This is a genomic window from Desulfosoma profundi, from assembly GCF_055387865.1.
The window spans coordinates 3,332,558-3,390,228 of sequence record NZ_AP042420.1 but is presented as its reverse complement, the minus strand read 5'-3'; the positions used below and the strand labels follow the sequence as shown (position 1 = coordinate 3,390,228).

General features: G+C 57.6%; 46 protein-coding genes and 1 pseudogene (2 of these 47 running past the window's edge). 19 read left to right on the top strand and 28 right to left on the bottom strand.

Annotation, left to right across the window (positions count from 1 at the left end; translation table 11 throughout):
- Positions 1-1,817, bottom strand: the 5' portion of a protein-coding gene (locus ACZ5K9_RS14675; RefSeq protein WP_464272072.1) for an insulinase family protein. 1,084 nt of this gene lie to the left of the window's left edge; the window shows 1,817 of its 2,901 coding nt (coding positions 1-1,817); it begins with the start codon at positions 1,815-1,817; its stop codon lies off the left edge, out of view.
- Positions 1,818-2,297: 480 nt separating this feature from the next.
- On the opposite strand from ACZ5K9_RS14675, the gene ACZ5K9_RS14670 reads away from it, so the two are divergent.
- From ACZ5K9_RS14670 to ACZ5K9_RS14660, 3 genes are all read left to right on the top strand, one after another.
- On the top strand, positions 2,298-3,392 hold the full coding sequence (locus tag ACZ5K9_RS14670) for a lytic murein transglycosylase (RefSeq protein WP_464272071.1): 1,095 nt from the start codon (positions 2,298-2,300) through the stop codon (positions 3,390-3,392).
- 1,122 nt (positions 3,393-4,514) lie between these two features.
- On the top strand, positions 4,515-4,703 hold the full coding sequence (locus ACZ5K9_RS14665) for a hypothetical protein (RefSeq protein WP_464272070.1): 189 nt from the start codon (positions 4,515-4,517) through the stop codon (positions 4,701-4,703).
- Positions 4,704-5,238: 535 nt separating this feature from the next.
- Complete coding sequence (locus tag ACZ5K9_RS14660) at positions 5,239-5,829, top strand: protoglobin domain-containing protein (protein ID WP_464272069.1); 591 nt, start codon at positions 5,239-5,241, stop codon at positions 5,827-5,829.
- 319 nt (positions 5,830-6,148) lie between these two features.
- On the opposite strand, the pseudogene ACZ5K9_RS14655 reads toward ACZ5K9_RS14660, so the two are convergent.
- The 13 genes and pseudogenes from ACZ5K9_RS14655 to ilvB all read right to left on the bottom strand — a co-directional run bounded on the left by ACZ5K9_RS14655 (position 6,149) and on the right by ilvB (position 19,633).
- A pseudogene (locus tag ACZ5K9_RS14655) lies at positions 6,149-7,511 on the bottom strand (IS3 family transposase).
- A gap of 1,571 nt (positions 7,512-9,082) precedes the next feature.
- Positions 9,083-9,595 (bottom strand): pantetheine-phosphate adenylyltransferase, encoded by a 513-nt coding sequence (coaD, locus tag ACZ5K9_RS14650; protein WP_464272068.1) that lies wholly within the window; start codon positions 9,593-9,595, stop codon positions 9,083-9,085.
- A gap of 89 nt (positions 9,596-9,684) precedes the next feature.
- On the bottom strand, positions 9,685-10,011 hold the full coding sequence (locus ACZ5K9_RS14645; RefSeq protein ID WP_464272067.1) for an NfeD family protein: 327 nt from the start codon (positions 10,009-10,011) through the stop codon (positions 9,685-9,687).
- A 36-nt stretch (positions 10,012-10,047) separates the two neighbouring features.
- Positions 10,048-10,602: a hypothetical protein gene (locus ACZ5K9_RS14640; protein ID WP_464272066.1), complete on the bottom strand. Its 555-nt coding sequence runs from the start codon at positions 10,600-10,602 to the stop codon at positions 10,048-10,050.
- Positions 10,603-10,778: 176 nt separating this feature from the next.
- Positions 10,779-11,429 carry a 16S rRNA (guanine(966)-N(2))-methyltransferase RsmD gene (gene rsmD / locus ACZ5K9_RS14635; protein ID WP_464272065.1) on the bottom strand — a complete coding sequence of 217 codons (651 nt, stop codon included), beginning with the start codon at positions 11,427-11,429 and terminating at the stop codon, positions 10,779-10,781.
- Between the two features lie 193 nt (positions 11,430-11,622).
- A complete protein-coding gene (locus ACZ5K9_RS14630) occupies positions 11,623-12,651 on the bottom strand; it encodes an aspartate-semialdehyde dehydrogenase (RefSeq protein ID WP_464272064.1) in 1,029 nt (342 codons plus the stop codon).
- 7 nt (positions 12,652-12,658) lie between these two features.
- The gene (locus ACZ5K9_RS14625) at positions 12,659-13,198 is read right to left on the bottom strand and encodes a 3-isopropylmalate dehydratase small subunit (RefSeq protein ID WP_464272063.1); all 540 of its coding nucleotides are present in this window, start codon (positions 13,196-13,198) and stop codon (positions 12,659-12,661) included.
- 266 nt (positions 13,199-13,464) lie between these two features.
- Complete coding sequence (gene leuC / locus ACZ5K9_RS14620) at positions 13,465-14,727, bottom strand: 3-isopropylmalate dehydratase large subunit (RefSeq protein ID WP_464272062.1); 1,263 nt, start codon at positions 14,725-14,727, stop codon at positions 13,465-13,467.
- Between the two features lie 24 nt (positions 14,728-14,751).
- Positions 14,752-15,588: a CDP-diacylglycerol--serine O-phosphatidyltransferase gene (gene pssA / locus ACZ5K9_RS14615; protein WP_464272061.1), complete on the bottom strand. Its 837-nt coding sequence runs from the start codon at positions 15,586-15,588 to the stop codon at positions 14,752-14,754.
- Positions 15,573-16,250, bottom strand: a complete 678-nt coding sequence (locus ACZ5K9_RS14610; RefSeq protein WP_464272060.1) for a phosphatidylserine decarboxylase family protein — start codon at positions 16,248-16,250, stop codon at positions 15,573-15,575. Before ACZ5K9_RS14610 ends, pssA begins: the two co-directional genes overlap by 16 nt.
- Before the next feature lie 135 nt (positions 16,251-16,385).
- Positions 16,386-17,387, bottom strand: coding sequence for a ketol-acid reductoisomerase (gene ilvC / locus ACZ5K9_RS14605; protein WP_464272059.1), 1,002 nt, complete (start codon positions 17,385-17,387; stop codon positions 16,386-16,388).
- 24 nt (positions 17,388-17,411) lie between these two features.
- Complete coding sequence (ilvN, locus tag ACZ5K9_RS14600) at positions 17,412-17,918, bottom strand: acetolactate synthase small subunit (RefSeq protein ID WP_464272058.1); 507 nt, start codon at positions 17,916-17,918, stop codon at positions 17,412-17,414.
- Positions 17,915-19,633, bottom strand: a complete 1,719-nt coding sequence (ilvB, locus tag ACZ5K9_RS14595; protein WP_464272057.1) for a biosynthetic-type acetolactate synthase large subunit — start codon at positions 19,631-19,633, stop codon at positions 17,915-17,917. Before ilvB ends, ilvN begins: the two co-directional genes overlap by 4 nt.
- A gap of 273 nt (positions 19,634-19,906) precedes the next feature.
- On the opposite strand from ilvB, the gene ACZ5K9_RS14590 reads away from it, so the two are divergent.
- Positions 19,907-20,383 (top strand): FKBP-type peptidyl-prolyl cis-trans isomerase, encoded by a 477-nt coding sequence (locus ACZ5K9_RS14590; protein WP_464272056.1) that lies wholly within the window; start codon positions 19,907-19,909, stop codon positions 20,381-20,383.
- Positions 20,384-20,395: 12 nt separating this feature from the next.
- Complete coding sequence (locus ACZ5K9_RS14585) at positions 20,396-21,058, top strand: HD domain-containing protein (RefSeq protein ID WP_464272055.1); 663 nt, start codon at positions 20,396-20,398, stop codon at positions 21,056-21,058.
- 306 nt (positions 21,059-21,364) lie between these two features.
- Here the strand turns inward: ACZ5K9_RS14585 and ACZ5K9_RS14580 are convergent, their stop codons facing one another.
- From ACZ5K9_RS14580 to ACZ5K9_RS14550, 7 genes are read right to left on the bottom strand one after another with little or no spacing between them, the layout of a single operon-like run.
- On the bottom strand, positions 21,365-21,730 hold the full coding sequence (locus ACZ5K9_RS14580) for a hypothetical protein (RefSeq protein ID WP_464272054.1): 366 nt from the start codon (positions 21,728-21,730) through the stop codon (positions 21,365-21,367).
- 37 nt (positions 21,731-21,767) lie between these two features.
- Positions 21,768-22,694 carry an ADP-ribosylglycohydrolase family protein gene (locus ACZ5K9_RS14575; RefSeq protein WP_464272053.1) on the bottom strand — a complete coding sequence of 309 codons (927 nt, stop codon included), beginning with the start codon at positions 22,692-22,694 and terminating at the stop codon, positions 21,768-21,770.
- Between the two features lie 30 nt (positions 22,695-22,724).
- Positions 22,725-24,425 carry an ABC transporter ATP-binding protein gene (locus ACZ5K9_RS14570; RefSeq protein WP_464272052.1) on the bottom strand — a complete coding sequence of 567 codons (1,701 nt, stop codon included), beginning with the start codon at positions 24,423-24,425 and terminating at the stop codon, positions 22,725-22,727.
- A 43-nt stretch (positions 24,426-24,468) separates the two neighbouring features.
- The gene (cbiQ, locus tag ACZ5K9_RS14565) at positions 24,469-25,410 is read right to left on the bottom strand and encodes a cobalt ECF transporter T component CbiQ (RefSeq protein WP_464273982.1); all 942 of its coding nucleotides are present in this window, start codon (positions 25,408-25,410) and stop codon (positions 24,469-24,471) included.
- Positions 25,411-25,418: 8 nt separating this feature from the next.
- A complete protein-coding gene (gene cbiM / locus ACZ5K9_RS14560; protein WP_464272051.1) occupies positions 25,419-26,036 on the bottom strand; it encodes a cobalt transporter CbiM in 618 nt (205 codons plus the stop codon).
- 24 nt (positions 26,037-26,060) lie between these two features.
- Entirely contained in the window at positions 26,061-26,417 is a 357-nt protein-coding gene (locus ACZ5K9_RS14555) for a hypothetical protein (protein WP_464272050.1), read from the bottom strand.
- A 10-nt stretch (positions 26,418-26,427) separates the two neighbouring features.
- Positions 26,428-26,781, bottom strand: coding sequence for a carboxypeptidase regulatory-like domain-containing protein (locus ACZ5K9_RS14550; protein WP_464272049.1), 354 nt, complete (start codon positions 26,779-26,781; stop codon positions 26,428-26,430).
- A gap of 716 nt (positions 26,782-27,497) precedes the next feature.
- Between ACZ5K9_RS14550 and ACZ5K9_RS14545 the strand changes: the two genes are divergently transcribed.
- Both ACZ5K9_RS14545 and ACZ5K9_RS14540 read left to right on the top strand, forming a co-directional pair.
- Positions 27,498-29,033, top strand: coding sequence for a hybrid sensor histidine kinase/response regulator (locus ACZ5K9_RS14545; RefSeq protein ID WP_464272048.1), 1,536 nt, complete (start codon positions 27,498-27,500; stop codon positions 29,031-29,033).
- A 387-nt stretch (positions 29,034-29,420) separates the two neighbouring features.
- A protein-coding gene (locus ACZ5K9_RS14540; protein ID WP_464271224.1) for an IS3 family transposase occupies positions 29,421-30,820 on the top strand; the annotation gives its coding sequence in 2 pieces (ribosomal slippage) (positions 29,421-29,772 and positions 29,772-30,820; 1,401 coding nt in all).
- A 4-nt stretch (positions 30,821-30,824) separates the two neighbouring features.
- On the opposite strand, the gene ACZ5K9_RS14535 is transcribed toward ACZ5K9_RS14540, so the two are convergent.
- Positions 30,825-32,159 (bottom strand): SEC-C metal-binding domain-containing protein, encoded by a 1,335-nt coding sequence (locus ACZ5K9_RS14535; protein WP_464272047.1) that lies wholly within the window; start codon positions 32,157-32,159, stop codon positions 30,825-30,827.
- An 87-nt stretch (positions 32,160-32,246) separates the two neighbouring features.
- Positions 32,247-32,780: a shikimate kinase gene (locus ACZ5K9_RS14530; RefSeq protein WP_464272046.1), complete on the bottom strand. Its 534-nt coding sequence runs from the start codon at positions 32,778-32,780 to the stop codon at positions 32,247-32,249.
- A 173-nt stretch (positions 32,781-32,953) separates the two neighbouring features.
- Here ACZ5K9_RS14530 and aroQ point away from each other — a divergent pair, with 173 nt between their 5' ends.
- From aroQ to ACZ5K9_RS14515, 3 genes are all read left to right on the top strand, one after another.
- Positions 32,954-33,424, top strand: coding sequence for a type II 3-dehydroquinate dehydratase (gene aroQ, locus ACZ5K9_RS14525; RefSeq protein WP_464272045.1), 471 nt, complete (start codon positions 32,954-32,956; stop codon positions 33,422-33,424).
- Between the two features lie 334 nt (positions 33,425-33,758).
- Positions 33,759-34,430, top strand: coding sequence for a lysophospholipid acyltransferase family protein (locus ACZ5K9_RS14520; protein WP_464272044.1), 672 nt, complete (start codon positions 33,759-33,761; stop codon positions 34,428-34,430).
- A 28-nt stretch (positions 34,431-34,458) separates the two neighbouring features.
- On the top strand, positions 34,459-35,454 hold the full coding sequence (locus tag ACZ5K9_RS14515; protein WP_464272043.1) for a beta-ketoacyl-ACP synthase III: 996 nt from the start codon (positions 34,459-34,461) through the stop codon (positions 35,452-35,454).
- 69 nt (positions 35,455-35,523) lie between these two features.
- Here the strand turns inward: ACZ5K9_RS14515 and ACZ5K9_RS14510 are convergent, their stop codons facing one another.
- Together ACZ5K9_RS14510 and ACZ5K9_RS14505 are read right to left on the bottom strand one after the other, a co-directional pair.
- The gene (locus tag ACZ5K9_RS14510) at positions 35,524-37,554 is read right to left on the bottom strand and encodes a hypothetical protein (RefSeq protein WP_464272042.1); all 2,031 of its coding nucleotides are present in this window, start codon (positions 37,552-37,554) and stop codon (positions 35,524-35,526) included.
- Entirely contained in the window at positions 37,551-38,405 is an 855-nt protein-coding gene (locus tag ACZ5K9_RS14505) for a PEP/pyruvate-binding domain-containing protein (RefSeq protein WP_464272041.1), read from the bottom strand. Before ACZ5K9_RS14505 ends, ACZ5K9_RS14510 begins: the two co-directional genes overlap by 4 nt.
- A 109-nt stretch (positions 38,406-38,514) precedes the next feature.
- On the opposite strand from ACZ5K9_RS14505, the gene ACZ5K9_RS14500 reads away from it, so the two are divergent.
- The 9 genes from ACZ5K9_RS14500 to glpX all read left to right on the top strand — a co-directional run bounded on the left by ACZ5K9_RS14500 (position 38,515) and on the right by glpX (position 51,557).
- The gene (locus tag ACZ5K9_RS14500; protein ID WP_464272040.1) at positions 38,515-39,462 is read left to right on the top strand and encodes a 4Fe-4S binding protein; all 948 of its coding nucleotides are present in this window, start codon (positions 38,515-38,517) and stop codon (positions 39,460-39,462) included.
- Positions 39,459-41,561, top strand: coding sequence for a hydrogenase iron-sulfur subunit (locus ACZ5K9_RS14495; RefSeq protein ID WP_464272039.1), 2,103 nt, complete (start codon positions 39,459-39,461; stop codon positions 41,559-41,561). The genes ACZ5K9_RS14500 and ACZ5K9_RS14495 overlap by 4 nt, the downstream gene beginning before the upstream one ends.
- Complete coding sequence (locus ACZ5K9_RS14490; protein WP_464272038.1) at positions 41,558-43,306, top strand: 4Fe-4S binding protein; 1,749 nt, start codon at positions 41,558-41,560, stop codon at positions 43,304-43,306. The genes ACZ5K9_RS14495 and ACZ5K9_RS14490 overlap by 4 nt, the downstream gene beginning before the upstream one ends.
- Positions 43,303-44,580: a hypothetical protein gene (locus tag ACZ5K9_RS14485; protein ID WP_464272037.1), complete on the top strand. Its 1,278-nt coding sequence runs from the start codon at positions 43,303-43,305 to the stop codon at positions 44,578-44,580. The genes ACZ5K9_RS14490 and ACZ5K9_RS14485 overlap by 4 nt, the downstream gene beginning before the upstream one ends.
- A gap of 7 nt (positions 44,581-44,587) precedes the next feature.
- Complete coding sequence (locus ACZ5K9_RS14480) at positions 44,588-46,021, top strand: amidohydrolase family protein (RefSeq protein ID WP_464272036.1); 1,434 nt, start codon at positions 44,588-44,590, stop codon at positions 46,019-46,021.
- 307 nt (positions 46,022-46,328) lie between these two features.
- Entirely contained in the window at positions 46,329-46,778 is a 450-nt protein-coding gene (locus ACZ5K9_RS14475; RefSeq protein ID WP_464272035.1) for an ATP-binding protein, read from the top strand.
- 127 nt (positions 46,779-46,905) lie between these two features.
- Entirely contained in the window at positions 46,906-47,391 is a 486-nt protein-coding gene (locus tag ACZ5K9_RS14470) for a 4Fe-4S dicluster domain-containing protein (protein ID WP_464272034.1), read from the top strand.
- Positions 47,384-50,527 carry an FAD-dependent oxidoreductase gene (locus ACZ5K9_RS14465; protein ID WP_464272033.1) on the top strand — a complete coding sequence of 1,048 codons (3,144 nt, stop codon included), beginning with the start codon at positions 47,384-47,386 and terminating at the stop codon, positions 50,525-50,527. The genes ACZ5K9_RS14470 and ACZ5K9_RS14465 overlap by 8 nt, the downstream gene beginning before the upstream one ends.
- Positions 50,528-50,567: 40 nt before the next feature.
- Positions 50,568-51,557, top strand: a complete 990-nt coding sequence (gene glpX, locus ACZ5K9_RS14460) for a class II fructose-bisphosphatase (RefSeq protein ID WP_464273981.1) — start codon at positions 50,568-50,570, stop codon at positions 51,555-51,557.
- Positions 51,558-51,665: 108 nt separating this feature from the next.
- Here the strand turns inward: glpX and ACZ5K9_RS14455 are convergent, their stop codons facing one another.
- The 3 genes from ACZ5K9_RS14455 to ACZ5K9_RS14445 form a co-directional block, all read right to left on the bottom strand.
- Positions 51,666-53,165 carry a two-component system sensor histidine kinase NtrB gene (locus ACZ5K9_RS14455; RefSeq protein WP_464272032.1) on the bottom strand — a complete coding sequence of 500 codons (1,500 nt, stop codon included), beginning with the start codon at positions 53,163-53,165 and terminating at the stop codon, positions 51,666-51,668.
- A 319-nt stretch (positions 53,166-53,484) separates the two neighbouring features.
- Positions 53,485-54,354 (bottom strand): DMT family transporter, encoded by an 870-nt coding sequence (locus ACZ5K9_RS14450; RefSeq protein ID WP_464272031.1) that lies wholly within the window; start codon positions 54,352-54,354, stop codon positions 53,485-53,487.
- A 1,828-nt stretch (positions 54,355-56,182) separates the two neighbouring features.
- Positions 56,183-57,671 carry the 3' end of an HDOD domain-containing protein gene (locus ACZ5K9_RS14445; protein ID WP_464272030.1) on the bottom strand. Its footprint extends 1,973 nt past the window's final position, so 1,489 of the gene's 3,462 nt are visible here — the last part of the coding sequence; its start codon lies beyond the right edge, outside the window; the stop codon is at positions 56,183-56,185.

Genomic DNA, 57,671 nt, shown 5'->3' with positions numbered 1-57,671 from the left:
TGAGCCTGAACCACAAGGCCTCCTGTCTTCCGGCTGATGCGCTCGTTGAGGCTGACGTAGTCTTCCTTGTCCGTGCCCATTTCCAGAAGGGCTCGGCCGAGCAGCGGCACATAACCCAGAAGCTCCTCCGGAACGGCCCTCGTGTCAAAAGCCAGATCCAGATAGAAGATCCCGTTGGTGAAGAGGTCATGGGTGAGTACCGGGACGTGTCCTAGGAGGTGCTCTTCGGCGGGGATTTTTTTGTTCTCCCTCTCCAAATCCTCCAGCCGAAGTCGAGGAATGGTGGCGAGGGCTTCCGGAGGATCCGGAGTTTCCTGGAGTCTTCGAAGTGTCTTGGTTTCTTCAACGAGACGCTGCAGTTCCTGCGGCGACATGGACGCCTTCACGGCAGCCAGTTTTCGAGATTCTTCGGCCCTCTGGCGTTCTTCCAGTGTCGCGTCCGGTTCCAAGAAAAGCGTGGCTCGATGCGGATTGCTTACCCAGTAACGGGCTAAAAGGTCTTCCAGATATCGTGTGCCGCTCAGAGCTTTTTCTTTCACCGTGGCCAAGGGTTTTTCGAAGGCCAGGAGTGCCAGAGGATCGCCATCGTAGAGCCAGGTGGTGAGAGACCGCAGCATGAGCGCAAGCCCTCTTGGGTAGGAGCCCGTGTTGTTTTCCCGCAGTCGAAATTCCAGCGTGTTCAAGGCCGCTTCCACGGTTTCCCTGGGGATGCCCTTTTCAGCCAGTTCCTCGAGAACCTGGAAAACGAGCCCTTCCACCTTTTCCAGGTTTTGCGGCGCCACCCCTTTCAGGCCGGTGGAAAACATGATCTGCCGCAGTTCACTTTCCAGACCGACGCCCGTGAGATCCTCTCCCAGCCCCGATTCAATCAGCGCTCGGCGCAACGGAGATCCCGGCATACCAAGAAGAATGTATTCGAGGACGTGTAACGCCAGATTGGTTTCCGGAGGTTCCGTGGTCGTCAGTAGCCAATTGACGGTCACCATGGCTTTGGGCGGTTGACTTCTCCCCACGGCGTAGGTCTTGTGCACACGACGAGGCGTCGACAAAGGGGGTTGCAGGGGAATAGAACTGTCCACCGGGCGTGCCTGAAAATCTTTGAGGAGGTCCTGAAGAATGAGAAAACGCCGCTGTGGATCGTCATCCCCGTAGAAGTAAAACCACGCGTTGGACGGGTGATAATAGGTCTCGTGAAAGGTTTTGAAACGGTCGTAGGTCAGAGTGGGTATGACCTGGGGATCCCCGCCGGAATCCAACCCATAGGGCGTATCAGGGAAGAGGCTCTGTTGGCTGTATTCCACCACCAGTCGATCCGGCGACGAGTACGCGCCGCGCATTTCATTATAGACGACCCCTTTGTAACGCAGCGGCTCCTGGGGATCCTCGATTTCGTAGTGCCACCCTTCCTGTTTGAAAATCCACGGTGAGATTGTGGGATAAAAGACAGCATCCAGGTAAACGTCGATAAGGTTATAGAAATCCTGATGATTTTGGCTGGCCACAGGATAACAGGTTTTGTCTGGGTAGGTGAAGGCGTTGAGAAAGGTATGCAGGGATCCTTTGAGGAGTTCCACGAAAGGCTCCTTGACAGGGTATTTGCGTGAGCCGCACAGGACGGAATGCTCGAGAATATGCGGAAGCCCCGACGCGTCCTTTGGGGGCGTCCGGAAGGTCACGCCGAACACCTTGTTCTCGTCATCGTTTTCCATGAAAAGGATGCGGGCGCCTGTGGGAACATGGGTGTAAATCCTTGCCGTCGTTTGGGTTTCCACAAGGAACGCCTCTCGCACCAACTGAAAGTCACGTTCGTTTGCCATTCAAAACCTCCTTTGCCCTCTCGCCGAGTCCAGCTCGGCGGCGGCTGTTCGTCCATTGTCACCGGCATGCATTGGTCTTAAGGGTTTGTTTCGAGCACAATTCCTGGTAGAAAGAAAGCCTAATCACGGTGGGCGCTAAAGAAAAGTCCTTTCTCCTCAAGGTACGCCGCCACAGGGAGAAGGAATCGAAGGAACAGGGGCCTCCGTGGGGTGATCCATGGGCATTTTTGAGAGCGAGTGCCTTCGCGGGCCACGGGATGTGCGTCGAGGAGGATGCTGCTCGGGGAAGAGTTTTGGTGCGCGGCCATTCAAGACACGCCAATGCCTTGCTCCATGTGTGCCCCGCGTTGTGTGATCCTTGGGATTGGAACGTGTTTTCAGGGGACAACCTGCAGGGACTCCGCTTTTGCCCGCGGCTCCATGTCCAAACATTTGTCTCCTGAGGACGCTCGCTCTTTTTCATGCGCCGGGAGGTCTTAAGTGTTCGGCCAACTCTTCGTTGCAAGGAACTCTGTTCGGCTCTTGCTACTGTTTGCCTGCATTGCGGCCTTTTTGCTCTGCGGCCCGCGCAGCGTCCGCGCCCAGCCCCAATTTGAAGGGGTCCTGAGGCTGTTGGAGGCCGAAGGGTGCTCAAAGAGTTCGCTGTCTGTGCTGTTTTCTTCCGTGCACAGCCCCGCATACGGAAACGTGGCGCTATCCATGAAGATTCGAGAAACGGCACTGAATTACGACGCCTTTTTGGAGCCTACGGTTTTGGCCAAGGCCAGGCATTTCTGGCGGACCCACGAGGTGGCCCTGCAACGGATCGGGACCACTTATGAGGTGGACCCCTCGATTATTGTCGCCATTTTGCTCGTGGAAAGCGCCCTGGGAGAGAAAACGGGAAGACACCCCGTGGCGGCGACGCTGGCCACTTTTGCCCTGATGTTGGATCCCGAGGAGAGAGGGCGCATTTGGAACATGCTTTCGGAACAAGACCGCGCTCGATGGACTCGAGACCGGTTCGAGGCCAAACTTCAACAACGGGCATACTGGGCTCTCGGCGAACTTCGAGCCCTGGTGGCCCTCATTGAAAAAGGGATTCCGGAAGCGGCGCAATGGCACGGATCATACATGGCGGCCGTCGGCTGGCCCCAGTTTCTCCCTTCCAGCCTTCTCCGTTACGGCGCGGATGGAGATGGGGACGGCAAGGTCAACCTGGACTGTCCTGAGGACGCCTTTGCCAGCATCGCTCATTATCTCAGGAGCCACGGCTGGAGGAAGGATATCTCTCCGGAACACCAAGAACAGGTTATCCTCAAATACAATAACAGCCGCCCTTACGCCCGAACCATTCTGGAGGCGGCCCGGCGCCTTCGAAAGGCCGAAGCGGTTGTGGGAGAGAGCCGCTGTCCGCACCCGGGCCACAGTCTTTTTCCCGGACAGCTTTCGTCCTTTGACCTTGCCCGGCACGGAGCACACCCGCCTTCCTCGGGCGCCCCAAGGTCGTGGACAGAGGATGGTTTTCACACCGCCCCTCAAGAGAAAGCCCCACCAGGTGAATTGGTGTTGAACTTTGATCTCAATCCTTCCTGAGAGTTAATCCACCAGGCGATAAGCCGATTTCAAAGAGGGATATCGGGTTCATTTTAGGTCTCTTGACCTAGTGCACCAATCGCCCCAGACGGTACTGGGGAGACAGACCCCACACACCTTGCCGTCGGGCCGCAAAGGCGACGAAGTCTCACAACTCCTGGTGCGGCATGCGCAGCGGCCACATCTCCTCCCGCGTGTATCGGCGTCTCGGATCATAGTCCGCCGGCCGCCAGAAGGCTTTCGTCGAGCTCCGCTTTCGATCAACGGTAAGCATAAACCACCGGGGTCAATGTAAGCTCTTTGGTGTCTGCTCCTAAAAGGGCAAATAAATCTCTTCTCCTTTGACGAGGGTTTTTCCATAACCAGCTCAAAGGAAAACCGCCCAATTAAAGTGGAGGGATATGTCGTTAAAGTCGTGCGTGTTTTCCAAGAAATTCAAAAAGGGTTCTCGAAGATTTTCGAGATGGGCCGTGTCATGACCACAAGACAATAAAGCGACGGCTGGGATCGCACGGATTCAGGGGAGCTGCACCGAGTCATATGCACCTCTCCTTGCTGCCACGGCCATCACATTCCAAGCAGCCATGAGCGAGAGGCGGTGAGGACTTTCGATCCAGTCCTGAAATCCAGCAAAAGGTTTTAAGGCCTGTTTCCCGGAGCAATAAAACCTGCTGGCGACGATGCTCGTGGAGATCTACGGGCAGATGAAGAGAGGAACTGAAGCGGTTGAGGCGACTCAGAGACCATCCGCACCCTGCATGAAAGAGCCTTGCGAAAAGGCACCGCGGTCTTGACACGAACTCGAGGTGCCTTACAATTTTTGTCAAGTTTAATGAAGTTGGCGCCTAATCCATGAAACCGAAATGTTACAGCCGGCCGGATCATCATCAACGCATTGTCGAGGCAATGGATCTCACCTTCAAAGTGTAAGAGATCGCTGTGAATCTTTCCCCGATGCACGTTGAATCGTTATTTAGCGTGATCGTCACCTGTCCAAATAATCGAACGATCGGCGCCCCAGTCCACAGTTTTGGGGGTTGTTGAGGGGACATCAGCAGGGTTACGGATGTGATCGAACGCCCTCGGCTGCCGACGCGCGCTCGATGGCCAGAGGATCAGTGCATGGTTACCCTGAGGCTGATGCCCATAGGGGAAGAAGCAGGAGAGTCACTCGAAGACATCTTCCATGAAATTGAGGTGGCGGTAAACGAGTTGCCAGAAGGCCCCCTGCCCGCTGTGCTACGCGCCACCCAAGTCATTGTCCGTCATATGGACCAAGGAGGGTATGCCACAGAATACGAGGTGTTTTGAGACTGCCAATTCTCCCTGAGAAATGCTCATATTGAGGACTCAGAGGCCCAGTATTGTGCCCATGACTTTGGATTGGATGTCTGCCAATTCTTCCTGAGAAATGCTCATATTGAGGATTCAGGCAGACCGATCGCTGTGCCTTCGGGCATGTTCCTTTAGTCGAAGCACACACCTATTTTGAGCGTTTCGATTTTGTGCCCAGGAAAACCCCGCGTAAGCTGAGGAGGTGATGCCACGCCCTTATCCCACAGGCTTTACGGCGGAGCACTTCGCGACGACACCAAGCGAATGGTCAACCGCCTGCGTGAACTCGCCGTTCCTATCCAGAAGTCCACATCGATCACGACTCCGAAGCCGAGCGAGTCTCTATCAGTCGCGCAAAACCCGCCACCCCTGCGCATTTGCCGTAATGGCAAGGTCAAAATCATTGTGTCTGACCAAACTAACTGATTAAAAGTTTGACCAGGTGCTTAAACGAGCAGCCGTCTGAGTTCCCGACAAAAAAATACAACCTGATCTTCCAGGAGCGTCTGATATGAACACGACAAATATCTCCGGTTACACGTATGGCACAGATCAAGTTTCTCGTTCTCCATTGAACGCGCAGGACCTGGAGAACCTGAAACAGGCCGTTCTCTTCGCCCCTGAGGATGAGCAATATTTGCGTCTGGCAGGTGAAGTTCTCGCAGATCAGATCGAGAACGTTCTTGACGTATGGTACGGCTTCGTTGGCTCTCATCCCCACCTGCTCTATTACTTCACCGATGGCAAGGGGAACGTGAACAGCGACTATCTTGCCGCCGTGCGCAAACGCTTTGGTCAATGGATTCTCGATACCTGCAACCGACCTTATGACCAGGCGTGGCTGGATTATGCTCATGAAATCGGCCTGCGCCATCACCGAACCAAAAAGAACAAGGTCGATGGGGTTACGTCTGTACCGAACGTGAGCCATCGCTACTTGGTTGCGTTCATCTACCCTATCACGGCAACGATCAAGCCGTTCCTGGCAAAGAAGGGCCACAGCCCCGACGAGGTTGAGAAGATGCACCAAGCTTGGTTCAAGTCGGTGGTCATGCAAGTGGCATTATGGAGCGCGCCTTACGTCAGAGATGAAGACTTTTAAGCATCGGTCGGAATGGACTCTCAACCGGCTGGATTCCTAGAAAATCCAGCCGGTTTCCTATTACCGGTCATGACGAGTGCGTATTTGCCGTGATCAGCCCAATGATTCGTGATTCACTGCGACGGTGTCATTCGGCGGAGTGGTGTAGAGTGGAAGTGCGGCATCACCACCGAGGAGACCTGGTCAGGCATCTGCTCTATTTCGTGTATTAGACCACGTAGAGCTTCTGTACACTGTGCACCTTGGTGGCTTCGCACATTACAGTCACGTTGATGGGTGCGGAATGTGTCAATGAAAATGAGACACCTCCGGCAAAAGATTAGACTCTCACGGTATCACTCGATGGCTTGTTGATCCAGGCGGCAGTCGGCAATGCCGCAGGCCTGGGTATCTTGCCTTTGAAACGGCCAGGATTGGCCTCGAACGCTGCTTTGAGGACCTGCTGACGATGGTCCACTATTTGGGGCGCCAATCCGTCATGGAACTGCTCAGGTGTGACCAGTCCGATACCCGAGTGACGATGTTCTCGGTTGTACCAGGTGAAAAAATCCCGGCAAAAAGATCGGGCATCCTCGATGGAGCCGAATCGTCCTGGAAATTGCGGGCAGTACTTGAGGGTCTTGAACTGGGCTTCCGAATAGGGATTGTCATTGCTGAGGTGAGGCCGGCTGTGGGTTTTGGCGACCCCTGGATCCGATAGCAGCTGAGCAACACACTTTGAGGTCATGGACGAACCCCGATCCGCATGAACTGTGAGTCGGCCGCGAACAATCCGCTGCTTCCCGCAGGTCTCCTCAATGAGCCTCTTTGCCAGGGTCGCACTCTCCCGGTGGGCAACCATCCATCCCACCACGTAGCGGCTGAAGATGTCCAGGATCACGTATAGGTAGTAATAGGTCCACTTCACGGGCCCCAACAATTTTGTGATGTCCCACGACCAAACCTCGTTGCCCTCGGGTGGCGAGCAGCTCGGGCTTCTCGTAAACGGGGCGCTGCACCTGCCGGCGACGCTCCTTGACGGCCCCATGTTCGTCTTTGAGAATTCGATACATAGTGCGCACCGAGCAGTGGTCGGCTCCCTCATCGAGCAGGCACGCAAAGACCTGGCGAGGAGCATCATCTTGAAATCTCTCACAATGGAGCAGCTCTTTCACCGTTTGCCTTTCCTGATCCGAGAGAGCCAACGGCGGAGCCGGGCGATCGGCCTCTGCCGTTGCGGGTTTCAGTCTACGATAGAAGGTTGCTCGGGCAATGCCCAAGGCATCACAAGCCTGGACGGTTCCCACCTCGGTTCGCAATCGGGTCGCCGCTTTATGAGGTGCTCCCGTCGGTCTCGTGATTGGGCTGGGGAATTCCCATTAGATCTGAGATTTTTTTTGAACCTCGATGATCGTCTGCGCCTTCTTGATTTGATCTCTGAGGCGTTGATTTTCCCGCTCCAATTGGGCTACCCGTTTTGCGAGATCACTGTCCGGGTTCGGTTTTCGACCCCGTTTTCGGGGAGACAATGCTTTCAGCCGCCCCTCGTCTCGTTGCCTGCGCCAGGTGGTCAAATTCGATGAATACAGACCTTCCCGGCGAAGAAGAGCGCCGATCTGCCCAGGCAGTGTGCAGGCCTCGGCTTGCTCAAGGATGCGCACCTTATAGGCAGCAGTGAATTTGCGGCGGCGTTTCTTTTCCATGACCTCCGGATCCGGTGCGTTGAGATTTGCCTCGATGGGGGCAACTCCAGTCGCCCTAAGGGCTCCTTGCGTCACCCCCATGCCTGCCCCTGTTTTCTGAAGGGATCTCATCCGAGCCTTTCTCCTACCCGCCCGACACTCATTTAACAAGAGGTAGGTGTCTCAATCACATTGGCACAGAGGGATGCCAGCGTTAAAATCATCAACCTTAAGTATGGGACACGAGCCTACGGGGTCTGTGCCGGTCAGTGCAACACTTCGTGGACCGCTATGGCTTTTCAGCGCCTGTGCCCCTGACCGCATTTGTTCTGAACGGCTGGTGCACTGTGACCAAACCGGTGCGTGATAAGTGGTCGGCCGCCTCCGCAACTCCCACAGACTCTTGAGTGAAGTCCATGGCTTGAAATGGGGCTTCCCACCTGGTTTTTCCTCCGGCGAAACTCAAAACCCGGAGAATCGAAACCCCTTCTGTCAAGGTGGTGATGCGGACTAAAAGGGGGGCCGACTCTTCTCCCTCGACAATTCCAGCCCGAAGTGTCCCAGTCGCTGCTCCAACTCCCGACAGAACCTCTCGGCGTCTCCCTGGTACTGGAAAACGCACACAAAATCGTCCTCGTCCCGTCTGTCGCGTACAGACCGTGATCCAAGAACTCATCAATCAGACACCGCCGGGGATCGGTGTGGTCGTCAATAAAACCTGCATTTCGGTCCGCACTTCCCCGCCTTTCGGGTGTTTCGCGGCGTCTATCTCACGTTCTGCCCAGGCTCGGATGCTGGGCGATCGCGGCAAATGCTTCGAGCGAGCGTTGTTCACAGGTGAACGGGGAGGAGGTGTGTCCGAAAACGGTTGAAAGGGCACGGCCATGAGCTCTTCTCCACCGCAGGCAAGTCAATGATCCGGTAAACCCTCTGAATCATGGCATTTTCGTCCTATCGAAGCAGGGCGGCCATGCCTGAAATTCAACCCGCTCAACAACAGCCCACGGACTCAGGATTCATTCATCCCCAGAGTGATTTTCACTTTATACCAGCACAGGCCGAAATCGGTCAGCCACGTATGGCCAGAGGGAAAGCATCCCTGCAGGCACGTTTAGGATCACCGCGCCGCGCTCTCTTGAGGAACCCCGCAGCGCCTTTTTAATCTGCAGGCTTCCCCCGCCCCCTCCTCTCGGAGCGGGTGCAAGAGTGGACGCCCCGCTCCCCACATGACCCGTTGCGGGGGCAGCTTCCCACACATCCTCAGGGCCTGAAACGCTCACAACGCATACCGTCAGGTGATGAAACGCGGGATGGGATTGGGTTCCTGCACATCGCCGCTGCGCCGGATCGGCGGGTTGGTCAGCCAGCCTCCAACTCCAGCGCTCACATGGAGGTTCCGCCCCGTTCACAATACGGACGGCCGCCCATGCCCTTTCCCGAACGTCAAAGGAATATATGTTTTGCCGGAATATCGAGGCGGGTGTTTCCCCTCGACTCTCTTCATGCCCCTCGACGCAACGGAGAAAGGAGCTAGGGTTTCCGTATCGAAGGCATTGAAGCTTCCATCGTCCGGAGAGCCGCAATCCACAGGGTCAGGATGTCCTTTCTCGGGAGCCGCCGCGGAGTCTTTCGACAAGTTTTTTTTCCACCACCTCGGGCACCAGTCCTTTGACATCGCCCCCGGAAACCACCACCTCCTTGATGATTCGGGAGCTGATGTAAATCCACCGCATGCCGGTCATTAAATACAGGGTCTCAATGTTATTGTTCAGTTTTCGGTTCATCAGGGCCATTTGAAACTCGTACTCAAAGTCGCTCACAGCGCGCAGCCCCCTCAAAATGGCCCGTGCCCCGACCCGGTCCACGTAATTGACCAGAAGGCCGTCAAAAGTGTCCACGTCAATGCGTTGCCCAAGGGGATGGTCCGCCAAGGATCGGCGGATCATGTCCATACGCTCTTCCAGGGAAAACAGGGGATTTTTGGCGGGATTGCTGGCAACAGCGATGATGACGCGATCGAAGATTTTCAGCGCCCGCTCGAGAAGATCCAGATGTCCGTTGGTGATGGGATCGAAAGAACCCGGATAGACGGCCAACTTGTCCATGCCCCCTCCTTCACGTGTCTCACAACGCTCTGCGGCAGCCCTGCCGCCCTTCAGAGAAGGTAGATACATAGCGCCTTGGGGGGCGAAAGTCAAAGAGGAGAAAGCTTTTCCGGCTCATCTGTCAGCGACGTCACCGTCAAGACCAAAGAGCGAGCTTCGGTGATCCGCACAAAATCCCCCGGAGAAAAGCACATGGAACTTTCTGCCTTCCATCGTTCTCCATCGATCATGACGATTCCATTCGTTTTGTTCCACTGGACCACCTGCGCACGCTTTCCCACAAAAGACTCAACGCCCGAGAGGGGCGGGCGGCGGCGGACCCTCCAGTTCCACACCAAAGGAAAGATGACATGCTCGAGGATTTCACACACGAGCACCGCCGCGGCGGCTCCCCAAAGAATCTTCCCCACACCCATCGTGAACGCCTGATGCCGTTGGGATTCACTCCCAACTCAATCCAAATAATGATGTCCGACGAACAGAAGCGCAAAGACCACAGCCCCAACGAGAGGATTCGTGTGCAATGAGCGAACCAGACGGCCCATAGGATGCGGAACCATCCGAAACTTCACCATCATCCCTGTGAGCCCCACGAGGGCCACAAAAAGCAACGCCCATTCCGGGAGGCTCGTGGACCGGCACCATGAAAACCGGAAATGGATCACAGCGATGGCAATGGCCGCCGGGTTGAGAACGTAATGGAAAGACATGAGATCTCTGCACCACGCGTACAAGGCTTTGGCGCTTGTTGAAAAAACGGATGAAGTCTTTCTGCGGAGAAACCATCGGGTGAGTCCGGTCCCCGTGACGGGGAGATTCGCCGCAACAAAAAGCCAAGCAGCGATCTGTCCGGTCTTTTCGTTTCCATGGTCTTCGCGGTGAAGACCTGCACCATACTTCTGAGAAACTTTGTGTTCACGGTCCCACTGGTGGTCGGCACCGGCAAGGGTGACCCATGCCGCCAGCGCAAGCCCGATGACAGCCAATGCAAAGATTTTCCGATGCATTTTGAGCCTCCTCTTTCTGGACGGTTTGCAGCGGCACCTTGCCTGAGTAAAAGTTCACAAAGTGACTTGGAGACCCTAGACCTTTGTGCCCGCCGTGTCCATCAGAAAAGACACCCCAACTCGAGCTCCACAAAAACGGCAAATTGACTTCAGTGGGCTTTAGAGGAGGACGTCTGTCACGCAAGGGGGGGGTCGATCCTTCGACCATAGAATGTCACGCAAACGGTGCCGTAAGATCTTTGGTCGATCACGTGCCAGGGCGGCAAAACCTCAGGAATGTCATCCTTGACATGATGTTCTGCGATGATCAGGGCCTCGGGAGCCGCGATGGGATCCAGAAGGGCCAGGGTCTTTCCGACCCAGCCGTGACCGTAAGGAGGATCCATGAAAATGAGGTCGAAACGCCGGCCTTGAGTTTCCAGCCGTGCAACAGCCGAGGGTACGGTGAGGCACATCAGATGGGCTTCCGATGGCTTGACCTGGCATCGTTCCAGGTTGGATCGGATGAGGGCCACCGACGACCGATGATAATCCACAAAAACGGCACACGCCGCCCCCCGGCTGAGGGCTTCCAACCCCAATGCTCCCGTACCGGCAAAGAGATCCAACACCCGACTCCCAACGACCCGCCCGCCGAGGATGCTGAAAACAGCTTCACGGACCCGGTCTGCTGTTGGGCGCAGGGCGCGGGATTTCGGGACGGCCAAAGATCTTCCGCGAAACCTTCCGGCAATGATCCGCATGCAATGGAGGCACGCTTCGGGAATAGTAGAGCGCAACGCTTCAGGGTTTGCCGAGCTCCACCGACCTTCTTGGAACCCCGCCACCCCAGGGTCTGGCCTTTCGGAACCACGGCACCGCCAGCTCAACCGGCCCCGTGAACACCTCATGGGTGCGCTCAGTGAATCCCGCCGAGTCCGTAACGGTCAGAGACCGCGGGCTCACGCCCCCGTCGGGTGTCGTTATCGGCTCCTCAACCGCGGGCCGTGGCGTGCGACGACGCCACCGTGTTTGTCCAAGTCAGGGGACGCGCAGCAGGTCTTCCCGATCCAGAATCTCCGCGATTTGAACGGCATTGGTCGCCGCACCTTTTCGGATATTGTCGGCCACAACCCACAGGACCAGTCCGTTTTCCACGGAAATATCTTGGCGGATCCTCCCCACGAACGTCTCGTCCCGGCCCGCGGCGTCGAGAGGCATGGGATAGCGGTTCTGGAGAGGATCGTCCACCACGACAACGCCCTCCGCCTTTTCCAAGAGCGCCCGGGCTTCCCCGGCGCTTAAAGGACGCCGAGTTTCCACGGCCACCGATTCGCTGTGCCCGTAATAGACCGGCACCCGCACCGTCGTGGCACAGACCTGGATGGAAGGGTCCTCGAAGATCTTGCGGGTTTCATTGACCATTTTCATTTCTTCTTCGGTGTAGCCTGAATCCAGAAAGGCGCCGATATGGGGCAGGCAGTTGTAGGCGATCTGGTGAGGGTAGACGGCTCGAGGCAGAGGTCGGCCCTGGATCAGCGCATTGACTTGAGCTTCCAGTTCAAACACGGCCTTTTGACCGGTTCCCGAAACCGCTTGAAACGTGGTCACCACAATCCTTTTGATTTTGGCGGCATCGTGGATAGGTTTCAGGGCCACCACCATCTGGATCGTGGAACAGTTCGGATTCGCAATGATCCCTTTGTGTCCTCGAAGCGCATGGGGGTTGACTTCGGGAACCACCAGTGGGACATCGGGATCCATGCGAAAGGCGCTGGAATTGTCCACAACCACGCAACCCGCCTGGGCCGCAATGGGGGCGAACCGGCGGCTGACCCCGGCCCCTGCGGAAAACAAAGCCAGCTGGATTCCTTCAAATGAGCGCTCGGTCAACTCTTCCACCGAGACGACCTTGCCACCGAACGATACCTTTTTCCCTACGGACCTGGCCGACGCCAAAGCTTTCAGGGTCGAGACCGGGAAATTCCGTTCCTCCAGCACCTTGATCATCATGGTTCCCACGGCGCCGGTCGCGCCCACCACCGCCACACGGTAATCTCGCTCAGTCATGCTCTTTTCAGCTCCTCGATTCCAGCAGATGACGTTTTTTCACGTAGGCCATGAGGCCCCCGGAGCGCAACAATTCGATCATGAAGGGCGGAACGGGCTCTGCCCGGTAGGTTTTTCCTTGGGTTTCATTGCGGATTTCCCCTGTTTCCAGACAGACCGCAAAAGTGTCCCCCTGTTGGGCCTCCCGAACCGCGTCCGGGCATTCCAAGATGGGCAGGCCCATGTTGAAAGCATTGCGGTAGAAAATTCGTGCGAAATTCACGGCGATGACGCAAGAGACGCCTGCGGCTTTTATAGCAATAGGCGCATGCTCCCGCGAAGACCCGCAGCCGAAGTTCTTCCCTGCAAGAAGGATGTCTCCGGGCCGGACCTTACCCGGAAAGTCGGGGTCGGCATCTTCCATGCAATGCCGGGCCAATTCCTGAGGATCGGAGGTGTTGAGATAGCGGGCAGGGATAATGGCGTCCGTATCCACGTCATCGCCAAAGATCCAGACACGCCCGGTCAGCTTTGTTGCGGTGCTGCTGCATGCATTTGTGCAAACCATAGTCTGTCCCGCTTCCAGTGAGGTTTCAGATATTCCGCCGCACGAACGGTCTCGGCCGCCGGAGATGGAGCGATGCACCGGCGTTTTGGAACAGCTGTACCGAAAATGGTCTCCGCCATAGGACCCCGCCGGTACGCCCGGGGCCACACGGCCGGCTCCTTATGGGCAGGAGATGATGAACGGCCGTAGCACCCTTCTGTGTGCCCCTGGTTTCACTCCAAGGAAACCATCGCCTGCCGTCTTCAGCGACCAGCCCGAGGCGCTCTTCAGCGCACTTCTTCCGGATGAGCGATGCGGCCCAGAACGGCCGACGCAGCGGCTACGGCCGGAGAGCTCAAATAGACTTCGCTGTCCGGATGGCCCATCCGCCCCACAAAGTTTCTGTTCGTTGTCGCGACGGCCCTTTCTCCCGCAGCCAAAATCCCCATGTGTCCACCGAGGCATGGCCCGCATGTGGGCGTGCTCACCGCCGCCTCCGCCTCCAAGAAAATCTGGATCAGCCCCTCATCCAAAGCTTCCCGATATATGCGTTGAGTGGCGGGGATGATGAGACAGCGCACGGACGAATGGACTTTTCGGCCCTTGAGCACTGCGGCGGCTTCGCGGAGGTCTTCGAGGCGTCCGTTGGTGCAACTGCCGATGACCACCTGATCGATAAGGATCGTCGGGAGTTCGGTCACCGGTTTGACGTTTTCCGGAAGGTGGGGCAGGGCCACCATCGGCTCCATACTGGACACATCCCAGTCGTAGACCCTTTCGTAGCGGGCGTCTGGGTCAGCGCTGAAAAACCGGTAAGGTCTTTGGGCCCGGCCCTCGACGTATTCCCTGGTGATTTCATCCGGGGCAATGAGTCCCACTTTTGCGCCCGCTTCGATGGCCATGTTGGACATGGTCATCCGGTGGCTCATGGACAGGCGATCGATGACCGGACCGGTGAATTCCATGGCCATATATCGAGCGCCGTCGACCCCGATTTGTCCGATGGTATAGAGAATGAGGTCCTTGCCTCCCACCCAGGGCCTGACCTTCCCGTGATAGACGAATTTTAGACTAGAGGGCACTCGGAACCACGTGGTGCCCGTAATCATCGCCGCGGCAAGGTCCGTACTCCCCACTCCGGTGGCAAAAGCCCCCAAGGCCCCGTAAGTGCAGGTGTGGCTGTCGGCTCCGATAATCACATCCCCCGGAAGCACCAGTCCCAATTCCGGGAGCAACGCATGTTCCACCCCCATGCGGCCCACTTCGAAATAATGGGCGATCCCGAATTCCCGGGCGAAATCGCGAAGCATCTTGACCTGCATGGCCGAGGCGATGTCTTTGTTGGGCGTAAAATGGTCGGGGATCAAGGCGATTCTTTGCGGATCAAACACCTTGCGCGCACCGGACTCGCGAAAGGCTTTGATGGCAATCGGTGCAGTGATATCATTGCCGAAACAGAAATCCACACGCACTTCCAACAGCTCACCGGCCCGGACTTCCGAGCGGTCTGTATGGGCGGCAAGAATCTTTTCCGCAAGAGTCATGGGCATGGGGGCGTTCCTTCCACTGAGAGTTCAGCACGCTGAGGATCCGTTTTCCCGGGGGACTTCCGGCGATTTCGTTCCAATCTCCGGCGTCTTGGTCCGTCGGAGTTTGTGGTATACATAGCGCGTCGGTCCGGACAAAACATAAAGGGTAAAGACAATAAAAAGCATGACACTGGGTTGAGACGCCACAACAGTCACCAAGAGCACCAGGACAAAAAGCACGGGCAAAGGTCGGCCCTTGACGACTTCCAGTTCCTTGAAACTGTCGAAGGGGATGCTGCTCACCATCAAAAATCCCAGAAGATAGGTCTCCAGCAGAAACGCAACGTTGGCCGGGCTGAAATCCGGGCCTTTGATCTTCAAAAGAAACAGCACGGTGGTGGCGACCATACACGCCGCCCCCGGGATGGGCAGCCCTGTAAAATACTTCTTACTTCCCGTGCCCGCCTGCACGTTGAACCGGGCAAGGCGCAAAGCGCCGCAAGCCACAAAGAGAAAGGCGGCGAGCCAACCGAGACGTCCGAAGGGTTTGAGCGCCCAGAGGTAGATCAAAAGCCCCGGGCCGACCCCAAAGGCAACCAGATCGGCCAAGGAATCGTATTCCACCCCAAACCGGCTCGTCGCGCCTGTCAACCGGGCGATTTTCCCGTCCAGGATATCGAAGACGCACGACACCAAAATCGCGATGGCCGCGTTGTCGTAATTGCCGTTGATGCTGCTGACGATGCCATAAAAGCCGGCGAACAGATTGGCCGTGGTAAATAGATTGGGAATGACGTAAGTGACCGGACCCGCTTGACCGTCTTCTGTCCATTTCCTCTTTTTTCGACGCCTCGCATAGAAACGGTTTACCGGATTCGACATAGTATCGTCTCCCCGGCAAAGACTTTTTGGCCCTTGCGGACCAACACTTCGCCTGTTGGAGGTAGGTAAACGTCCACGCGGGATCCAAAGCGGATCATGCCCAAGCGTTCCCCTTGCTGCAGGTGGTCACCAACCCGGGGCCAACATACGATACGGCGGGCGATAAGGCCCGCCACTTGCGTGACGACCACAGATCCCCCGGACTCCGTCTCGATGCGGATCCAGTTTTGCTCATTTTCCACGCCCGCCTTGGCCTTATCCGCCGCCATGAATTTCCCCTTCTGGTAGGCCATCTCGGCGACCCGACCCGATACGGGGGCGCGGTTCACGTGGACATCAAACACATTCATAAAAATGCTGATCTTCCAACAAGGTTGCTTCGTAAAGCGAGGCTCCGTGGTTTGTTCCACAAGGATGATCCGTCCGTCGGCTGGAGAGATCACGTCGCCTGAACCGGCGTTGGACCACCGCAGGGGGTCCCGAAAGAAATGCACCATGAGCACCGTGATCGTCGCAAGCACAATCGTCGGAACCACCCAGTGGAGCACCGCCGCCGTAAGTGTGAGAAACATCCCGGTGACAACATACGGAAGACCTTCCGGAATGAACGGCACATGGTTTCGAAGACGGCGAAAATCAGTGTGTGGAGATGAAGCTTGCATCACATTCCGGCCGAGAGCATCTCAAGGTTTCAATTTCGATCAGCGCGCGGGCATTCCCGGGTGCCCTGAGGCCGAACCCCACGTCACACCACGCGTTCCCAGTTCCTCAAAGCCTGTAACTTTCTGTCCAAAAGCCTAAGCCGGCTCTTTGGCATCGAGGAAAGGCATCATCGCCCGCAGCCTTTTGCCGACCTGTTCCACCAGATGGGCGCGCTCCCTCTGGCGGATGGCGCGAAACATCGGCGTCCCCGCCTGGTTTTCCAGGATCCATTCCCGGGCAAAGGCGCCGGTTTGGATCTCCTGCAAAATCTTTTTCATTTCCCGGCGAGTCTCTTCGGTAATGATGCGCTGGCCGCGGGTGTAGTCTCCGTATTCGGCCGTGTCGCTGATGGAATAGCGCATATACGACAGGCCTCCCTGGTAGATGAGATCGACGATGAGCTTCAGTTCGTGCATGCACTCAAAGAAAGCGATCTCCGGCTGGTACCCCGCTTCCACCAAGGTCTCGAAACCCGCCTTGATCAGCTCCGAAACCCCGCCGCAGAGCACGGTCTGTTCCCCAAATAGATCTGTCTCCGTCTCTTCCTGAAAGGTGGTTTCGATGACTCCGGCCCGTGTTGCGCCGATGCCTCGAGCGTAAGCCAAGGCTGTCTGGAGCGCCTGGCCGCTGGCGTCTTGATGCACGGCCACCAGGCCAGGCACACCGGCGCCTCGGACGTACTCGCTCCGCACGAGATGTCCCGGGCCCTTCGGGGCTACCATGACGACGTCCACATCCTTGGGCGGCACGATCTGTCCGAAGTGGATATTGAAACCATGGGAGAAAAGAAGCGTCTTGCCCCGGGTCATAAACGGGGCCACGTCGTTTCTGTAAAGACCGGCCTGAGTGTGGTCAGGGACGAGCATCTGTATGACATCGGCCTCTTCCGCCGCCTCGCGAGCACTCACGGGGTGGAAGCCGTCTTCCACGGCTTTCTCGTAGTTGGGCGAGCCCGGCCGTTGGCCGACGATGACCTGAATGCCGCTGTCCCGAAGGTTTTGTGCCTGAGCGTGCCCCTGGCTGCCGTAGCCGATGACGGCCACCGTTTTCCCCTGCAGAAATCTTGCATCGGCGTCCGCTTCGTAGAAAATCCGCATGGAATCCCCTCCTTGCGAAGAAAATCAGTTTTTCTTGGCCCGCGCAAGCGCCGCTTTGCCCGTCCGTGCCACTTCCACAATGCCGATCTGGCCCAAGAGCTCCAAGATGGCTTGAATTTTCCCGTCATCCCCGGTGACTTCGATGGTGTAAAAGTGGGGGCTGACATCCACCACCTTCGCCCGGAAGATGTCCACGATCCGAAGGACTTCGGCACGGGTATGCTGTTCGGCCCGCACCTTGATCAAGGCCATCTCCCGCTCGACAAACTCGGTGTCCCGGAAATCATAGACCTTGATCACGTTGATGAGCTTATTGAGCTGCTTGACGATTTGTTCCAAAATGTGTTGGTCCCCTTTGGTCACCAGGGTGATGCGCGAAAGGCCCGGCTCATTGGTTTCGGCCACAGTCAGGGATTCGATGTTGAACCCTCGGCCGCTGAAAAGCCCCGCCACACGGGACAACACTCCTGGCTGGTTTTCCACCAGCACGCCGATGGTATGCTTCAAGCCGTTATGTCGTGTCATGCTCATACGAGTAGCATCTCCGAAATTTCTTTGCCCGCCGGCACCATGGGATACACACCCTCTTCCGGATTCACCCAAAAGTCAATCAACACCGGCCTCCGAGTCGAAAAGGCCTCCCGCAAGACCGGTTCCACCTCTTCTGGTTTGGTCGCCCGAAGTCCTAGAGCGCCATAGGCTTCGGCCAATTTCACAAAATCGGGTGACGCATCCAAGCACGTGGCGCAGTAGTTCTTGCTGTAGAACAATTCCTGCCATTGGCGCACCATGCCAAGGAAGCGATTGTTCAAGATGGCCACCTTCACCGGCAGCTCGTGGCAGACGGCCGTCATCAGTTCCTGGATGTTCATCTGAATGCTTCCATCTCCCGCCACGTCGATCACCAATCGATCCGGAAAGGCCACTTGAGCGCCGATGGCCGCCGGCAGCCCGTAACCCATGGTCCCTAAGCCACCGGAGGTGAGCAAGGTTCGAGGTTTGGTGAAATGGAAATACTGAGCGGTCCACATCTGATTCTGGCCCACTTCCGTGGTGATGATGGCATTTTCCGAGGCCAGTTCAAAAATCTTTTCCACCACGAACTGAGGCTTAATGGTATCGCCTTCCTGCTTGTAGGCCAGAGGATACGTCTCGCGCCATTGGCGGATTTGGTCGAGCCACGGGAACCGAAGTTCCTCAAGATTTTGGATCGGTTCCTTCTCTGCCAGTTCGTTCAAACGCTGGAGAGCCTTCTTACAGTCCCCCACGATGGGAATGTGCACCAGGACGTTCTTGCTGATGCTCGTCGGGTCAACATCAATGTGGATGATTTTGGCTTTTGGGGCGAACCCGGCGATCTTCCCCGTCACGCGGTCGTCGAATCGCGCCCCGACGGCGAAAAGGACATCACAGTTTTGCACGGCCATATTGGCCCGGAATGTCCCGTGCATGCCCAGCATGCCCAACCACAGAGGGTGCAGAACCCTTTCCCCTTTGTCGTTCTTGACAACGGCCGGGAATCCCCCAAGGCCCATAAGTGTCGTGGTGACCGGGGCTTGAAGCGTTTCCGCCAAACGTTGCAATTCCTTGTGGGCACTGGAACTGATAACGCCTCCTCCGGCGTAAAACACGGGCCGTTTAGCGGTCTTCAGCAGCTCATAGGCCCGCAGTATCTGACCCTGATGAGGATCGACGGTCGGCCGGTAGCCCCGGAGATGCACCGTTTTCGGATACCGAAATTCGGTGGAAGCCTGAATCACGTCCTTGGGCAAATCCACCAACACGGGTCCAGGACGCCCCGTGCGGGCAAGGTAAAACGCTTCTCGGATAACCCTGGCCAAATCGTTGACGTCCTTCACCAGATAGTTGTGCTTGGTGCAAGGCCTTGTGATCCCCACAATGTCCACTTCCTGGAAGGCATCGTTGCCGATAAGCGGCGTGGGCACCTGACCCGTAAAGACAACCATGGGCACCGAATCCATGTAAGCCGTCGCAATGCCCGTGACCGTATTGGTGGCTCCAGGTCCCGACGTCACAAGGCAGACACCGACTTTGCCGGTAGCTCGGGCGTACCCGTCGGCCATGTGGGCTGCACCCTGTTCGTGGCGCACCAGAATGTGCCGAATGGGATGGTTCGACATCTCATGATAGATGTCCAACACCGCCCCCCCAGGAAAGCCGAAAATGATCTCGACACCTTCCTTTTTGAGACACTCAAAAAAAATCTGGGCTCCTGTGAGTTTCATGGGCTTCCTCAAAAGACCTCGAGGGCGCTTCCCTGGGACTCGGGTCCCTTTCGTGCCCTCGCAGAGGGTTTGATGGTGGATAACTCCTTTTGCTCCTTTAACTTTCCCTGCAGGTGAAGGGTCACTTTAGATAAATTGGTGGGCAGTGTCAACGTCCGCGCAATTGACAAACCTTTCCCGGTGTAGGATTTTGGAAAGCTACAGGCCGTGCCGCGCTGCGAAAGGTCCCGGATTCGTGGAGCAGAATTCTGCGGCCATCCCGAGGAGGCGCCCATGAAGGTTCAACCCCACTGTTCGGTCACGCTCTCATACACTTTAGAGCCGTCGGACACCGGCCCTTTTCCCTTCCCAAAGGGCCCCTTTCGCATGGAATGCTTGGTGGGTCATCGTGTGCTTCCGCCGTCCTTGGAACAGGCCATCCTGGGGTTGGAAGAAGGCGATAGCGTGGAGGTGCTGCTGTCCCCCGGCGAATTCATCGCGGATCCAAGTTCGGAAGGCCTGGTGCCGCTGCCGGTGGAAAATATCGCCGAACAGGGGCCGCACCCGCAAGGGTCCATCCGGCACATCATGGACGATGCCCGCCGCCTCCGGCCGTTCCGGGTTGTGAAACAGGACGGAGCCCTGGTTTGGGCGGATTTCAGCCACCCCCTCTCGGGACGGTCCTTCCGATTCCAAATTCGCGTGGAAAAGGTCCGTTGGGCCACATTGGAAGAAATCAAGAACGCCCTCCGTCACGGGGCGCTCCACTAAGGCATTGAAAGCATGTTCATGAATTCAAAAGACGAGACGACCGCTCCTGTGAAACCTGCTGACACGGTGCCTGCGCAGAAAGAAGCACTCAGTGCCGTCGCCCACTTCTTTTTCGAAATGGGAATGCTCAAACGAACCGAACGATCCGGATTTCAGTTCCTCGGCTCCGGAAAAGAATCCGTGGCCGACCACTCCTTTCGTGTGGCGGTCATCGGGTTTGCCTTGGCCCGTCTCACCGCGCATCCCGACCCGCATCGTGTCGTGTGTCTGTGCCTTTTTCATGATGTGGCGGAAGCCCGGACGGGTGACATGAACTATGTCAACAAACAGTATGTCACCGTCCATGAGTCCAAGGCCGTCCAGGATCTCACCCGTCCCCTTCCCTTCGGAGACGAGCTTCGGTCCTTCATCGAAGAATACCGGGAAGGCACATCGGAGGCCGCCCGATTGGCCCATGACGCGGATCAGCTGGACCTGCTGTTGGAGCTCAAACAGCAGAAGGATCTCGGTAACGCCTACGCGGCGGAATGGATTCGATACGCCATGGAACGGCTGCAAACCCCTGTGGGCCGGGAAGCCGCCAAAGTCATTGTGGAAACAGACTCCGCAGCCTGGTGGTTCGACGGCCATGAAGATTGGTGGACGGCGAAAAATCGGCACCGTGAGGAATCGTAACCCTCATCGGATGCCTTATACCTCGCCTTTTCAATGAGGCCTCGAGAGAAACCGAACAGCGCCGAGCCCAACGCTCAAGGTGTGTGGCCCCATCATACCGGGCCCCGAGGCAGGCGCAGCCCGGCCGTCCTCACCCATGGGACTTCATGAGGACGTCAGGCCAGGTCGCGCGGCACGGAGATCCTCCGGCCTTGTCCGCCCGCGGAGATGCGCGTCCCGTCCGCCCGGCGTGCACAAACGGTCGGTGGTCATCCCCCGGGAGGGTGCCGTCCGTCGACGCTCGGTTCCCACGGAAATGGGCCTCTTCTATCCTTTCTTCTTAGGCTTCCGGTCAAGAAGCGAAATCACTTTGGAGCCGGATTCGTCGTCGCCGTCTTTTCGGGCTTCCGTCGGCTCGCGTTGTCCAGGCGCTTCCTCCGAAGACGGAGGGGCATCCTCCGGTGGAGCTTCCACCTTGATCATCCGCATGGGATGCCCACCCATGGTGAACTCTTCCCCGTTGATATACGCCTCGCGCAAGATCCACGTCACCGTGATGAGCGGCACCTGAAAGACGAGCATCTTCACCTGCCACCATTCCGGTTTGGGATCGGGGGATATTTTCTCAATCCGAGCGAAAAACGCCGGTTTTCCTTCAATGTAAACGAGGACCACATCCCCTTCGCGCGTCATGGATCGTTCCCGTCCTTTTCCGCTGTGCTATGGGCCGTCATCTCTTCTTCCCGGCTTGATCTATCCGCTCGGCCCACTTTCGAATCTTGTCTCTGCATCGGAGGCCGTCCAGCCACGCCCTGGGGATCGCTGAAATCCCCAAGTGGGCCCCAAGGACCATACCCGCCAGGAGCCCACGTCCGGCCGAGTCCCCACCCGCCATGACATTTTGAATGAGTCCTTCGCGCAGATCCTCATCGTACCGGGCGATCAGATGCACCACGGAAGGAAACGCTCCGTCCACGGCGCAACTCTGCCCGAAGTCGACTATGGCGGCATCCGTGTCCATGGATGCGCTTTCCAGGCCTTGTTGCACCCAGGACGCAATGGGATCACCGAAAGCCCCTTCGCGGAGCGCATCTTGCAACGCATCCACAGGAGGGCTCCCCCAGAGAACCTTCAAGGTCACACGGGCAAAATACGCCGCAGCCTCAAGGACAAAAGGATGATTGTGGGTCATGGCCGTCTGGGCCTGGGCCGCAGCCACGCACCCTTCGAGGTCATCCCGATACGCATAGACTATCGGAGCCATCCGGCCTGCTCCGGCAAGGTCGGTCGATGAAGACCCCGAGGTCTCGGGACCGTGTCCCTCGGCAAAGCGCTCCAGGGTTCCGGTGCTCGCCTTGTCCTTATACCCTTTGTAATCTCGGAAAAGATCAAGCCATTTTGACGCAAAATGAGAAAGGACAAAACGCCCTTCACTCTCAGCTACCGACTCCAGAAGGACAAGCATCTGATCTCCGTAATGGGTGAGATCTCCTGCCTCTTTCCCCGGATGATAAGAGCCTGGTCCCGGTGACAGGTAGTGGTCCACACGCCCGAAACGTTCTTTGATCGCTTCGGGATCGTAGATCCAATGGGCCCCCAGAGCCAATGCATCAGCAGCGAACGCCGCCCAAAGCATTCCTTGAGCTTTATCTTGCATGTGCACGTCCTCTCTGCGTTACCACTCCCCTTAGGATTCGTGCATGGAGAGGATTTGGCGGCAACAACGGTTATGGTAGGTCACATCTAATCCATAACGCGAGTGGAGGCTGTCGTCCACCAGGAATTGTGAGGTGGGGAGATCCTGAACTAAACAGCCGTGATGAAGCAACACGGTCCGGTCTGTGAGGGCCGAGACGAAGCAAAGGTCGTGGCTGATCAGGACGAGTGTTGTATTCAGCTCGTCCAAGAGCCTCATGAGCCGCTCTTCGTTTTCAGGGTCCAAGTTGGCCGTGGGTTCGTCCAGAATGAGCACTTGCGGTTCCATGGCGAGGACCGCGGCGAGCGAAAGCCTTTTCCGTTCGCCGGCGCTGAGATGATGAGGTACTCGGTCCTCCATACCGACAAGGCCCACCTGCTCTAAAGCCTTTCGAACCCGACGGCTCAGCTCCGGCTCCCGAAAACCTAGATGCTTCAGGCCGAAGGCCACCTCATCGAAGGCGCTCGAGGAGACCATCTGGTCCATGGAATCCTGAAACACAATCCCTACGGACCGCCATAAGTCTTTCCGCACGCGTCCTTGAACGGGCCGACCCCCAAAGCGGTAAATGCCGAACCCGCTCTTGACCCCTACGAGCACCGAGGCCAACGTGGATTTTCCGGCTCCGTTTTCCCCTAGCACGGCAATCCGTTCCCCCTGGCGGATACAAAGGGAAACTCCTCGAAGGCCCCATGTTCCATCGGGATAACGATAGGAATAATTCTCCAGTTCCAGGAGCGGTGCCCGCCTTGTGTCGATTGGCCGATCTTGTCCTTCGGACGCATGAGTTGGGCTCCAAGAGGCCTTTCTTCGGTTTTCGTCGACACGGAGCGGTTCACCGGCCGTGACGGAGACGCCTTCCTGCACCGCTGGAGGATTGTCACTGCGGCCTGGACGGGGATTCGGTTCACGCGTCCCTCGGCAGCATTGGAAGCGGAAGGTGAAATCCAGCCCGTGTTCCCTCAGAGATGGACGATGCGCTATGAGGTCGGCAAAATCCATGTCGTGATGCAAGAAACCGCTGTGTAACACCAGAGCTCTGCGGCAGAGTCCGTGGAGAAAAATCAGGTCGTGGCTGATGCAGATGAGCGTCCCCGAAAAACGGGATAAAGCCTCCAGGAGTTTTTCTGTGCTTGCGGCGTCCAGATTCGCCGTGGGTTCATCGAGGATCAGCACCGAAGGTCCACACGCAAGAATCGAGGCCAGCGCCGCCCGTTTTCGTTGTCCATAGCTCAAATGGTGCGGAGCCTTTACCGCATGCATGCTCAGCCCCATAAGATCCAACATTTCGGCGGCAAGGGTCAATGCCTGAGCCTCGGACACGCCATAGTTCAGGGGTCCGAAAGTGACATCGTCCACCAGGCGAGTGCAAAACAGGTGATCATCGGGATCTTGAAAAAGAATCCCCACCTCCCGCCGAAGCCGCCTCAGTTCCTCTTTGCCCACCGCCTGCCTTTTGAAATAAAGCCGCCCTCCCGTGGGGCTGATCAAACCACAGAGAATTTTGGCTAAGGTGGTTTTCCCAGAACCGTTCTGGCCGACAAGAGCGATCTTTTCCCCGTATGACAGTGTGAAGGAAACACCTTGGATGGCGTCCTTGCCCCCGGGATAGCTATAGAAAATCTCCTCAAGATGAAAAAGGCTCGGTTCCGTCGTGGATACCTGGGGAACCCTCACCGCTTGCCAATGCATGAGCACCCTCGCGAAGAGGAGCGGCACCACGCTGGAGGCCGCTTCAAAAAGCGAAAAGCCGCCCCAGCGGCCCGCTCCACCGGTCTATAGCAACCATGGTGGATGAAAAGAGGACCCAGACCGCAACGTAGGACCAATCCCGGGGAGAAAGAGAAAACTTGACCGTGGAAGGAAACACTCCTGTGTAACCTCGACACAGCATCGCTTCATAAACCCGCTGCGTCCGTTCCATGCTGCGCACAAAAAGCATCCCCACAAAGCAGCCCAGGTAACCCAGGGTATCCCAGCCGCTTCGACCCCGAAAGCCTCGGACCGTCATGCCTATCCACATCCGGTGCATCTCGTGCCTGAAAACGAACACATACCGATACATGAGGAGCAGCATCTGGCAAAGAACAAGGGGAACACCCAGTTTTTGGACGGCTGCCATGGTCACCGAAAAAGGAGCCGTTCTCAGCATGGGTTCCATGATCAGCGCAACGGTCACGGCTTTGGTGCATATGCGGGCCGCCAGCTCCAAACCTCGAGGATTTACAGCCACGGCAGAAAAACCCTCGATGACCACGCGACGATCACATTCATGGAACGGTACGGTCAACGGCAGGATAACGAGCAGCATCAGGAGGAAGCCGCTCATGGCCGCGAGGCGCTTCAATGCCGATCGTCTCGGGGTGCGGGCAATCGCGACGGAGCTCAAGGCGATGCCCAGGCTGAGGAGCAAAGCAGGCCAATGTCTAAGGGACACAACAACGAAGGAGAAGAAAAAGAGGCAGAGGATCTTGCAGCGCGCATCCCAGAGGTGAAACAGGCTGGGGTGCGTCCCCGAGGCGTCCAGTTCGGGAATAGAGATATCTTCTTCCGCATCCTGAGGCAGCAATCGGGAGGACTTTTTCTTCTGAACCCAACGAAGAGCGAAAAAGACAATCGCAAGGATGACGGCGAGGAAACCGATCCCCGCGCCGACCCATCCTCGTGGAATGACCATCACGGGATTCAAATGGACCTCCGACCCATGGGTCCTTTGACCAGTTCAGGTTTCACCCTTTGGAGAAAAGTCACGACAAAAGCCGAAATCACGGCCTCGAGGATCACCACCGGCACGTGGGCGGCCACGGCGATCTTGGCCACACCAAAGAAATCTTCGCCTCCTGTCGCCAAAAGACCTGAGAGAATCAAGGCTGCGGCCGTCACGGCCAGCGCCGAGGCTGCCGCCGCCGCAGCCGCCGAGCCGATAGCGGAGCGCCCCGATAAGCCGCGAAAAAGCCCGGCGGCGAGCCATGCGGGCAGGCCCATCATGAGCGCATTGGCCCCAAGGGCCGTCAATCCTCCGAACTGAAAAAGAAAGGACTGAAGCACCAGCCCCATGAAGATCGAGACAAACGCGCTCCATCCCGTGAGAATCCCCACCAACCCTGGAAGGAGAAGATGGACACTGGTCGGTCCCAAGGGGACGTGGATCAACGAAGCGACGAAAAAGGCGGATGTCATCACGGCGATTTTGGGCAGATCATCGCCATCGGTTTTTTTGATGCTGACCGCCACACATGACCCCGCCGCCACAAACGAAGCTACGGCCACCGCCGTAGGAAGGACGCCGTCGGAAAGGTGCATGATCGAAGGTTTCCCCTTTCTGAACTACGATCCCTGTCGTCGGCGATCACGACGTGCATGCACGTAAAAAGCGATCCCGAAAAGACCGAGGATATAACCGATGCCTCCGATGACGTCTTTGAACTCCGGCTGATCCTGTGTGGCTTTCAAAGCCGCCAATTCTCTTTTAATGGATCGCAGTTCTTGGGCCATCTCCTGCTGCTGAGTGCGCATCACCTCGAGAATCCCAACGCAATCCTGCAAACCCTCCGGTGGGTTGGCACTTCCTGAAGTGGAGATTTCCTGGGTTCCGGAGGAAGCCCCCGCCAAGGGGGGGGCCGAAAGTCCCGCCCCTGCGAACCATATCCAAAGAAAAAGGAAGATCAAGAAACGAGCTTTCATGCCAAACCCTTCACATGTCGCTTTTTTTCAGGGTGAAAACGGCCCGGTGCCCCATGGATGCAGTGACTTCGATGGTGAGGTCCGTCTTCTCCTGTGGGGCTTTGAACTGGGCTCGGCCCTGCTCGTCTGTGCTCCCTTCGAAAACCTGTTTTCCTTGGGCATCCGTCACCCGCACGCCGCCCTTCACGACCGGAGAACCGTCCGGAAAATAGCTCTCCACAAAAACCGTTCCGCCTTCTGCATAGGCGAACACATTCACCTTGTGAGCCCACGCTGCCTCGAATGCCCATAGCGCACCTACGATAAAAGCAATCGTCATCCAGACCGATGCCCACCTCACTCGGCTGAATCTCTTCCGACCCATCACCTATCCTCCCTTCCACGGTGATTCATGACCTTTTCCCGCCAGTCTTGTCGAAAAGGGAAATCTTTCTTTCCCGTGGGACATACGACCTGCCGGTTGACGATCCGCTTTTGACCTCGAGCCGCCTTCATTCCCCGCGGTCAGTCCTTTCGTCGGCCCTATCGCCCCGGGGCTCCGAGTCGACCCGGGCCCTCAAGCGGACCGGAAACGCTCTCCGTATCATCTTGGAACATTCCATGACCCACAAGGAGTATCGATTCCTTCCGGCTGCAGGCGGTGTTGGCCATACGGCCGACTTTCCAACCTGGGGGACCAAAGGCTGCATCGCCCCGGGTCGTCTTGCCCCCACGCCTCGAACCCCACGAAAAGAAAAGGCCGAGCGTCTCCCTCAGACGTCGGCCTTCATGACCGTTCCTTTAAGCCATGAGAAGCGAGCTGCCTCTCTCGGACTTTTCCACCGGGCTTCTGCCCAAGGATCCGCGGTTCACCTCGGATCCCTTTCCGTCCGCACCTTAGCGCCTGCGGTCATCGTCGTCAAGACTGAGCGGTGCCGGCGGCGATGGCACCCATGGGTCTGGGAAGCTCAGCCGACCCTGGGTTGTCGAGGCACGACCACCGGGAAAACCGGGAAAACCAGTTGATTTTCCGCACATCTTAACCTATAAGGGACAGAGCAAAATGAGTTTACATGCCTTCGTCATAGAGGGTTATGGTTTATGAAGGAAAATGTGCCCGATCCACCGCCCCATGTTCTGGCCGCTTTCTTTCACGAAACCCCAGACGCTGTCCTCTTTGTGGATGCAAACGGCCGGATCGCCTTCGCCAATCCCGCCGCCTGCCGTCTTCTCGGCTATGAACATGAAGAGATTCTCAATGCCGATGTGGGCGTGTTCTTGCGTGGACAGGACGTCGCCCGGGCTTTGGGCGAAGCCTCCAAACAAGGCCAGGAGCGATCTCCCCGCTACGCGGAATACCGCCTGAAGCGGGCGGATGGGTCCTTCACGTGGGTGGAAGTGTCGGTCTGTCCTTTGCCCGAAGAGCACCAGGGACTGATGGGGTGGGTTTTTCGGGATGTCACCGCGCGAAAGGAGCTGGAGGCCGATATCGTCACCCGCACCAAACTCGAGGCCATCTCGACCATGGCCGGGGGCATCGCCCACGATTGGAACAATATCCTGTCCATCATTCTAGGGAACCTCGATCTCGCGCAAAGCCGATGTCGTCCTGAAGACGCCCTGATGCCGTTGATCCGGAGCGCCACCCAGGCCGCAGTGGAAGCACGGGAATTGGTTTTCAAATTCCTGTGCTTTGCCCGGAACGCGGTTCAAGAGGAGACGGTGGTCCACGCTGGTTCTTTGGCTGAGGAAGTTTGTCGGGCGACGTTATCCGGGAGGTCGGTGAACGGTGAGGTCAGTTTTCAAAACGGGCTGTGGAGCGTCAAAGGGGATCCACAGCTTTTGCGCACCGTTTTGGCGAACGTTCTGGAGAACGCCCGGGCCGCCACGCCGGCTGGGGGCACGATCCGCGTCCTTTTGCGAAACGTGGAGGTCGCCCCTGAGGACGGCATGAGCCGTCATCTCAAACCCGGACCGTATGTGCGCTTTGATGTCCAGGATGAAGGTCCGGGAATCCCGGCAGACATCATCGACCGCGTCTTCGATCCGTATTTTTCCACCAAGACCAGAGGGACTCAAAAGGGCATGGGGATGGGCCTTTCGGTGGCTTGGGGCATCGTCCAAAGCCATGGCGGCCACATCGGCATCACAAGCCAGGAGCAGACGGGCACAACGGTCACCTTCTATCTTCCCGCAGTCCCCAAGGCTCAACCGCTTAAGGGGGGACGATCGGAAATCAACGGCCCTCTGCGGGCCAAGATTTTGGTCATGGATGACGAACCCATGCTCCGGCAGCTGGCCGAAGCCGTGATGGAACATCTTGGTTACGAGTGTGAGACGGCGCGCCACGGGAAAGAAGCCGTCGCCAAATACAAGGAAGCCATGGAGAAAAGTGACCCCTTCGACATGGTTATCCTGGACCTCACCGTGAAAGGCGGCATGGGGGGCATCCCCACCATGGCGCAGCTCTTGAGCATCGACCCCCATGTCAAAGCGGTGATCTACACCGGGTATTCTGCGGATCCCATCCTCGATAATTACCGCCTTTACGGCTTCAAGGGAGCTCTGCCCAAGCCTTACGCCATTAAGGACATGGCGGACTTGATCCGCCGAGTGGTGGGGAAAAAAGAGCATTAATACCGGCCCTTGGAGCGAAAGTGCTCCGGAACCTGCATCCCGCCAAGGAAAACGGTCTCCCGTCCGGATCGACCGGGCTCTGCCGCCCACATGGACGAGTCCACCTCTTGGGTGGTCGGATGCTCCATCCTGGTGCCTTCACAAGCGCCGGAATCAACTCAGCGCCCCGACCGTCCGCCTCCCGGCACCCCCGGTGGACCCTCTTCAGGCGGGTCTCCGGCCCATTTCCTCAACCCTCTGTGCCAATGAAGGTGAGTCACCTACCCCTTGTTAAATTTGAGTTGGGCGGGTAGGAGACAGGATCAGATGACATCAGTTCAGAATCGGCAAACGGGGGTAGGAATGGGGGTAACGGAAGGGGCCAGTAGGGCGTCTGGAGTTGCCCTCATGGCGACCAATCTCAACGCACCGGATCCGGAGGTCATGGAAAAAAAACGTCGCCGCAAATTCACGGCTGCTTATAAGTTGCGCATCCTCGAGGAAGCCGATGCCTGCACATTGCCTGGGCAGATCGGCGCCCTTCTCCGCCGGGAAGGCCTTTATTCATCGAATTTGACCACGTGGCGCAGACAACGAGATGAGGGGCAGCTCAAAGCATTGTCTCCCCGAAAACGGGGGCGAAAAGCGAACCCGGACCACCATCTTGCAAAACGTGTAGCCCAATTGGAGCGGGAAAATCAGCGCCTCAGAGACCAGATCAAAAAGGCGCAGACGATCATTGAGGTTCAAAAAAAAATCTCAGACCTCATGGGGATTCCCCAACCCAATCACGAAAGCGACGAGAGCAACTTATGAAAGCGGCGGTCCAATTGCGAACCGAGGTGGGAACCGTCCAGGCTTGTGATGCTTTGGGCATTGCCCGAGCAACCTTCTATCGTAGACTGAAACCCACCAGAGCCCAGGTAAATCGTCCGGCTCCGCCGTTGGCTCTTTCGGATCAGGAGAGGCAAACGGTGATAGACCTACTCCACTGCGAGAGATTTCAGGATGCTGCCCCTCGCCAGATCTTTGCGTGCCTGCTTGATGAGGGGACGTATCATTGCTCGGTGCGCACGATGTATCGCATTCTGAAAGACGAACATGGAAGCGTCAAGGAGCGTCGCCGGCAGGTGCAGCGCCCCGCTTACGAAAAGCCCGAGTTGCTCGCCACCCGCGCCAACGAGGTTTGGTCGTGGGACATTACAAAGTTATTGGGCCCCGTCAAGTGGACCTATTTTTACCTTTACGTGATCATGGACATCTTTAGCCGCTACGTGGTGGGATGGATGGTTGCCCACCGGGAAAGTGCGGCCCTGGCAAAGAGGCTCATTGAGGAGACCTGCAAAAAGCAGGGTATTGTTCACGGCCAACTTACAGTTCATGCGGATCGGGGATCCTCCATGACCTCGAAGTGTGTTGGCCAATTGCTATCGGACTTGGGGGTCACCAAAACCCATAGCCGGCCTCATGTGAGCAATGACAATCCCTATTCGGAAGCCCAGTTCAAGACCCTCAAGTACTGTCCGCAATTTCCAGGACGTTTCGGTTCCACCGAGGATGCCCGCTCCTTTTGCCGGAATTTTTTCAATTGGTACAATCGAGAACATCGCCACTCGGGTCTCGGGCTGGTCACACCGGAGCAGTTCCATTACGGGTTGGCGCCTCAGATCGTGGAGCATCGTCAACAGGTTCTCAAGCAAGCATTCGAGGCCAATCCTAGCCGTTTCAAAGGCAAGATACCCAGGCCTCCAGCATTGCCGACTGCCGCCTGGATCAACAAGCCTTCAAGCGACGCTGTAAGAGTCTAACATTTTACCGGAGGTGTCTCATTTTCATTGACACATTCCGAACGATGTCTTGAATCGCTCCTTGGATTTTGCTCAGAGCCCCGAGCCGATTCTTAGCCCTTTCCAAGTACGGCAACGCTTCAGGATTCTTCTGACGTCCAAGAGCCTGGGCCGTCCAGTTGACCACGTAAGGATTTTCATGTTCGGTCATGCGGGCAAGGATCTTGAAACTCTGCTCGGTGGGGACGGCGCCCAGGACCATGAGAAGGCCGGTCTTCAGCTCATCAAAAGCATTGTTTTCAAAAAGGGTTTTTTCGATCACCGGGACCGCGGTCTCCCCCATTCCCTCCAAGTATTTCAGGCACATTTGCGAAAAATAAGGAAAGCGGAACATGGACAGCTCGGCCAAAAGCCGAGGGGATTCGGGATGCCCGACGGCGTGGAGCAGTTCGGGGACGAATAAGCTCGCCCAGGAAAAATTGTAGCATAGCGGCAGAAGATACGGTACCGACGCCGGTCCGTCTTTGCGGATTTCCTCGAGAACCGTCCATAGGGCTCGTCGGCGTGTTTCTATGCCTTCTGTCCCCTTTTGCGGAAACCGCTTGAGGTCGTTGGCGGTTTTGAGTTTAGCCGCTCGCTGGGCCTTTCGGGCATCGCCGTCCGGCGGAAACTCTTTGGCATAGGTGCGGGCACGCTGAGCAATCCAGAACTTTTCCAACCACGTGCTCGGGGAATAGATGTGCACCAGTTGGGTGCGTTCCACCCCTTCCCTTTTATGGTACCCGTTTTCCTGGAAAAAATCCTTTTCCTCGACCGCCACCTGGTAGCGGGTCCGTGCTCGGTAGAAAGCCGCGTCGTAGTCTCCCTGTCCCAGACAGGCAGACACGATGATATCGTGCAACCGGTCATCTTCCGGGAATTTCTCCAGCAGGTGCTCGGCAAGTTTGCGGGCTTTGCCGTAGGATTCTTCCATAAGGGCATGAAATCCTTTATCGACGTCCTCCTGGAGTTTTTCCCTAAGCTGGATGCGCTCCTCGAGTTTTTGGAGTTCATCTTTGGGCAAAGCTTTTCGCGCCTCCTCGTGGTGCGCCATGCAACATTTCTTGTATTTTTTTCCGGAGCCACACGGGCACGGATCATTCCGGCCCGTCTTGCGCACGATGAGGTCGTCAACAAGCGCCATTTGGCGCCGAGATATCTTGTAATCATCGATGAGTTTGTCCAGGTCTTGTTCCCGAAGGCCATAGCGGGCACAGACGGTTTCTCGACTGACCCCTTGGAAAACGTCATACACGGGCTGCCAAGGATTTGCGGGCAGGGTCACAGGCTTTGAAGAGGAAGATGCGGGCGTGTCGGTCATGCAAACGGTCCTTTCAGGAAGCGTCGGTCCAATCTTTACACACCACAAGCTCAAACCATGCTTGTCTATCATCCGGAAGCGTTTCTGTCAAAACGACTCTAAACTTTCCAGATGCCGCACAATGATGTCCACAAGCTCTTCCGGCGAGCCGCGGTCTGTATCCACAACGAGATGGGCCGTCGCTTCATACCACGGACGTCTTCGATGGAGCACCTCGCTCGTTTCCTCAACAACGCTCCGGCCTGTAAGAGAGGGTCTCTGTCCGGGGGTGTTTTCATCCGAGGCGAGGCGTCGACAAAGGGTTTGCACGCCGCAACGGAGCCATACGGTGAAAAAGTTCTGCCGGAGTATTGTGCGGTTTACCTCTTTTTCCACAACCCCGCCACCTGTGGCTGCCACGATATTTCGCCGCCGCGAAAGATCGACAAGCAGTCGAGTCTCCTCACGCCTAAAAGCCTCCCAACCGTATCGCTCCACCCACGCGGCGATGGAAAGCCCCATGCTTTCGGAGAGCACCTCATCCATATCCACAAAGTTCCATTCCAAAGCGCAAGCGAGCCGTGGCCCAAGCGAGCTTTTCCCCGAGGCTCGATAACCGATCAAGGCGATCCGACGTGGCATTGACACAAGGCATCCTCCTTTCTGCGGACTCTTACGACGTTTTGCCCGCCAGGACAAGAATGCCGACGCCTTCGTCACCGCGAAAAACCGTTAGCTTCATCACGTGCCGGTAAGCTACATAAGGGCTAACGACGGCAGACGAAGGGGTTTAGGACTAACTGGAGGATGGCCGTATGAAAAAAGTTTTGGTCCTTCATGGTGTCAATCTCAATATGTTCGGACGTCGGGATCCGCACCATTACGGAACATGGACCCTCGCCGAGATTGACAACGCATTGGTCCAGTTGGGGAAGATCTTAGGCGTGGAGGTGGAAACATTTCAGACCAACCACGAAGGGACCATGGTGGAACGCATCCACGCTGCACTGGATGACGGCACGCACGCCGTGGTCATCAACGCCGGAGCCTGGACACATTACAGCTACGCTTTGCGAGACGCCCTGGAAATGCTCCGGGTTCCCGTGGTGGAAGTGCATATGTCCCATATCGACGCACGGGATCCTTTCCGGCGCCGTTCTGTCTTGGCCTCTGTGGTCAATGGTCGGATCTCCGGTTTTGGCATCCAGAGTTATCTTTTGGGACTTCGGGCGGCTGTATCCCTTATGGAAAAAGAGCCCCAAGAGCAGACCACGGACGTGGTGTAGCTTTCCCATGACCGGGCCGTAAGTGGGAAGGAAAGGTTGTTTTCCTTGACGAGGGGGCCAGCAGCGATGTGCGCCGGTGGGCCCCTCAGCTCACGTTTGAACCGAGCCGACGCAGGACCTGCATGCGACCCCGTGCCGGCCCTTTCCGTTGAATGACGTTGTGGTGGGCCGTCCCTCTTCACCCGTCTTGACGAAAAATCCTCCGTTCGGCTAGGAGTGGTGGCCGATGGGTCAAGTTCCAGACTCTAAAACATTTGAGGTCTTGCGCGTGCGACGGGACGTCCTCACGCCCGATCATCCTCTGCTCCGGCGTCTCCCTTGCTGGGGGGCCTCCGTGCTTTCGGCTTGGCACCGGACCTGCCGATTCCTCGTCATCGGGGAAGCCCACCTCCGAAGGGCTTTGGACGGTTCACCTCCCGGTCTTTTGACCACGTGGCACTTCGCCTTCCCGACCGTACTCTATTTTTTCCGACAGCTGAACGGTGTGCTTATGGTCAGCCGATCCCGAGACGGGGAGTGGGCGGCACGGCTCGCCCAGTGTCTCGGATTTCAAACCGTCCGCGGCTCTTCACACCACGGAGGTGCCCAAGCCCTGAAGGCGATGCTCCATCTCGCCCGCAAAGGCTATCCTGCGGGACTCATCGCCGACGGATCCCAAGGCCCTCCCCTCGTGGCTCAAAAGGGGATCGTGTGGCTGGCATCGGCCACCGGACTGCCTCTCGTCCCCCTGAGCCTTGCGGCCGATCGTGCGTGGCGGGTACCCAGTTGGGACCGCACACTCGTTCCCTTGCCTTTTGCGCGGATTGTCATCGCTGCCGGAGAACCCATACAGGTCCCTCGCCCAGCCGGACAGGACGACTTGGAAGCGTCTCGACGATACCTGGAAACCGAACTCAATGAGCTTACAGAGCTCGCCCGTCGAAGCCTGCTGAAACGCAACGCTTTCCATGCCAGACCTCGGGGCGGGGGGTGGATTGAGCAGTTCCGGAGACAAGCATCGGTGTGAAGACGCATTGAACAAGAAAGGAAACCCCATGACCCGAAGCGCTATCGCCGGCATCGGCAGCTACGTCCCCCCGAAGGTGGTCACCAATGATGACCTCGCTCAGCTCATGACCACCAGCGATGAGTGGATCCAGACACGGACGGGAATTCGTGAGCGGCGTTTCGCCGAGACAGGGGTGAAGTGTTCAGACTTGGCCGCGGAGGCCTGCCGCAAAGCCTTGGAGGATGCGCGCTTAACCCCAGGAGAGATCGACTTTCTCATCTTTGCCACCCTCAGCCCGGATCATCATTTTCCAGGCTCCGGCTGTTATCTTCAGCCCAAACTGGGCCTAAGTCCCATCGGGTGCCTTGACGTGCGCAACCAATGCACCGGGTTTCTGTACTCCCTCACGATTGCCGACGCTCTGATTCGTGCCGGGACTTACAAGAACATTTTGATCGTCGGCGCCGAGGTGCATAGCAGCGCTCTTGATTTTTCCGACCGGGGACGCGATGTGGCCGTCTTGTTCGGGGATGGCGCCGCGGCCGTAGTGCTCTGCGCGTCCCCCTCTCCGGACCGTGGCGTCCTTTATACGGAATTGCATGCGGATGGCCGGTTTGCCCGAGCTTTATGCATGGATATCTGGGATATCTCGAGAAAACCTTATCTCTCCCAAGAGACGATAACCACGTCGGAGATCTGGCCCCAGATGGACGGCAAGACGGTCTTCAAGCATGCGGTCACGCGGTTGAGCGAGGTGATTCAGCACACGATGCAGGTCAATGGGCTGAAGGCTGAGGATATCAAGTACGTCATCCCTCACCAAGCCAACATGCGTATCAATCAGATGGTGGCTCAAAAATTGGGGTTTCCCGAGGAAAAGTTTCTCCACAACATGCAACGCTATGGAAACACCACGGCGGCGAGTATCCCGTTACTGCTGGATGAAACGGCCCGCAATGGGATGATCCAAAGTGGCGACCTGCTTCTGCTGGCGGCGTTCGGGTCTGGGTTCACGTGGGGCACGGCGCTCATCCGATGGTGAGGATCCAGAGGTCCGCGCCCTGATTTGTGATGACGAGAGGATTTTCACGGGAGACGCCGGCCAGGGGGATCAGGCCGAAATGTCCACGGGGCATTCGCCGACTTGGCCCTCGATGCCGAGGAAATCCTTGAGCTGGGCGATCACATCCTTCAGCGCATGGGGCTCGATGCGAACTCCTACAGCGGCGATCACCGAATGGCGCCGATATGGATCCACTTCAAATTGCCAGGGCCGCACGGCTTCGTCAATGCCCCGACGCCGCAGGAATGCTTGAAACTTCTGAACCTGCCGACATAATCTTTCATATTCGTCGCGGCCGTACACCACACCGTCGAATTCCCCGTAGGAACATCGGCCGAAGGCGAGAATATAGCCTGCCTCGGCCACGGTGTCCCCACCGGCCTTTTCCTTCATGATCCGAAACTCAGGGTAAGGGGCAAAAACCGGGTCGAGATAGTAAAGATCGATGAAGTCCCCCTCGGGCACGGCGCTTTGGAAGGTCATCGGACAACCATGTTTCGTTTGATCCAGAAATGTCCGAAGATACCGACACACGACGTCGAAATCTTCATCCGGTACAGCCAAACCGATGCTCACGATGCGGGCATGTCCTTGGCCCAAGGGAGGCTCCCCCTGGATCACCCGGAGCTTTTCCCGAAGTCGAGGGTTGATCTGCTGCAAATAGGAGAGAAAATTTCTCGCAAGAACTTCCTTTTCCGCATACTTCATGAGCCCAGGATTGATCTGGACACTGTCCAGATCCTGATCATATTCAAAGTTGCTCGCAAAAATGAGATAGTAGTAATGAGGGACGCGCATGAGGTGAAACCCTTCGGATTCAAACTCCTTGACGACGCTCATGGTGCGGTTCTTGATAAAAATATCCCGGATGACATCCCCTTCGTTTTCTCCACGCGCCCTGGCCTTTTCGACCATAATCTCGTGGATCCAATGGGTACGCCACGTGGTGCATAACATGAGTGCTCTCAAGATCTTGAGGACCTCCTGTCCCAGTCTATGGCCGCGATACACCAATGGAGGCCCAAGGTCGAACTGCTCCACGGCAACGTCTTTCAAAGCCAGCGTCCGTTCGCGGTCTCTTTCGGGAATGTAGAGGAGGTATGTGGCGAAGGCGTGCATCAATTCTTTTTCGGACACCGTCCGGTCGCCTTCCTTGAGGCGGATTTCCAGCCGCTGGTAATGGGCAAGTTCCAACTCCATTTGGTAATGGATATCCAGCAAGGTCTCATAGTCCAGCTCATGATAACCCGCTTTGTCAAACTGCTCCCGCAGGTATTCCCAATCGACGTAGAGCTTTTTTCTGATTTTTCGATCGACCAGATAGTCTTGCGCTTGGGTGAACCCCACAATACCCCGCTCTCCGTCCACGAAAACCTCTCGGCCCATATAAGCAGCCAAAGTGGCTTCTGGATTGAGTTCAATGCGCTCTTCGTCCACGATCAACAGGGGCCGCCCATGAATATCCGTGACGTTGATGAGATAGGGTTTGCTGTACGCCACCGCCGAGACGGCCTCATGGCCCGTGACGTTTCCATCGCACCGGATAATCCCTCGCACGTTGGGATGATTCACCGCCAGATCTGTTTCGCCATAGGGTCTTTTGCGCAGCATGATCACGGCCCGGCCCTGTCGCGCCAGTTCCAAGGCCGCCTCCGTACCAAATACAAGTGTGCCGTAGTCCGCCGTGTCCGTGATGGGCTCGCCTACGGCCAAAACTTCAAAGTCTCGAAACCCCTCACGGAGCATCTTTTCAGGCTGCTCCAATGCGGTATTGATGATGAGGGAAGCCATTTGAATGGTCGTTTTTCCTTCATCCACCAAATCCCACATGGCTCGGGCGGTGGCGGAAAACGTCATGCGCAAAGGACGGCGCTGGAGGATGTAGAGTTTTCGATCTTCCACGGTAAATTCCACATCAAGGGGCCTCTTGGCCCGTGCCTCCAAACGATCCCGAACGGTCATGAGCAATTCGAAAATGTCGGGAAATCGTTCTTCCAGGTCTTTGGTGTGGAGGAGTTCTTTGCGCAGTTTCCCTGAAACGATCTTGTCACACTGGACCTTCGGCGCCCATTCAATCACCGGCGCAGCGGCTCCGGTTCTGGGGTTCCTCGTGAAGAGGACCCCCCCAAACACCCGTACTCGTCCCGGTTGCCGAAGACCATGCTCTGAACGATGACCGCCGTGCCCATGTCATCCGGAACCTTGGGACTCCGACTGAGGCGCGCTTCAATTGCCGTTTCCCCCATCCAGGAATGAAACACGCTTTCGATGGCGGCTTTGAGTTGGCGCAGAGGGTCCGATTCCATTCGATACGCAGAGCCTTCCGGGGCGGCACGCAAAAGGACCTTCTTGTAGGCGTCAATCAGCGGAAAGAGCTCGTCCACAGGGACGGACCCCTCGTCGCCCACGTGAAACTTCTCCAACACTTCGTAGAAACGCTCGTATGGGATCCCCAACACGACTTCGCCGTACATGCGGATGGCTTCGAGATAAGTGCTCAGCAGAAAACCTTCGTCTTCTCCGGCTTCGATCAACGCCGTGACGATTTCATCGTTTAAGCCCACATTCAAAATGGTGCTGATGGCCCCGGGCAAAGACACCGGAGCCCCCCCGCGCACGGCCACGATGAGGGGCATCAGACCACTTGTGTCGCCGTAACGACGGCCCACCCGCTGTTCCAAATCGGCAAGAGCCAATGTCACGGCGGCAAACAACCCCTCCGGGAGCGACCCATCGTTGTCGCGAAAAGCTTTCCAGGCATCGGTCGTCAAAATAAATCCGTCCGGAACCGATATCCGATGTTCCATTCCCGGAAAGTCGGACCGCAGATTCTGGAAATCCTCCACCAATTTGGCCCCTTTGGCTCCCAGCTTATCGATCTGGGAAGGGTCGGCCTTCTCAAAAGAAATGACCATGGCATCGTAAGGCATGCGCGGCTCCTCGCCGTTGGGGAGGCGTGGGGTTCATCCAGGTTCACGGCATTTCTGCGTTGGATTGGTCTTCAATTGATGCCATAGCTGTGTTACAAAAAAAAGGTATGTGAATTTTTTCGACTGGCCGGCCGTGAAACCCTATTTGTTCGAGACCATGAAACGCGACGACGCACAGCGCATCCTGTACACCCGCCGGTTCTACCACGTGACGCTCTCACTGGAGATAGACCGAGATCGGTGCATCCGATGCGATCTCTGCTCCCTCGCGTGTCCCCGGGAAGCTCTCAGCCTCTGTGCGGACGAACAGGGCCTCACTCTCCGTCTGGATCACCTCCGGTGTGTCCTCTGTGAAGTCTGCGCCTTTGTGTGCCCTGTTTCGGCCATAACGCTCCGGTTTGACGATCGCCCGAAAGAAATTTTGCGTCAATCGGGAAGGCTGCCCCTTATCCCGGAAAAATTGCATGTCCAGGAACAAAGATGCCCCCACCGGTGTGAGCTGCTGGACGGCGAACATGAACACTGGTGCCGTCAGCTGCGCCGGATTGTGGAAAACCGCGAAACGGAGTGTCCCAAGTATTGTTTTCGGTGCGTCCAGAACTGTCCTCGCGGTGTCTACCGTGAGACCCCCGAAGGCACCTTGCCCAACCCGACACTCTGCCTGCGTTGCGCACAGTGCGTGGAAACCTGCCCCCAGGGCTCCATCCAAGTGATCCCTCTTTTCAAAGGTCGGGTCATCCTCGACGCCGAACGATGTCCGGAAGATTGCAACCTGTGTATTGATGTCTGTCCCGTGCAGGTGCTTCAGCGCCGCGAAGGTCGGGTGGTTTTGAACCGGGAAATCTGTGCCTTGTGCGGGGCGTGCGAGAATATCTGTGATCGGGAGGCCATCCGGGTTGTGCGTGAGGCGGTGCTCGTTGCTGACGAAGACACGTGTCCCTTGTGGAAGCGTATCCGGAGCGCGCTGACGAGCACGATCCACCAAAATTACACGGACTGTGAGCTTTCACCTGAGCTCCGGACGAGTTCCGATATCCGGGCGGGGCACACTCCATGAGTCGCGTCGGTGTTTATATCTGCCATTGCGGTCAAAACATCGCCGGGGTGATCGATGTGGAAGCCCTACGAGATCGCGTCGCGCACTCCTGTGATGTGGCGGTGGTCAAAACCAACGTGTTTTGCTGCTCCGAGCCCGGTCAGAAAGAAATTCAAACCGACATTGAAACCCATGGCCTCGAACGCATCCTGGTGGCCGCGTGCTCCCCACGGCTCCACGAAGTGACCTTCCGGCGGACCATCGCCCAAGCCGGCCTTAACCCGTACCTGCTGGAAATGGCCAACATCCGGGAACAGTGTTCTTGGGTTCACCGCGGGCCCGAGGCTCTAGAAAAGGCGCTGGATCTGATTCACATGGGGTTGGCCCGACTTGCCCGGCTGAAACCCTTGGATGACCGAGTGGTGCCCGTGACGCGGCGGGCCCTGGTCGTGGGCGGCGGGGTGGGTGGATTGAGAGCCGCTTTGGAACTGGCGGACTGCGGCGTGCCGGTGATTCTGGTCGAAAAAAACGGCGCCCTCGGCGGTCAATCCGTGCGGTGGAACATCACACCGCCGGAAACCGAACCCCTATCGTGCTTTCTGCGGCCTCTTATCACCCGAGCGACCCTCCATCCCCACATTCGCGTCTTGGAAGGATGCATGGTCGAGGATGTGGGCGGGTATGTGGGGCAGTTTACTGTATCTTTGCGGGACGCCTCCGGGGAAAGCCGCGGGACCGTCGACGTCGGCGCCTTGATTGTGGCAACGGGTTTCGAACCCTACCAGCCGGAAATCTCCCGTTATCCTTTTGCCGCGCTGCCACAGGTGATGACGTCGGTGGAGTTGGAAGAGCTCTTCAGATGGGACCGTCGCGACCCCAACGGTCGACCTGCGGGCCTGGACGGAGTGCGGTCCGTTGCCTTTGTGCAGTGCGTGGGGTCCCGCCTGGATGAGGCCTATCCGCATTGCTCCCGCATTTGCTGTGCCATAACGCTCAAGCAGGCGTTGGCGCTTCGGGCGTTGGGGATGACCGTGCGCGTTTTTCATCGCGATATTCGGCTCTATGATAAAAGCCAAGAGGAGGAGCTCTACGCACGGGCGCGCCGCCTGGGCGTGCAATTCCACCGCGGTTCGTTGACCAGCGTGGTCCCTGACGCAGCGGGCAAACTCCTCATCGACTGGCATGACGAATTCCTTGACGCGGATTTTCGCGTCCCCGTCGATCGATTGATCTGCGCCGTCGGCCTTCGACCTCGGACGAACGCCGACCACTTGCACCAGACCTTTCGTTTGGCGCGAAGTCAGGATGGATTTCTGCTGGAATCGCACCCTAAGCTTCATCCCTTAGAATCGGCCGTTGAAGGGGTTTTTCTTGCGGGCTCGTGCCAAGGGCCGAAAGATGTCCGAGAAACCGTGGCGGCCTCGGTCGGAGCGGCAGCCAAAGCGTACCAGCTTCTGTCCAAGGATTACCTGAAGCTGGACGGCATGATTGCCGTGATTGACCTGGACCGGTGCGTCGGCTGCGGCCAGTGCGCTGCCGAATGTCCGTATCAGGCCGTCAGGCTTCGCACAGATGCACAGGGCGCCCTCAAGGCTTTTGTGGAAACGGCGGCCTGCAAAGGGTGCGGCGTCTGCGCCGGGGCTTGCCCCACACAGGCGGCCGATCACTTGGGCTACCCGTTGGAGGCGATGATCGCCGCCGTGGACGCAGCCCTCGCCCAGAACCCCGGCGAAAAGATCCTTGCCTTTTGCTGCCACTGGTGTGCCTACGCCGGGGCCGATTCCGCGGGGATCTCGCGGATCCCTTACCCGGCCAACGTGCGCATCGTGCGGGTGCCGTGCTCAGGGCGGGTCAGTGCCCGGTTGATCCTCCACGCGTTCAAAAAAAGGGCCGGCCACGTCCTGGTTGCAGGATGCCACCCGCCAGGGGACTGCCATTACATTTCTGGAAACCTGCGGTTCGAGGGCCGAGTTCCCCGAATCCGCAAGCTGCTCTCCAAAAAAGGATTTGACCCAAATCGGCTGAGCTACCATTGGGTATCGGCAACCGAAGGCCCCAAATTTCAGCAAATCATCCGTCGGCTGGTTGGGGAAATGATGGAACGAACACAATCCTCATGACGACACGCCCAGAAGAAAAACCTCCTCGCCATGGGACCCTCGTCCTCTTGTGCCGGTGTTCCGATCGACATCCACGGCTCGACCTGAACCGCTCGGCCCAAATGCTGGCCGCCATGGGCATCCCCGTCCGCGTCGTGGATTTTTTGTGTGATCGGCACACGTTCCCTAAAGAAATCTCGGAACCGCACCTCCAGTCTGTGGAACAGCTGATCATCGGCGCCTGCTCGCCTTTCCTCCTCGGTGAACTTCTTGAACAAACGCTGGGGGTTCGGTCGGATCTCCGGTGGAATCTCGTGGACCTCCGGGATGCCCAAGATGAAACGGCGCTCTGTGGTCTCCTCAAGGCTCGAATGGACGTCTTTGAACGCTCCTCCGCCAAGGTGTGTGGGGCTCCGTCCACCGGAAGCCCCTGGGGCCAAATGCGCCCGCTGGGTCCTAAAGCCCCGAGACGGGTCTTGGTCGTGGGAGGAGGTGTGGGAGGATGCCAGGCCGCACTGGACCTGGCAGGCATGGACATTCCGGTCACGCTGGTGGAAGCCGAAGATTCTCTGGGCGGCAATATGGCCCGTCTGGATAAAACTTTTCCGACCTTGGATTGCTCCATCTGCATCTTGGGACCTCGTTTGGTGGATGTGGCCTCCCACCCGAACATCACCGTCCTTGCGTCCTGCCGTGTAAAGAGAATCAGCGGACGACCCGGCCACTTTCTCGCGGAAATCGAGCATCGCCCCCGATACGTGGACATGAACGTGTGTTCCGGTTGCGGCGCCTGCAGCGACGTTTGTCCGGTGATCGTTCCCAATGTCTGGAACGCCGGACTGCGGCCGCGCAAAGCCATCGGGATCGTCTTTGAACAAGCGGTACCCTTGCGTGCCGCCGTTCAAAAAGAGTTTTGCATCGAGTGCGGTCTGTGTGAGATGGCGTGTGAAAGGCAAGCCATTCGATTGGATGAAAAGCCCCGGGTCAGCCGCTGGCATGCATCGGCGGTAATCCTCGCGGAGGGAGCCCGGCCTTTTTCGGCGGCGCGGCTCGGTTCTTATGGCTACGGTCGCTTCCCGGAAGTGCTCACCAATGTCGAATTCGAGCGTTTGGTGTGCGCCACGGGACCGACCCAGGGAATCCTGATGACCCCGTCCGGAGCGAGACCCCAGTCCGTCGTATTCATCCAGTGTGCCGGATCCCGCAATCGCCGCTTCCTGCCCTATTGCTCGGTCACCTGCTGCACGGCGAGCATTAAAGAAGCCATGCTTGTCCTGGAACACGAACCGCACGCGTCGGTGACCATTTTTTACAACGACATCCGCACGGCTGGGAAAAGCTTTGAAGGTTTGTTTCTGCGCGCCCGAGAACGTGGCGTCCGGTTCATTAAGGCCCTCCCAGACCGGGTGGAACGGGTCGGGGAACACGGCAAGCTGGCCGTGCATTATCGGGCGGCCTCGCAATCCGGGACGCACAGTGTGGAAGCGGATTTGGTGGTTTTGGCCGTGGGCGTCGAAGCACCCAACGCGGATCATCGGTGGGTCGTGCGCACAGCCCCTGAAAGAGATCGGTATGGTTTCTATAAGGAAGGCTTCTTCTGGGGAGGACAGACGCACACCAGTGTGCCCGGAATCTTTGTCGTCGGTGGATGCCATGGGCCGAGGGATATCACCCAAACGGTGACCGAAGCATCCGCCGCCGCGGTTCACGCAGCCAAATGGTTGCGACGCATTTCGTCTTCTCCACAGGAGAGATTGGAGCCGTGAGCGGAAGAACCCGGGACTCCCTTGTGTGCTGCGGATGCAGCTGCCTGTGCGACGATATCGACGTCGTGGTCGAAGAGCAACGCGTTATGGAAACCACCAATGCCTGTCGATGGGGGGCGGCTCGATTCCTCGGCCTGAAAAAATTCAGCAGCTCACTGCCCCGAGCCCGGTGCGAAACCCACCGTCGACGCCGAGGGGGGCGTCAGTGGCACCCCATCAGTCTTGCCGAAGCCCTGGCGGAGTGTCGAGAACACCTGTTCCATGCCCAACGTGTGGCCATCTACGGCCTGGGTCAATTATCCACAGAATCCCTGTGGCTCCTTATGGAGGGGCTGTGGGATTGGAACACGCTGTGGATCCCCTCCGACGGCCCGCTTCTGAAAGCCTATGTGGAGACCTACCGGCGTCGCACACCGCCCCTCACAACGCTCGAATGCGTCCGAAATCATGCGGATTTCGTTCTCTTCTGGGGGGCAAACCCACTCAGGAGCAGTCCCCGGCTCTTGGCCCGCTATGCCCTGTTCCCACGAGGAAAGTTCACCGAGCGGGGCGCCGAAGATCGTGCGGCGTGGACGGTGGATGTCCACGTGACGGAGATGAGCCGTGCGACCCATCTGCTCACCATCTCCACGGAAGTTGAAAAGGAATGCATCCGGGCGCTGCACAGGGCAACCACTACGGGAACACTGGAAAGCCCACCGGAACTGAACGCCAAGAGGCTCGCACCGCTTCTCAAAGACTTGGAAAAAAGCCGCTACCGCGTTTTTTTCTTCGGCCGGGGTCCACTGTATCATGAGAGCGGCCCGGAGATAATGGACGCCTTGGCTGCGTGGGTGGAAGATCTGGGTTCCTCAGCTCCCACGTTTCTCATGCCTCTTCCCTGCGATTTCAACAGTATGGGGTTTCTCGAGGCTTTTACGGCGGCCGGCGGACTAGGCAACTCCAGATGGCACCTCCATGGCGACCTCCATGACTGGTCGCCACGCCAGGGAGACCTGCTCTTGGCCGTGTCGGGGGACTGTTTTTGGTTCTTGACGGACGAGCAAAAGCACGCCGTGCGAAAAAACCACGTCCCCGTTGTGGCGCTTTCCGCCTACGAGACCATGACGACCGCCGAAGCGGATCTCGTGATCAGCGTGGGACTCCAAGGCCTGGACGCGTCGGGGGCGGCCGTCAGACTCGACGGCGTGTCACTCCATGTGAAAAAGCTCTGGGACCGGAACGTCGTCTGTGATGCAGCCGTGATCCGAGACCTGTTCGAACCTCGCCCATAGGGACATTATGCGTCCGAAAACGCTTCTGATCCGATCCGGCAGGGTGTACGATCCTTTGAGTGACTGCGACGGTGAAGTCCGGGACATCGCCGTGTGCGGCGAAAGGATTGTGGCGCCGGATGCCGTCGCCGATCCCGATGAAATCGTGGACGCTTCCGGCATGGTCGTTACGGCGGCGGCCGTGGATTGCGCCGCCCACGTGGCTTTTCCGGGGGCCTGGGCGTTGCAGGCCGCCGGGCTTTTTCCCGACATTCGGACCTATGCCCGTCGTTACGCCGAAAGAGGTTTCGCCCATGTCCACGAAAGCTGGGCACCCCTGACGCATCTCGGCACAGTGCGCGGCGCGTTGGAGCGGATGGGCGGCCTGGACTTTTCCATCGGCCTGTGCGTGCCGCTTGACGATCTGATCTCCTGGATCGAAGCGCACGACCCGGGCACGGCTCAAAGGGTACTCGATCATCTCTCCCGAATCGTGGCGACACGAGGGTTTTATCTTCCCGAACCACGATTGCGGTTCCGCAATGAAGTCTACAAGCACCGGGAAAAATCGGCGCAGGACATTCTGCCTTTTCTGTGCGACGCCTGCGCAGGATTGGAAGGGCGGCTCGCGGTCCCGTTCCGTTCGTTCCTTCCCGGGGAGGTGTCGGCATTGTGCGCCGGTGTGCATCTGCATCGGGCCACAGACTATGAGAGAACGAACGGGACAAAGGATTCTTTTGTCCTTTCCCATCTGCTCCGTCCGGAGCTCACCGGTGACCTCGGCGTGGCATGGCCGGAAAAAAACATCCAGCTCACATGGGTGCCACCGGAACACCTCACAAAAGGGCCCTTCTGGGATGTAGGGACATACCTGCTTCTCAAAGCCTCCCCGCTTCCAGAAGAAGATTTTCGGGACAATGCTGAAATCCTCCGCTTTATGGCGCAGGCGGTCCGTGAAGGTTGGGCGTTTTCCTGCCGCCATGCCAGCCTTGCCCTCGTTGAGGGCTGGACCGGTTTGGTGCGCGCCGTTTTGGAAGTGTTGTCCGTGCGGGATTGGCTCCTGGCCACACGAGGGAACGCGGCCAAGGCTTTAGGGCTGGGGGATCGAGGACATCTGCGAGCCGGGGCCCGGGCGAATGTGGCGCTTTTCAGGGAACCTGCAGAGGATACCCCCGCGAGCTGGGCCGAGGCCTTCAGCCGATGCGAGCAGCTTTACGTCGGAGGGACCCTGATCTATCAGGCTCAGCGCGGTTTGTGTCCGTCATCACCCATCCCGGGCCGAAAAGAGGAAAGGGCCGAAACGGCCGTGAGTATGGATCTTATGGCGCCGTTTTTGGTGGGGACGAGCCTGCGCCTGGAAAGTTTCGAACGTTTGGGGCCTGGCCCTGATCCTGAAATCTCCTGCCAGCCCGGAATGCTGGGAGAAGACGGGCCGAGGACAAGATTTTCTCACTGCCAATGATCCAGAGCAACGGCAGGTTTGAAGAATGGGCGTGCCCCGGATCGGGGGATCCAAAAAGCTGAGCTTCCGGGGATGATTCGGCGCACGTTGGGGATGGACGCGGCCAGGTGCGGCGGGACAACGTCAGGGCGCCCTCTGGAATGGCCGACACTGCAGATGAGTGAGGGGTGATCTTTATGGCCGACGTGAATGAAGCGTCTAACGAAACCCATCAAAGGCCGTGCCTGGGAAGGGGTCCACATCTTGGACGTCGTGCCGCGAGACATCTCCGGAGCCCGTCAGGAAAGGGCAACATTGTGAAAGAGATATGAGGCAGAAAATTCTCGAGCACCTGCCTAAGACAGACTGTCAGATGTGCGGGATGACCTGCGCCGATTTCGCCGCTTTCCTTCTGTCGGGAGAATTGACTCCGCAAGAATGCCCGCTGCTTCAAGAAGAGGCATACGCGGCCCAGAAGGAAGCTCTTGCCGAGCTCTTGCACAGCCTAGAGGCGCGGGCAAAAACGGGACACCTCATCGACCCGGACAAATGCTCTGGATGCGGCATCTGCCTCATCGTCTGCGAATACAATGCGGCCAATGATCCCGAGAGCCGCCACGGGAAAGGTCCGTCACGGGAAGCCAAGGTGGTGCTGCGTATTGTCAACGGCCGGGTGGTTCTCGCCGACGAGAGCTTGTGCACGAGACTGTTGCAGGCCGCGGATAAATGCAGCAAATGCCAAGACCATTGCCCGACTCAGGCCATCGTGTTGATTTAGGGACAGTTGCCCACAGGCATTGGGACAAAGCGGATGCTTTAGCGCCGAGGCGTTGCGCGTTGTGGGGCGGGTGAGCGTTCGGGGAGCGACTCCAGAGCACGGAGATATAGGGTCCATGGATGCCAACATGCAGAAGGCGAGTGCAGAAATCCCCATCTTGAAAAGCGATCCCTATTTCGCGGAAGAGGTCATGGCGGGCCCGGGTGGCGACACACTCTCCCTGTGTTACCAATGTGGCCTATGTACGGGCTGTTGCCCTGTGAGCGCCATCGATGATGCGTTCAGTCCCGCTCTGATCATCCAGTGGATCCGATTGGGGCTGCGTGAGGCTGTCCTCAGCTCGCCGAAAATATGGCTTTGTCTGCGTTGTCACCGTTGTTCTTTTCTCTGCCCCCAAGGTGTGCGTTTTGCGGATATTAACGCCACTGTGGCCAATCTGGCGATCCGGGATGGATACATGAGTCGTGTGAAGGCGGATCGCCTCGCGGCCCTAGAATCGCGTCTGGGAGCATTGCGCCGGCTGGTCATCGAGAAGGCCTTGGACTTGCCAGAAACCGACCCTGTGAATGTGGACGCGTTCATCCAGGACGCCATGAGGGATCTCCATGGCTGAAGCGCTCGGCCGATTCGATGTCCCATGCAGGGACCCGCATCAGACCATTGTGGTCGTGGGCGGCGGCGTCGCCGGGATCCACGCAGCGCTCCAGGCTGCTGACTTGGGGCATTCGGTGGTCCTGCTGGAAAGGGATGTGGCCTTGGGAGGCCACATGGCCCAGCTGGACAAGACCTATCCCACCTTGGATTGCTCATTGTGCATCCTCTCACCCCGCCTTCTCGCCCTCGGTCGAAACCCGAGGATCCGCATCCTAGTGCGATGCCGGTTGGATCATGTGGAAGGCTGTGCCGGCGCTTTTCTCTGCTCCGTCACCCAAGAGCCGACCTACGTGGATGCAGAGAAATGTATCGGCTGCGGCTCCTGCCAGCGGGCTTGCCCGGTGGAAGCCCCTGACCCTTTCAATCTCGACCTTGGGCGGACCAAGGCCATCCGGAGTCTTTATCCCCAGGCTTTCCCTGCCGTTCCCGCCATTGATCCTGAGGCATGCCCGCAATTTCAAGGAAAAACGTGCCGGCGGTGTGCGGACGTCTGTCCTGCGGGAGCCATCCGTTTTGAAGACGAGCCCCGAGCGCTGCAGATCGAAGCAGGCGCTTTGATCCTCGCCGGGGGATTCGACCTGTTGGACCGACACGACATCCATGATCCCCATTGGTTGGACTCACCGCATGTTCTCACCAACCTGGCTTTGGAACGATATCTCAGTGCGACGGGACCCACGCGAGGCATGTTGCATCCAGCGGGTTTGACGAGGCCTCCCCGGCGTATTGTTTTTGCCCAGTGCGTGGGATCCCGGGATCCACTCCACGGCGTCCCCTACTGTTCCGAATACTGCTGCGCGGCTGCGCTGAAACAGATTCAGCTGGTGGCAGGATTACCCCATGTGGAACGCGTCACGATATGCGCCATGGATGTGCGTGCCCACGGTAGGGACTGCGAACCGTTTTTCCGCCGTGTACAGGCGTTGGAGAAAGTCCAGGTCGTCCACGGCAGGGTGGCGCACATTGTCCCCGTAGGTCGCGATCGAGGCGTTCAGGTCTGGGCGTCTCACGGCGGGCTCTCCTGGCACTCGGAAGCAGACTTGGTGGTCCTTGCCATGGGCATGCGTCCGTCCCGGGAAACCCTCCGCATCGCCCGCGATTTGAAGCTTCAGATGGACCCTTACGGTTTCGTCCGGATTAAGGAGCATCATACGGTCCACACCTCGGTGGATGGGATTTACGCCTGCGGCACCTTTATGGGGCCGAGAAGCATCCCCGCCACGGTTCAGGAAGCGGGCGCGGCGGCTGTCGCCGCCAGTGCCCGCTTGACCGGACGAGCCGAATCCCCAAAGCCCGTGACGGGATCCGCCCAGCCTGTGAGACCGTCTTTGCCGGCGACCGTCAAAGATGCCCGTCTTTTCGAGGAAAATCCGCAAAGCCCTTCCTCGGCTCCATGCCTTCGCATTGGTGTCTTTGTTTGTCGGTGCGGCTCAAATATCGCCGGGGTCATCGACACCGCGGAAGTGGTGCGGTGGGTGAAGGAAATGCCCGGTGTGGCGTATGCGGCCGAAAATCTCTTTTCCTGCTCCACGGATGCCACGACGCGGATGGCCCGCGTCATTGAAGAAAAGAGACTGGACCGTGTCGTCGTTGCGGCGTGTTCCCCGCGAAGTCATCTTCCGGTGTTTCAGGAGGTTTTGAGCAAAGCGGGACTGGCTCCTGGACACGTTCGAATGGTCAACATCCGGGAGCAGTGTTCTTGGGTGCACAAGGACACTCCTCAACAAGCGGTGCTCAAGGCCAAGGCTCTCGTCGCCGGAGCCCTCGCCCAGGTGCGTGCGGCCCGGCCGGCCCCGGCCATGGAAATCCCCATCACGCCGTCGGCCCTCGTGCTGGGTAGCAGCGTCGCCGCGCTGACGGCGGCCTTGCGCTTGGCAGACAACGGCATTCACGTCCTTGTGGTGGAATCCGGGCATGTTTTCGGCGGTCGACTGAGGCAAGCTTACTTTGGAAAGCCTGACGTGAACTTGGATCGCCTTTACCGCCACTTCCTCAGCCGCATCCGAACACAACCCCGGATCCGAGTCCTGATGCACACCCAGCTCGTGGATTGCCGAGGCAGCTTGGGCAATTTCCGAGTGGAACTGCGGTGTCGTGAGCCGGATCGATCCGGCCCGGAGCGTATGGAAGAGACCGTAGGCGCCATACTCATCGCCATGGGAGCGGAAACCTGGCAGCCGGACAATCTCTACGAATACGGACGCAGTTCCCTGGTGATGACCCAAGCCGAACTGGGGGAGCTGTTGGGCCAAGGACGATTGGATCTCCACAAGGCCCGGCGCGTAGTGATGATCCAATGCGTGGGGTCCAGAAACGAGCAGCGGCCGTACTGCAGCCGCTCGTGCTGCCAACAGGCGGTTTCCCACGCTCTCGAATTGAAAAAGCGTTTCCCGCAGCTCCAAATTACAGTCCTGCATCGCGATATGCGGACCTACGGCCTTGCGGAACTCATGTACCAACAGGCCCGCCAGGAGGGTATCCAGTTTTTGCGCTACGATGAGAAACACCCCCCCCGGGTGACGCCAACCCGTTTCGGTGGACGCTCCACCGTGGACATCCACTGGCGAGACCCCGATCTGGGGTGCTCCTTTCATGATAGAGCCGACCTCCTTGTCCTGAGCACACCGACCATCCCAAGCTCGGAAAACCACCACATCGCTTCCATCCTCAGGGTGCCGCTCACTACGGACGGCTTCTTCATGGAAAGGCACGTGAAGCTCGCCCCAGTGGAAACCGCTGTGGAAGGCATTTTCATTGCCGGACAGTGCCATTCCCCCAAAACCATTCCGGAAGCCCTCGTCCAAGGTGATGCGGCCGCGGCGAAAATGCTGGCCATATTCCGCCAAGGCACCCTGCGGCGCACGGCGTTCGTAGCCGCCATCAATCCCGGTCGCTGCTCGCGATGCTTGAGCTGTGCCGCGGTCTGCCCTGCACAAGCCATCCACGTGCCGCCCGTCGGCCCCCTGGAGGTCGACCCTGCCGCATGCCGGGGATGCGGCCTGTGCGTCGCGGAATGTCCGGCTCGAGCCATCGACGTTGCGGGAGCTGAAGATGAGGGTCTGCTGCAGAGTATGCCGTTCGTCTTCTGCGCCTGAAGTGGACCATTTGCCTAAAAAAGCTTGCGAGGAGCTGATGATGCAGACGGAAGCCCCCGAACGGAATTTGGGACTGGACCTGGTACGCGTGACGGAAGCTGCAGCTTTGGCCGCGGCACGATGGCTCGGCCGCGGTGACGGTAAAGCTGGAGACAAAGCGGCTGTGGATGCCATGCGCTTGAGCTTCAACGCCGTGGATATCGACGGCATTGTGGTCATCGGGGAAGGGGAAAAAGACAAAGCCCCGATGCTCTACAATGGGGAAAAACTAGGCACGGGACGGGGCCCCAAAATGGACGTCGCCGTGGACCCCGTTGAAGGCACCCGTCTTCTCGCCCACGGTCGCCCGAACGCGATCTCCGTTGTGGCCATGGCACCCCGCGGATCCATGTACAATCCAGGTCCCGCTTTTTACATGAACAAGCTGGCCGTTCCTGCCCCGGCGCGTGACGTCATCGATCTGGACGCTTCCCCGGAAGATAACTTGAGAAGGATCGCCAAAGCCCTCGGAAAAGATGTGGATGATCTCACGGTGTTCGTCCTGGACAAGCCGCGTCACAAGGACCTCATCGCCCACATCCGAAAAGCCGGTGCACGCATCCAGCTGCATACCGACGGCGATGTGGCGGGAGCCCTTATGGCCGTGCTGCCGGACACCTCGGTGGACGTCATGATGGGAACCGGGGGAACCCCCGAAGGCGTGCTGGCGGCCGCAGCCATCAAAGTGGTGGGGGGAGAGATGCTGGGACGCCTCGATCCGCAGTCCCCTTCCGAAAAGGAAGCACTCCTGAAAGCCGGATACGACCTCACAGGAGTGCTCTCCACAAGAGACTTGGTCCGGAGTGACGATGTCTTCTTTGCCGCCACCGGCATCAGCGGGGGGGATTTTCTTCCCGGAGTGCGCTTCACCGGACGTGGTGCTGTGACTTATTCACTGGTCATGCGAGGGAAGACCGGCACCGTCCGCCGCATCGAAGCTTTTCACTCCTTCGAGCAGCTCATGCAGATCAGCGCCATCAGCTACGATTGAAGAGCTCAGCGGGAAGGATCCTTTTCATCCGCAACGGCTGACTCGGCGTTCGGCTCTCGACGCGACCGGGGAACTTCGGCACGGCGGAAAGCGAGATTCGGGATGGGACTACCGATGCGGCGCGGCGTGAACCAAGGATGGCTCCGTCGCTCCCTGGAGGCTCGAGTTGTCCTGGATTTTGGGCAGGGAAATGGTGAAAACGGCGAAGGGCTCTTCCCACGAAAAACTGAGCACCCCTCCCATGGTGCGAATCAGACGGTAACTCAGCGGAAGCCCGATGCTTTGGCCTCCTTCGTCGAAGGGTAAGAACAAGGCCTCCGAGTGGGTCGGCATGGGCTTGCGGCACGGGTTCTGAAACCGAATGAGAACATGCTGGGCGCTGCCGTAAGCTCGAACCACCAGCTCGTCGCCCCTTTGCATCGCCTGAATGGCGTTACGCACCAAATTGATGAACACCTGAAGGAGCGCATTGGCATCCACGGTCAAAAATCCGATGCCGGGTTCGACTTCCAAGCGGCATCGCATGCCGCGGTTTTCCAATTCCAAGCTCATGAGTTCCTTGCAGCGATGGAGGATGTCCTCCAAGGAATGCGCCCTCAGAGTGACCTCGACCGGGGAAAGATAGTTGCGAATACGGTCCAGGATTCTTTCCAGCCTTCGGCACTCCTCCAAGATGATTTCCGCCTCGGAAGCTTCAGGATACCGGGTGTGGAGCCGCCGGGCAAAACCTCCAATGGCAACCAAAGGGTTCCGAATCTCATGGGCGACTTCGGCAGCCACCGCACCGAGGGTCTTGAGTTTTTCCTTTTGGACCAAAGCCTTTTCCAACAACACCCGATCCGTGATATCCAACGCAATGCCTTCCAACTGCTTCACGCGCCCGATTTTTATCGGCCTTGCGGAAACAAAAGTTTTCATCAGGCAGTGGAGCACATGTCCTTCCCGATGTCTCAGACGGCATTCGAGGTAGCCCGAATCCAACAGCCCTTCGAACACGCGTCGGACATGATCTTCAAGCCGTGCACGATCGTCTTCAACGACCCTTTCGAGCAACCATCCTGAGCGATCCACTGCCTCCGCCGGCTCATAGCCGAGGACGGTCCGACACGCCTGGTTGACAAAGCCAAGCGCAAAGTCTCGTCGCAAGGAAAAAATCATCATGGGGGCATGTTGCACCAGATCTGAATAGCGCTGTTCGGCCCGCCGAATCCTTTCCCGGAAGGCTTGCCTTTCCCGATGTCGGCGGATGCACATGAAGACATCTTCGATGCTGAAAGGTTTGCGGATGAAGTCGACAACCCCGACCTTGATGGCCTGAACAGCGTTGTCGACGGTGCCATATCCGGTCATGATGACCACGTCCCGGTGCGGTTCGCCGGCCTTGATCCGCTCCGTCAATTGCAACCCCGTCATGCCCGGGAGTTCAATGTCAACAAAAGCCAGTGAGAAAGGCTGCGTCTCTGCCAGCGCCATAGCCTCCTGGGGATGAGCAGCCAACAATGGCGTGCACCCTGCTTCCTGAAGGATTTCCTTCATCAAATCCAAAACATTGGGATCGTCATCGACAACGAGTACATGCTCGCTGGAGGGAAAAACCTCGTCGTGCATCGAAGCCTCCTTGTTCCCGGGACAAAGACCTGGTGGTGTGCAAGGAGCGTAGGGGCGGGATTGGCATCCCCGAAGCCTTTTGTGATTTTTGACGAATTGCAAAACAAAAAAAAGGGGGAGGATTCATTTTTTCCAGATCCTGATAAAGGCCCAGACGCAGCGCCCCGTCCTGGAATGATCAGCTCGATGATTTCGGGCTTTCATTCACCGAAGGAATCCCGAATGAAAACCAGCCCCGCCTTTGCGGCACAGCTGAGGACAATCGCGCGGGAAATCAAGGGATGACAAGAGGAAGACAACGACCCGTGAAAATCATGTCTCAATGCCGATTTGTCAGCGTCACCCCGATGCAGATAAAGAGACCACCGGCAAGCAAAGAGAGATCCAGGCGTTCCCCAAGGAACAGCACCGCCATCAGCACAGCACTTAAGGGCACGAGGTTGATAAACACCCCGGCCCTGGAGGGCCCAATGGCCTGAATGCCTTCGTAATACCACCGAAATCCTAGAAAAGAGCCGAAAAATCCCAAATAAAAAAGATTCGCCCATGCCCCGAGACTGTAGGACCACAGGTGCGTCCAGAGGCCTTCTGCAGAAGCCGGAATGGCCAGCAACAGGGTTCCGGTGAAGCACGAGTAGGCGACAGCCATTTCCGGGGATACCGTCTTCAAGATCGTCTTACCCACTAGGGAATAGGTCACCCAGCTCGCCACACACCCCAGGATCAGGACGTCACCCAGACCCATCCCGCCATCCCACATGGCTACGGGATTTCCCCTGGAAATCACGGTCAGGGCGCCGACCACGGAAAGGACGACCCCACCAGCCCGAACCGCTCCCAGCCGCTCTTTGAAAAACACTGACGAAAAAAGAGCAATCATCGCCGGATTGCAGGCGATGATTAAAGACGCTCGGCTTGCGGGAATGCGCTTGAGCCCGGAAAAGAAAAAAGCGTTGTAGGCGAAAATTCCCGTGAGTCCCAAAACCATGAAGGTCAGCAGGTGTTTTCGGTGCTCTGAGACCCGAACCCCACGGATCCAAAGAAAACCAAAAAGAAAGAGACAAGCCCAGACGAAGCGAAGAAAGGCCGCTGAAAACGGCGGCACTTCCTGAGCGATCAATCGGCCGGCAATAAAGGTGCCTCCCCAAAAAACAGCCGTAATGATCAACTTGAGATAGATTTTGCCCATCGAGCCTCGGACTTCCTCAGAACGAAAGCCGGCGCTCACGGACCGCCCCCACCGCCCATGATCCATAGAACGTCTGATTGTGTAAACACGAAATCCCCATGTCCATGGCACCTATCGACACCCGCCATACCTTTTCGCGACGCTTCACAAAAACAAAAAGAAAAACGTGGCCCGAAACAATGTCCGTGGACCAAAGTCACGCACCCAGCCACTGTGCATCCAACTTAACTGAGAGTCAAAAGAAAACGCTCCTTATTCCCCGTAGCCATAGTTAATCTATGTCTAAGCCGATTGTTATCACCCAATTCGTGCGCGCATCGAAGGCTGAATCCGTAATTTGTATTTTCTTTAACTGTAATGCACATGAGCGGATGCGCCGTTATTGAGCGAGTCCTGAACCCGCACGATCCCCTCCATTGGTCCATTGTTTCGTGGTCATCATTTGGAATCCATGCCAGCCTGGACACCATAGGCGCAGGTTTCCGCGCCTGCCCTGAATGATTCCGGTCCAGTGGATCAGGGCGCAGCCCGGTATCGCGGCGACCACGGGGGCGTCCGAGTCGATGCCACCACGGGAACATCGCCGGCGGCAATAATGCCTTCGGCAATTGCGGGGGGAGGTATTAAACTACATCAAGGGCTTGTAGACATAGGCGCAGGGTTCCCACTGGCCGCAGGAACAGTAGTCGGCGCCCGGATAGATGCATCGCTCATTAAACGCTTCAGACTGCCGCCTTGAAACTTATTTTTGGTCTCTATTTTTTTATGTTTCGGTAAATTTTCTCACTGGATATTTTGGTATATTGATCTGGTAAGTTGCGTACACAGTCAAAGGCATAAAGACTCCCCCAATAACCGCATCCACCCGGCCTGGCCATTCCGCTGCATTTCGTCGCCACCCGGCTGATCTGGGCGTCGGGTACAAAAGAACATCCGGCACTGAAAGCGATTATCTGAGATGGGAGCTCGGCAATAAGAACGGCCGCGTTTAATTTCGCTCAGCCTTGGGGCGGGACTGCCGGTGAACCAGGCACAGTAGATCTGCTCTCCTTTCTTCTCGTTGCCGCCGCTTTCTCAATCCAGAAAACCAGCATTTCGACGTGATCGCCATTTGGCTTTCGGAGCGCTCTTTTCGGCACTCTCGTGATGCTTTCCGCCTGTTTGCGCGGGCATCAAGAAACGAAGGGTGTTTTCATCATCGCTCCGCTATCTGCACGAGTGCTAGGACTTTGGAATATAGACGGAATTTCCCGCCAAACGAGAGGGATGGAATCGTGAGACTGCACGCGAGATCCTCCGTCCGTGAGATTGCGTCTATGCATAAGAGTATCTTACCGAAGATACCATTACGAATTTACCTCTCTTTTATGCTATGGGGTCCCCTGTTCATTTTGAGCCGGCAGGGGCATCGATGCGGAGGCCTGAAAGTCAGCCCACGCGGTCTCGTTCCTCGGACTTAGGCTTATCGTCGTGCCAAAACCTATCCACGGGACTGTTGTCCTCGTAAGAGCGGCCCCGCGTGGTCGCCACGATACCCGGCTGCGCCCTGATCCAGCGGACCGCACCGATTCAGGGCACGCACGGGGTCCGCCCCTGGGGTATCAGGCTGGCATCGATTCCAAATCGTGACCACAAAACAATGGACCAATGGCGGAAATCGCACGGATTCAGGAAGATTTCGTAAGACTAAATAAACCGTTGACCACGCTATTGAAGCGACAACAAGTGGTGTTCTTGAAAAGCATGCAATATGTATACATCGGGATCAGGCTCGCAATCGAAAAGAAGATCAGACAGGGAAGCCGCCGGTTTCTCATGGATCTTATGATTACTGTTCTATGAGTCGGCGCACGAATTCTTTGTCCTCCTCAGTCATATTCTCAAAACGCACGCCCACAAAATGCGATCCGCCATGTCCGTTGGTGGCGTTCCTCCGCGACCAGACGACCCGGCCTGTAAGCCGTCTGTCATGCTCATGGCCCTTTTTAAAACTTAGAAAAATCAGATTGTCCGGGTCCATAGAGGTCTCGCAGTCGATAAGCACCCCTTCTTCACTGAGGTTTACGGTCCTGGCCGTAAACGAGCCGTCTGTCATTTCGACGGCCAATTCATGCTGAACTTTCTTCCGTTCACAACGCCGCCGATCCACCCCATGCATGACCCTCTGGAGGGTGGCCGCAAGTTTTCGAATGGTGAAGGGCTTCGTCACCACGGCTAAAAATCCCATCTCTTGGTACCGGTCCGCAATCTCATCCTGTAGAGCTCCGCTGGAGACGATGGCCTTGGCCTCCGGATCCAATGCTCGGATTCTTTCCCACACTTCCTTGGCCCCCATCGCCCCGCGAACGGTGAGATCCAAAATGACCGCCGCGTAAGGCGTGCCCTGATGAAATGCTGTTTTGTATTTATGGAGAGCCTCCTGACCGTCTTTGGCAAGATCGGCATCGTAACCCAAGTGGGTCAACATTTCTTTAACGATGTTCCTCACAGATTCTTCATCATCCATGACCAAGATCCGATCGGAGCCCTTTTCAACCGGCTTATGCTTATGCGGCACTTCCCGTGGAGGAGAATCGGCTGCGGGTAAATACAAGTGGAATACCGCCCCCTTGCCTTCCTCCGACTCCACAGTCACGCATCCTCCATGACGCTTCATCACCGAATAGACGATGGCCAAACCAAGCCCCGTGCCTTTCTCGCTGCCTCGATCCTTGGTTGTGAAATAAGGATCGAAAATGCGGTCCAGATACTCGGCCTTGATCCCCGTCCCCTCATCCCTAAAGGCCACGTGCACATATGACCCTTCGGGCACAGGAAGGCCGGAACCTTCGCCCACTTCACAATTTTCCGCAGAGACCCACAATGCGCCCCCTTCAGGCATGGCATGTTTGGCGTTGATGCACAGATTGCTGATCACTTGATTGATCTGCGCGACGTCCACTTCCACGGGATGAAGGTCCTCAGGGATATCGAAATGCACGTGGACGTTGGACCCGGATAGGACGAAATCGGCGGTTTCCCGAAGAAGTTTGGCGATGGACGTCGCTTTCTTGGCGGGAGCCCCGCCTTTGGCCAGACTCAGCAGTTGCTGTGTCAGGTCCTTGGCGCGATGTACACCTTTTTCTGCTTCCACAAGGCGAGATTCGAGCTTATCCGGATCATTCAGGAACATGCGGGCCATGTTGAGGTTTCCGAGGATTCCCATCATGATGTTGTTGAAGTCATGAGCGATGCCTCCGGCCAAAATTCGGAGGGATTCCAGCTTCCGGGCGCGAAGCACCTCCGCTTCCATTTTCTTCTGGTCAGTGAGGTCGCGC

Coding starts and splice junctions, on each gene's coding strand:
- pssA (WP_464272061.1), bottom strand. CDS start 15,588: ATGTCGAATCCGGTAAACCGTTTCTATGCGAGGCGTCGAAAAAAGAGG.
- ACZ5K9_RS14450 (WP_464272031.1), bottom strand. CDS start 54,354: ATGGGCAAAATCTATCTCAAGTTGATCATTACGGCTGTTTTTTGGGGA.
- ACZ5K9_RS14570 (WP_464272052.1), bottom strand. CDS start 24,425: ATGCATTGGCAAGCGGTGAGGGTTCCCCAGGTATCCACGACGGAACCG.
- ACZ5K9_RS14610 (WP_464272060.1), bottom strand. CDS start 16,250: ATGCAAGCTTCATCTCCACACACTGATTTTCGCCGTCTTCGAAACCAT.
- ACZ5K9_RS14590 (WP_464272056.1), top strand. CDS start 19,907: ATGAAGGTTCAACCCCACTGTTCGGTCACGCTCTCATACACTTTAGAG.
- ACZ5K9_RS14545 (WP_464272048.1), top strand. CDS start 27,498: ATGAAGGAAAATGTGCCCGATCCACCGCCCCATGTTCTGGCCGCTTTC.
- ACZ5K9_RS14660 (WP_464272069.1), top strand. CDS start 5,239: ATGAACACGACAAATATCTCCGGTTACACGTATGGCACAGATCAAGTT.
- coaD (WP_464272068.1), bottom strand. CDS start 9,595: ATGGACAAGTTGGCCGTCTATCCGGGTTCTTTCGATCCCATCACCAAC.
- ACZ5K9_RS14550 (WP_464272049.1), bottom strand. CDS start 26,781: ATGGGTCGGAAGAGATTCAGCCGAGTGAGGTGGGCATCGGTCTGGATG.
- ilvB (WP_464272057.1), bottom strand. CDS start 19,633: ATGAAACTCACAGGAGCCCAGATTTTTTTTGAGTGTCTCAAAAAGGAA.
- ACZ5K9_RS14490 (WP_464272038.1), top strand. CDS start 41,558: ATGACGACACGCCCAGAAGAAAAACCTCCTCGCCATGGGACCCTCGTC.
- ACZ5K9_RS14630 (WP_464272064.1), bottom strand. CDS start 12,651: ATGACTGAGCGAGATTACCGTGTGGCGGTGGTGGGCGCGACCGGCGCC.
- ACZ5K9_RS14645 (WP_464272067.1), bottom strand. CDS start 10,011: ATGGGTGTGGGGAAGATTCTTTGGGGAGCCGCCGCGGCGGTGCTCGTG.
- ACZ5K9_RS14455 (WP_464272032.1), bottom strand. CDS start 53,165: ATGCACGACGAGGTTTTTCCCTCCAGCGAGCATGTACTCGTTGTCGAT.
- ACZ5K9_RS14465 (WP_464272033.1), top strand. CDS start 47,384: ATGGCTGAAGCGCTCGGCCGATTCGATGTCCCATGCAGGGACCCGCAT.
- glpX (WP_464273981.1), top strand. CDS start 50,568: ATGCAGACGGAAGCCCCCGAACGGAATTTGGGACTGGACCTGGTACGC.
- ACZ5K9_RS14575 (WP_464272053.1), bottom strand. CDS start 22,694: ATGCAAGATAAAGCTCAAGGAATGCTTTGGGCGGCGTTCGCTGCTGAT.
- cbiQ (WP_464273982.1), bottom strand. CDS start 25,410: ATGGTCATTCCACGAGGATGGGTCGGCGCGGGGATCGGTTTCCTCGCC.
- ACZ5K9_RS14580 (WP_464272054.1), bottom strand. CDS start 21,730: ATGACGCGCGAAGGGGATGTGGTCCTCGTTTACATTGAAGGAAAACCG.
- ACZ5K9_RS14515 (WP_464272043.1), top strand. CDS start 34,459: ATGACCCGAAGCGCTATCGCCGGCATCGGCAGCTACGTCCCCCCGAAG.
- cbiM (WP_464272051.1), bottom strand. CDS start 26,036: ATGCACCTTTCCGACGGCGTCCTTCCTACGGCGGTGGCCGTAGCTTCG.
- ilvN (WP_464272058.1), bottom strand. CDS start 17,918: ATGAGCATGACACGACATAACGGCTTGAAGCATACCATCGGCGTGCTG.
- ACZ5K9_RS14625 (WP_464272063.1), bottom strand. CDS start 13,198: ATGGTTTGCACAAATGCATGCAGCAGCACCGCAACAAAGCTGACCGGG.
- leuC (WP_464272062.1), bottom strand. CDS start 14,727: ATGCCCATGACTCTTGCGGAAAAGATTCTTGCCGCCCATACAGACCGC.
- ACZ5K9_RS14585 (WP_464272055.1), top strand. CDS start 20,396: ATGTTCATGAATTCAAAAGACGAGACGACCGCTCCTGTGAAACCTGCT.
- ACZ5K9_RS14470 (WP_464272034.1), top strand. CDS start 46,906: ATGCAGAAGGCGAGTGCAGAAATCCCCATCTTGAAAAGCGATCCCTAT.
- ACZ5K9_RS14495 (WP_464272039.1), top strand. CDS start 39,459: ATGAGTCGCGTCGGTGTTTATATCTGCCATTGCGGTCAAAACATCGCC.
- ACZ5K9_RS14475 (WP_464272035.1), top strand. CDS start 46,329: ATGAGGCAGAAAATTCTCGAGCACCTGCCTAAGACAGACTGTCAGATG.
- ACZ5K9_RS14480 (WP_464272036.1), top strand. CDS start 44,588: ATGCGTCCGAAAACGCTTCTGATCCGATCCGGCAGGGTGTACGATCCT.
- aroQ (WP_464272045.1), top strand. CDS start 32,954: ATGAAAAAAGTTTTGGTCCTTCATGGTGTCAATCTCAATATGTTCGGA.
- ACZ5K9_RS14640 (WP_464272066.1), bottom strand. CDS start 10,602: ATGCATCGGAAAATCTTTGCATTGGCTGTCATCGGGCTTGCGCTGGCG.
- ACZ5K9_RS14505 (WP_464272041.1), bottom strand. CDS start 38,405: ATGCCTTACGATGCCATGGTCATTTCTTTTGAGAAGGCCGACCCTTCC.
- ACZ5K9_RS14535 (WP_464272047.1), bottom strand. CDS start 32,159: ATGACCGACACGCCCGCATCTTCCTCTTCAAAGCCTGTGACCCTGCCC.
- ilvC (WP_464272059.1), bottom strand. CDS start 17,387: ATGCGGATTTTCTACGAAGCGGACGCCGATGCAAGATTTCTGCAGGGG.
- ACZ5K9_RS14665 (WP_464272070.1), top strand. CDS start 4,515: ATGGTTACCCTGAGGCTGATGCCCATAGGGGAAGAAGCAGGAGAGTCA.
- ACZ5K9_RS14530 (WP_464272046.1), bottom strand. CDS start 32,780: ATGCCACGTCGGATCGCCTTGATCGGTTATCGAGCCTCGGGGAAAAGC.
- ACZ5K9_RS14555 (WP_464272050.1), bottom strand. CDS start 26,417: ATGAAAGCTCGTTTCTTGATCTTCCTTTTTCTTTGGATATGGTTCGCA.